Below are 53971 nucleotides of genomic sequence, written 5' to 3'. Positions count from 1 at the left end.
TGGTCTGCCGCGCCCTGCCCGCCCAGGGTTTCACGGTCGATTCAGCCAAGCTCGGCTATCGCCCCAAGAACCCGGTGACGCTTGGCGCCGCCGAGCTGGAAGAGGTCGAGGCCTTCCTGGCCGCCATCGATGCGCACGATGACGTGCAGGAGGTCTACGTGGGCCTGGCGGGCTGAGCCGAGCCTGCCATGACGAGCCCGTCCTGGAGGCGACTCGACCGGCGTTTCGTCGTCGTCTTGCTAGGCCTGCTGGCTTGCTACCACGCTGCCGAGCTGGTTGGCACGCGCTGGTTGCACAGTGTTTTCTGGCAGGGCCTCCTGATGACGGCCGTGCTGCCGCTGGCCTTGCTGCTGGGGGCCTGGTTCTGGCGTGCGCCTCTGAGGAGCTATGCCTTGGAGATTCGACCCGGCGCAGGGCGCTGGTTGCTGGGAGGGCTTGTTGCGGCCCTGCTGGCCAAGCTGGCAGCGGTGACGCTGGGCGTCTGGCTCGGTGCCTATGCGGCCAGCGCACCTGCCGTGCCGTCGGGCGCCAGCCCTTCGGGCTTGCTGGCTTTCATGCTGCTGGCGACCTTCATCCCGTCACTGGCCGAGGACCTGCTGACGCGCGGCCTGTGGTGGCGCCACGGCCCCTTGCGCAGCGGCATGGGTTCCGTCCTGTTGAGCACGGCGGTCTATGTGCTCAACCATGTGTGGCTGCTCGCCAACGGCCCGCTCGAATGGCTGCGATTGGCCAGCTTTGGTCTGGCCTACGCCGTGGCGTTGATGCGTACCGGCTCTTTGTGGGCGGCACTCGGGCTGCACTGGGGCTGGAACCTGGCCAACAGCCTGCTCAGCACGGGCCTGGACCTGCAGACACTGCAGCCCACGACCAGCGTGGCCCTGTCGGTCGGCGCCCACCTGCTGCTGGCGGCGCTGTGCTTGCTCTTCACCAGAACTGCCAGTTCCCGGTCCTGATCACCCACAGGCCCAGCGCGCCATTGGTGACGGCGTGGGCGATCACGGCGGTCCAGAGCTTGCCGGTGCGCATGTAGAGCAGGGCATAGGCGAGGCCCGCCACGATGGCGGCCAGCCACAGCGTGTGGGCGAGCATGAAGATGAAGGTCGAGAGCACCAGGGCCTTGAGGCCCACCTGCGCCGGCGCCACCGTCTGGAACTGTGGCTGCGCGATCCAGCGCATCAGGAAGCTGCGCCAGAACAGCTCTTCCATCACCGGCACCAGCAGGGCCGCGCCGATGAGGCGCAGCGCCACCAGCGGCCAGATCAGGCCACCATTCGCATCGACGGGCACGAAGCTGGCGGTGGGCGTGCCGAGCTGCATCCAGGGCGCGTCCAGCACGATCCACAGGCCAAAGACCGCGAGGCCCACGGCCACGCTCCAGAGCAGCTCGCGCGCGTCCGGCAGGTTCTGCCGGCTCAGCTCGCCGTACTCTCGGCGGTAGTGCAGGAGCAGGCCGCCGACCGCGATGACGCCGAGGCCGTAGATCCAGCGCGGATCCAGGCCCTGCAAGCTCTCGGGCAGGGCGCCGCGCAGGCCCAGCAGGGCCATGAAGACGGCAAACGGCAGGCAGCGGGCGAGGGCGGCGGGCTGGAGGTTCATCGGCGCGAGCCTAGCATCGCGGCCGGCGATGCAAGAATCGCGCACCGTGAGTTCCTTCCCGTCTTCGTCGCCTGCTTCATCCAATCCTTGCCTGAACTGCGGCGCCTGCTGCGCGAACTTCCGCGTCTCGTTCTACTGGGCCGAGGGAGAGGGTCTGCCCGATGAGTTGGTGGAGCGGCTCACGCCCATCATGGCCTGCATGCGTGGGTCCAACAGCAGGGCACCGCGCTGTGCGGCCTTGCAGGGCGAGGTCGGCGACGCCGTCGGCTGCACGGTCTATGCGCATCGGCCCAGCCCCTGCCGTGAAGTGCTGGCGGGCGATGCCAAATGCAGGCAGGCCCGTGCGGCCTACGGCCTGCTGCCGCTCTAGCCCTGGGGCTTGAACTGGGCGTTGTGTTGGCCCAAGAGCGGAGCCAATGAGCGGATCGCGCCCGGCGTGTCGCTGAGCTTGGGTGTAATGCCGGGAACTTCGAGCGTTAGGCCGGCCGCTGTGGTGATGGTTTCTATCATCTGCCGCGCGCGGTAATGCGGGTCCTCCGCGATGTCGCGGGCCGTGTAGATGCGTCCTACCGGTACGCGCGCCGCCTGCAGGATCTCGACGACCTCGGCCACCTTGCGCTGCACGGTCCAGGCGGTGATGGCGGCATCGAGCTCGTCGACCCTGGCGGCGCGGCCGGCATTGCCGGCGAGGTCTGGATCCTGCCCGAGATCATCCCGGCCTATCGAAGCCATCAGGCGCTTGAAGATCGAATCGCCATTGCCGCCGATGACGACCTGGCCGTCGGCGCAGCGGTAGGCATTGCTCGGCGCAATGCCGGGCAGGGCCGAGCCGGCCGGTTCGCGCACGGCGCCAAAGGCGCTGTACTCGGGCAAGAGCGATTCCATGCAGTTGAAGACCGCTTCGTACAAGGCCACGTCCACCACCTGGCCCCGGCCCGTGGTGGCGCGTGCTTGCAGGGCCAGCAGCACGCCGATCACGCCGTGCAGCGCAGCCAGCGTGTCGCCTAGGCTCACGCCGGCGCGCACCGGCACGCGGCCCGGCTCGCCCATCAGGTGGCGCAGCCCGCCCATGGCCTCGGCCACGACGGCGAAGCCGGGGCGGTCGCGATAGGGCCCGGTCTGGCCGTAGCCGCTGATGCGCAGCATGATGAGGCGCGGGTTGAGGGCCGCGAGCGCCTCGTAGCCCAGGCCCCAGTCCTCCATCAGGCCGGGGCGGAAGTTCTCGATCAAGACATCGGCCTCGGCCGCCAGGCGGCGCGCGATCTCGCGGTCTTGCTCGGTACGCAGGTCGAGCTGGATGCTCTGCTTGTTGCGGCTCTGCACCTGCCACCAGACGCTGGTGCCCTCGTGCAGCATCCGCCACTGGCGCAGCGGGTCGCCTTCCGGCGGCTCCACCTTGAGCACCTCGGCGCCGAAGTCCGCGAGGGTCTTGCCGGCGAAGGGGCCGGCGATCAGCTGGCCCAGCTCCAGCACTTTGAGGCCCGTGAGCGGGCCGTTCTTCAGTGGCGATTCGTTCATGACGGCAGTATCGAAGCGAGGTGGGTCTTGAGGGCCTGGATCGCGTGGCGCACCTTGGCTGGCTGCGCGTCGCGCTGCGGCGCCAGCGCATAGATGGGCAGGGCGGACAGTTGCAGGCCGGGCATCAGCGGCAGCAGGCGGCCGGCCTGCTGGGCTTCGCGCACATCGTCCACCCCCAGCATGGCGAGGCCGAGGCCGGCTTCGCAGAGCTGCTGCAGGCTCAGCTGGTTGTTGCTGCTGGCACGCGGGCTGACGCGCAATTGCTGGCGCGCCGCCTCCTGCTGCAGGTCCAGCATCTGCACGCCGTCGGTGCCGGGACGCAGCATCAGCCAGTCGTGCTGGCTCAGCTCGCTCAAGGCTGCCGGCACGCCGCGCCGCGCGAGATAGGCCGGCGCCGCGTAGAGGGCGATCGGCTGCGCGCCGATGCGCTGGGCCACCCAGGGGCTGTCGGGCAGGCGGCCGAAGCGCACGGCCAGGTCGATGCGCTTGGCAATCAGGTCGGTGAAGCCGTCTTCCACCTCCAGGTGCAGGCTGAGGGCCGGATGGGCGGCGAGCAGCGGCGCCAATGCCGGGCCGATGTGCCGGGCAAAGCCCACCGGCGCAGCGATGCGCAGCTCGCCTTCCGGTGCATCGCGCAATTGCAGCAAGTGCTGCTGGGCACTGCGGGCAGCGGCCAGCATGGCGGCGCAACCCTCATGGAAACGCTCGCCGGCCGGGGTCAGCGAGAGCTTGCGCGTGGATCGGTGCAAGAGCGTCACGCCCATGTCGCGCTCCAGCAGGCGCACCTGCTGGCTGACGGCCGAGGTGGTGGTCTGGAGCTGCCGGGCGGCCGCCACGAAGCTGCCCTGCTCGACGACGGTGGCCAGCACGGCCATGCGCTTCAACTGGTCCAGCATGAAGTTTTTCTAAAGAGTGAGCGGTTATTTTGAGGACTTACGCGGTGATTGTGAAGTTCTGACAATTCAAGGCATCGCAACCACCGCCCGATTCCGGGCAGCAAGGACCCCCTCATGAAGATCGCCCTCATCGGTTCCACCGGCTTCGTCGGCAGCGCCCTGCTCAGCGAACTGCTGGCCCGCGGCCACCAGGTCACAGCCCTGTCCCGCAACCCCGCCAAGATCGCCGCTCAACCGGGCCTGGCTGTCGCTGAAGCGGATGTGCTGAATGCTGACGCCGTGGCCGCCGCCGTGCGTGGCGTGGATGCCGTGGTCAGCGCCTACAACCCGGGCTGGACCAACCCCGATCTGCACGACGAGTTCCTGCGCGGCACGGCCAGCATCACCGCCGGCACCAAGCAGGCGGGCGTGAAGCGCCTGATCGTGGTCGGCGGTGCCGGCAGCCTGTTCATCGCACCTGGCGTCCAGCTGGTCGACACGCCGGAGTTCCCGGCGCAATGGAAGCCGGGCGCCCTGGCCGCCCGCGAGGCGCTGAACCGCATCCGCGCCGAGAAGGACCTGGACTGGAGCTTCGTCTCGCCCGCCGCCCACCTGGTGCCCGGCGAGCGCCGTGGCAGCTACCGCCTCGGCGGCGAGGAGCTCGTGGTCGATGCTGCTGGTGAGTCGAACCTCAGCGTGGCCGACCTGGCCGTGGCCATCGTCGACGAGCTCGAAGCGCCCAAGCACATCCAGCGTCGGTTCACGGCGGCTTACTGAGTAGGCTGGCCGAGCCCAGCCTCAGACCGTCTGCTGTTCCAGCAGGAAGTTGGCGCCGTCGTACTGGCCCAGCTTGTCGACCAGCCAGGGCAGGCAGTCCTTGAGCTGGTCGTGCAGGGTGTAGGGTGGGTTCACCACGAACATGCCGCTGCCCAGCATGCCAAAGCCTTTATCGTCGGCCTGCGTGACGGTCAGGCGCACATGCAGCCAGCCCTTCTTGGACAGCGTGTCGGCGCTGGCCTTGAGGCGCTGGGCCAGCTGGGTCGATTCCAGCAGCGCGAGCTGCGGATACCAGATCAGGAAGACCGTGTCGGGGAACTTCTGCAGGCCTTCGCGCAGGGCGGCGAGCACCTTGCCGTAGTCGGTCTTGAGCTCGTAGGACGGGTCCATCAGCACGACGGCACGCCGCGAGGGCGGCGGCAGTTCGCCCTTCAGCGAGCTGAAGCCATCCTTGTCGGAGACCTGGGTGTTGGGCCGGGTCGAGAGGTAGCTCTCGAGGATGCGGAAGTCGGTCGGGTGCAGCTCGAACACGCGCAGCCGGTCCTGCTCGCGCATCAGCAAGTTGGCCAGGGCCGGCGAGCCGGGGTACTGGCGCAGCTGGCCGTCGGGGTTGAACTCCTTGACCAGCTCCACATAGGGCTTCAAGGGTTCGGGCAGATCCTTGGCGTCGTAGAGGCGCGCAATGCCGCCGCCGTACTCGCCCTTCTTCTGCGCATAACGGCCCTCGATGGAGTAGCCGCCGGCGCCGGCATGGGTGTCAACGAGGGTGTAGGCCTTGTCCTTCTCCCCCATGTAGCGCAGCACCTGGGTGAGGACCAGGTGCTTGAGGACATCGGCATGGTTGCCGGCATGGAAGGCGTGTCGGTAGGCGAGCATAGGGGCGCATTGTCGCCGCTCAGGGGTTTTGCAGGGCGCCGACGCGGCGGGCCGGGCCAGCGAGGCGGCGCAGGCCGCGTGGGTCGCCAACCTGGTGCGTAGGCATCAGCTCCGGTGGCAGAGGCGCGGGTGGCAGGAGGGTTTGCGGGCCCTCAAGCGGGATCTGCTGGTTGCCGGCGGCCTGCCAGTCGGTCTCGTCGCGCCAGGGGCGGCGGCCGAGCAGGAGGTTGTTGTAGGCCCGCACCTGGGTCTGCCCACCAGCGGCGACGCGCACCGGTGTGCCGCCCAGCCGGTCTATCCAGCTGTTGTGCGCGAGGTCCAGTTCGTTGCGTGGCCAGCCATAGCCTTCCGTGCCGTAGGAGAGCATCAGCGGGTTCTCGCTCTCGCGGCCTTGCTCGATCAGGTTGCCGATCACGCGCACCCGGCCGCCGTTCGGGAACTCGAGCTCATAGCTCGCGCGGCTGCTCACGAAGCGGTTGTATTCGACGCGGCTGAGCGCCGCCCGGCTCTTCAGCAGATGGCCATGGGCGCCGTCGTGGAAATGGCAGCCCCGGACTTCCAGGTGGGCGATGCGGCCCGTGTAAAGCAAATGGGTGAAGCCTTCGGCCCCGCGCGGCCGGCTGAACTCGCAGTCTTCGACGATGAGGCGCGCGCTGCCCTCGTTGCTGGTGATCAGCCCCATCTCGCAATCGCTGAAGCTGCAGTCGCGCAGGGTCAGCGTCCCGCTCTCGAAGCGGATGCCGGCGCCGTTGCGGTCCGACACGGTGGCGCCGCTGAAATCGAAGCCCTCGATCTCCACGCCCCGGCCGTTGACGACGAAGAGGCCCTTGCCCTCGGCCTGCGCCCCTTCGGCGATCAGGCGGACCCGGCCACCGACGGCCCGCAGCCGCAGGCCGTCGCGGCGCCAGCTGGCGACGTCGGAGCGGTACTCGCCCGCAGCCACTTCGATCAGCCAGCCCTCGCGGGCCAGGCGCGCGGCCTCGGCCAAGGTGCGCACCTTCTCGTTGGGCCCGACGCGCAGGTCGGGCTTGGCGGCGAGCGCAGGCAGGGCCAGGGCGCCCAGACCGGCGAGCAGGTGACGACGGTCCATAGCAGCATTGCCGCCTGCGTGCTGCGGCTGCGGCGGAGGCATTACTGGATTTGCGGCTGTCGCCGACGAGGCTGCAGCCTCGGCCTGCCGCCGGTACGCTGCCTGCATTCCTTTGCTGAAGCCCTTCATCGCACCATGCCCAGTCTTTTCGACCCCGTCCAGATCGGTGATCTGCAACTCGCCAACCGCATTGTGATGGCGCCCTTGACCCGCAGCCGCTCGCGCGGCCTGCTGCCGGGGCAGCTCGCCGTCGAGTACTACCGCCAGCGCGCCAGCGCCGGCCTGATCATCAGCGAAGGCACGCAAGTCGTACCCGAAGGTCAGGGCTACCTGGACACGCCCGGCATCCACACGCCGGAGCAGATCGCCGCCTGGAAGCAGGTGACCGATGCGGTCCATGCCGAAGGCGGCAAGATCGCCGTGCAGCTCTGGCATGTGGGCCGCATCTCGCATGAGAGCTTCCAGCCGGGGCGCGCGGCGCCGGTGTCGTCCACCAGCAAGCCGGCCCAAGGCAAGACCTTCACGGCCGAGGGCTTCGTGCCGGTGTCGGCGCCGCGCGCGCTGGCCACGGAAGAGATCCCCGGCGTGATTCAGGCCTTTGTCCATGCGGCGCGCTGCGCGATGGAGGCGGGCTTCGACGCGGTCGAGGTCCACGGCGCCAACGGCTACCTGATCGACCAGTTCCTGCGCGACAGCGTCAACGACCGGACCGACCAGTACGGCGGTTCCATCGAGAACCGCGCCCGCCTGCTGGTGGAACTGATGACGGCCATTGCCGCCGCCATTGGCCCGGGCCGCACCGGGCTGCGCCTGTCGCCGGTGACGCCGGTCAACGATGCCGGCCAGGACAGCGATGCGCAAGCCCTGTTCAACCATGTGGCCGAGCAGCTGGCGCCCTTGAAGCTGGCCTTCATCCACATCATCGAGGGCATGACCGGCGGCGCACGCGACGTGGCCCCGTTCGACTACCAGGCGATGCGCCGGCGCTTTGGCGGTGCCTGGATCGCCAACAACGGCTACACGCGCGAGATGGCCTTGCAGGCCGTGGCTGAAGGGCAGGCCGATGCGATCGCCTTCGGCCGTGACTTCATCTCCAACCCCGACCTGGTGCGCCGCCTGCGCCTGAACGCGCCGCTGCAGCCGCTGGACCGCGCCACGCTCTACGGCGGCGACGCGGCTGGCTACACCGACTATCCGAACCTGGCAGCGGCCTGAGTTGAGCGCCCGGTCCGTGCCTTGAACAGCTCGACTATGCCCACCTCGCGAGGGCCGGCGATCAGTTCGAAGGCCTGGCCGGCCGCCATCGTCCCGGGCTGTGCCACGGCCAGGTAGAAGCCGCACCAGGCGCTTTGCGTCATCAGCTTGGCGGCCTGGTTGAAGCCCATCACCGCATTGAACTTGAAGCAGGGATAGCGCGGCTCGCTGACGATCAGCTCGCAGTCGGGGAAGACGAGGCGATCGCCGATCCAGACCTCGCTCTCCCGCAGGCTGGAGAGCGTCAGGTTCTCGCCCAGGCTGCCCCAAGGCAAGATCTGACCCCAGTCGGCCGCGCCGGCCTGGGCGCGCACCGTCTGCCAGAAGCTGTAGTGCTCGCTGGCGTAGGCGTAGAGGGCCTTGGCCGGCCCGCCGTGTACCGTGGGATCGGCCTGCTCGTCGCCCTCCAGGCCCAGCATGCCAACCGCCACAGCACCTTCGCGGCCGCGCTTGCGGATGCCACTCAGCACCTCGCCCTGCGGCGTGGCGAGCGGCTCGGCTCGGGCGGTGTTGAGGCTGATCAGCTGGCGGCTTGCGGTCATTGCTGGTTCTGTTGTTGCTGTTGCAGTTCGGTGATGTCGATGGCGGTAGCCAGGGCGCAGGGCTCGCCCTGGTAGTCGATCAGGTCGCCGCTGATCAGTAGGCGGCGCTGGCTGCCGTCGCGACCGCGCAGCTGGATCTGCATGTTGCGCACCCGGCCCTCGGTCCGGATCGCGCCGTAGAGGCGGTTGCGGTCGGCCTCGACCATGCCCACGCCCAGGTCGCCAGGCCGCCGGCCCAGCAGCTCGGCCCGCGAATAGCCGTAGTGGCGGCACAGCTGCTCGTTGATCTCCAGCAGCGTGCCGTCGGCCAGGCGCACCAGGGCGGCCGACACCGCAGAGGCGTTGAACAGCAGCTGGAACAGCGCGCGCTCCTGCTGCGACTTCTGCAGGCTGTCGCGCAGCGTCTGCTCGCGGTCCAGGTTGTCGAGGGCGAAGGACACGTCACCGGCCATCTCGTCCAGCAGGGCCAGCATGGCCTCGTCGAAGAAATCGAGTTCGCCGGCCAGCAGGCTCAGTGCGCCCACCACCTCGCCCTGGCGGCGCAAGGGAAAGGCGGCCATGGCTTCGACGCCGGGCGGGATCACGCTGTTGCCGTCGGTGAGTCGCCCATCGGCAATGGCACGATTGCTGACCGCATGCAGGCCAGTGTTGATGGCGATGCTGCTCAAGGCGGCCTGCGCATGCGGTGCGACCGCGTTCCAGCGCTTGGGCGCGCCCGGCATCAGGCGCTCGATGGGGCCAAAGCAGGCGGCCCGCTCGAACTGGTCGCCGTCGATCTTCAGCACCACCTTGGCCAGCTTGGCATGCCCGGTCTCCACGCAGATGCGGCACAGCGCCTCGAACAGCTGCTGGGCCGACTCCGGATTGCGCACGATCAGTTGGTTGGTCTGCGACAGCGCCATGTAGAAGCGCTGGAGCCGCGCCTGGCTGGCCTCGGCCGCGCCTTGCTCCTCCTGATGGCTTTGCAGCACCGACCAGGTCAGCAGCAGGCCGAGGCCGGTGGTGAGCGCCACCATCAGCGTGACCCACAGGACCGCGTGGCGGAAAGAGGCCTCGCTGTCCTCAGCCTCGCGCCGACCGATCTGCAGCTGCACGTCGCTGAGCTCGCCGAGCGTGGCCAGCAGCGCCTCGGCATCGGCCCGCAGCTCGGAGCTGAAGGCGGGCGTCAGGCTGTCGGTGCGGCCCTGCTGCAAGAGCAGGCGCAGCCGGGCAATGGCCGCATGGCTGCGCTGCAGCTCGGGCTCGGCACGCTGGATCAGGCGCTTCTCGGCGTCGACCAGGTAGGTCTGCAGATAGTCGTTCCAGCTGCGGCGGGCGGCTTGTTCGCTCTTGTCCAGTTGCTGACGGGCCAGCGGCAGCGACAGCCGGCCATCGCGCAGCTGGCCAACGATGGCGGGCACCTCGGTATTGAAGGTCAGCGCCACCCGGCGCAGCTGTTCCAGCGGCAGCAGCCGGTCCTTGTAGAGCGAGTCGACGCTCATGGACACGCTGCGCAGCTGCGAGAGCGTGAGCACGCCCATGCCGGCCATCAGCAGCAGGACCAGCCCGGTCAGCACCAGCAGGCGCCGACGCAGCTTCGATGGCTTGACGCGTGTCATGGTTGAAGAGCGGGGCTTCGTGATTTCCGAACGATTGTGTCCCGATCCCGAGCCGGGTTCGAGCTTCGCACAGCCCAGGCGGTGGCACGCATGAACTTATTCCGGAATTGCATGACCCCGGGGGTGAGGGAGGTTACGGCATGGTTACATTGCGCCGACAATCGAGTCGTCCCGGCCGCACCAGGCCTGACATGGGGGTCGCGCCACCGAGGCGACCCGGTTCTTCACAGCTGTTGCCTGTCCCGACCTTGTAACCCTTGGGCGATGAGACGAGCGGCATTGGGCCAGCCCCGGCCCAGCCTTCGCCCCCCGGGCGGAGCGCCTGCCGAGGTTGACCCAATCCTGCTTTTTAATCTTGAAATTGGATGGGTACGACCATGAACCAACCCGTGATGGAAGGCTTGCGCCTGAACGCACCGGCATACCTCAAGCACCAGCGCCTGCTGGCCTGGGTGGCCGAAATCGCCGCGCTGACCGAGGCGCGCGACGTCTACTGGTGTGACGGCAGCCAGGCTGAGTACGAGCGGCTGTGCGCCAAGCTCGTCGAAGCCGGCACCTTCAAGAAGCTCAACCCGCAACTCCGCCCCGGCAGCTTCCTGGCCTGCTCCGAGAAGAAGGAAGACGCCGGCCCGACCAACAACTGGATGGCCCCGGCCGAGATGCGCCAGCTGCTGCAGACCGGTGACACGGCCTTGTTCCGCGGCTCCATGCGCGGCCGCACGCTCTACGTCGTGCCCTTCAGCATGGGTCCGCTGGGCTCGCCGATCGCGCAGATCGGCGTCGAGCTCTCCGACAGCCCCTATGTGGCCGTGAACATGCGCATCATGACCCGCATGGGCCGCGCCGTGATCGAGCTGCTCGGCGAAGACGGCAACTTCGTGCCCTGCGTCCACACCGTCGGCGCGCCCCTGCAGGCCGGCCAGAAGGACGTGGCCTGGCCCTGTAACGCCACCAAGTACATCGTCCACTACCCCGAGACCCGCGAGATCTGGTCCTACGGTTCGGGCTACGGCGGCAATGCGCTGCTCGGCAAGAAGTGCATGGCCCTGCGCATCGCTTCCACGATGGGGCGTGACGAAGGCTGGCTGGCCGAGCACATGCTGATCCTGGCCGTCACCTCGCCGGCCGGCAAGAAGTACCACGTGGCCGCCGCCTTCCCCAGCGCCTGCGGCAAGACCAATTTCGCCATGCTGATCGCGCCCCAGGCCTTCGCCGGCTGGAAGGTCACGACGATTGGCGACGACATCGCCTGGATCAAGCCGGGCGCCGATGGCCGCCTGCGCGCCATCAACCCGGAAGCCGGCTACTTCGGCGTGGCCCCGGGCACGAACTCGCTGACCAATGCCAACTGCATGGCCAGCCTCGGCAAGGACGTGATCTTCACCAACGTCGCGCTGACCGATGACGGCGACGTCTGGTGGGAAGGCATGACCGACACCCCGCCAGCCCATTTGACCGACTGGCAAGGCAAGGACTGGACCCCGGCGATTGCCAAGGAAACCGGTGCCAAGGCCTCGCACCCGAACGCCCGCTTCACCGTGGCCGCCACCAACAACCCGGCGCTCGATGCCGAATGGGACAACCCGGCCGGTGTGGCCCTCGATGCCTTCATCTTCGGTGGCCGCCGCTCCACCACGGTGCCCCTGGTGACCGAGGCGCGTGACTGGGTCGAAGGCGTCTACATGGCCGCGACCATGGGCTCCGAAACCACCGCTGCGGCCGCCGGCCAGCAGGGCGTGGTGCGCCGCGACCCCTTCGCCATGCTGCCGTTCATGGGCTACAACATGGCCGACTACTTCCAGCACTGGCTGGACCTGGGTGCCAAGCTTGAAGCCACCGGTGCCACGCTGCCCAAGATCTTCTGCGTCAACTGGTTCCGCAAGGGCCCGGACGGCAAGTTCGTCTGGCCCGGCTACGGCGAGAACATGCGCGTACTGAAGTGGATGCTGGACCGCGTCGAAGGCCAGGGCCATGGCGAGGAGCATGTGTTCGGTGTCACGCCGAACTACGAGGACATCAACTGGCAAGGCCTGAACTTCAGCCGCGAGCAGTTCGACCAGGTCACCAGCATCGACAAGGCCGCCTGGCTGGCCGAGCTGGGGCTGCATGAAGAGCTGTTCAAGCAACTCGCCCAGGGCCTGCCTGCCGCGCTGCCGGCGACCAAGGCCAAGATCGAAGAGCGGCTGAGCGCGGCCTGAGTTTTCTCGAGTCTGCAAAGCAGAAAGCGCCCCGTGGGGCGCTTTCTTCATGGCGAGGCAAAAACTCAGGCCTTGCGGGCGTGCGCGGCGCGCAGCTCGGCAGCGAACGAGGGCATGCTGCTCTCGTACTGGGCGGCCAGGGCCAGCAGTTCGCGCTCGGCGCGGACGGCGGCGGCAGCTTCCAGGCGGGCCTGGATCGAGGCCAGCAGGCGCAGCCAGATGCGGGCGCCGATCGAGGCGAACGAGCCGCCATGGGCGATTTGGCGACCGAGCGGCAGACCGTAAGTTTGGGTGGCAATGCTCATGGCGGGTTCCTTCAGAGACAGACTCTCGTGGAGTCGATGGGTGTATTTTGGGTAAACCCTAGGAATGCGTCCAATGAATGTTTCGGATCTAAGATATTCGCAAATCTGATTTCGAGGCTGGATCGTGAACTTCCGCACACTGGACCTGAATCTGCTGCGTGTTTTCGACGCCGTGATGGCCGAACGCAACCTTACCCGGGCCGCCGAACGCCTGGCCATGACCCAACCGGCGGTCAGCCATGCGATCAAGCGGCTGCGGGAGTCGATGGGCGAGGAGCTGTTCAGCCGCCAGGCCTTCGGCATGAAGCCCAGCCCGCGCGCCGAGGCCCTGTGGCCCGAGGTGCGCGAGGCGCTGGGCCGGCTGCAGCAGCTACTGGACCCGGGCGAGTTCGACCCGCAGCAGCAGACCTCGACCTTTCGCATGGCCATGGCCGACGCCACCGCCGCCCTGGTGCTGCCGCCGCTGGTGCGCCAGCTGGAGGCGGCCGGCGCCCTGGCCCAGGTCCATGTGCTGCCCTTGACCACGCGCGACCCGCGAGCGCTGTTGGAGCAGGGCGATGCCGACATGGCGCTGGGCTTCTTCCCGAATGCCGTGGCGGCGCTGCAGGCCCAGGGCCACGCCGCCGCCATCCGCCAGCACCGGCTCTACGACAGCGAATATGTCTGCGTGATGCGCCGCGACCATCCGCTCGCCGCCCAGCCCTTGACGCTCGACGCCTACTGCACGGCCCGGCACTTGCTGGTGAGCTTCTCGGGCCGGCCTCATGGCTTTGTGGATGAGGCGCTGGCAGCCCTGCACCGCAGCCGCCGCATCGAGCTGACGGTCAACCAGTTCTTCACCGCCGGCCGCATCGTGGCCCAGTCGGACCTGCTGACCGTCTTGCCGGCTTCCTTCGTCGAGGCCACCGGCTACCGCCATCAGCTGACCGAGCGGCGCCTGCCCATGCCGCTGACGCCGGTCCATGTGGACCTGCTCTGGCATCTGCGCAATGAGGCCCGCAGCGAGCAGCGCTGGATGCGCGGACAAGTCGTGGCTGCCTGCAAGGCCGCCGAAGCGGCGACAATCGCGGCATGAGCACCCATGCCACCGACCTGACCGACGCCGAGTTCGCCGAACTCGACGAATTGCTGGCCTCCACGCCGGAACCGCTGCAAGCGCTGGACGCCTCCATGCTGGATGGCTACCTCTGCGGCGTGCTGGTGCAGCCGCGGCTGATTCCGGTCGACGAATGGCTGCCCAATATCTTCGACTACGACGGCGGCCTGCTGCCCGAGGACGTGGACCCAACCTGGCTGTCGCGTGTTCGCGAGCTGGTGGAGCGCCGCCATGGCGCGCTGAACCGCCAGCTGGTCGAAGACGGCTGGTTCGATCCGGTCGTGCTGGACCTCGATGAGAGTGAAGCGCCCGACCCCGAAGAAGACGCCGAGGTCGCCGCGATGAGCCCGATCTCGCGCACCCTGCTGCCCTGGGTGGCCGGCTTCCAGCATGCGCAGCTGTGCTTCCCGGAACTGTCCGACCTGCCTGACGACGCCGTGATGGCCGCGCTGGCCCGTCTGTACCGCCACCTGCCGGCCGAGACCGACGAAGAGAAGGAAATCATCGCCACGCTGGACCGCGAGCATCCGCTCAAGGACCTGGACGACGCCATCGAAGAGATGGTGGTGACGGTGGCCGACCTCTGCGACCTCACCGAGGCCGAGCGCTATCGCGTGGAGACCATCCAGCGCGAAGGCCCCAAGGTCGGCCGCAACGACCCCTGCCCCTGCGGCTCGGGCCGCAAGTACAAGCAGTGCCACGGCAGCAACTGAGGCGCTGTGCGGCTGCAGTTGCTTTCTGACCTTCATCTTGAAACCGAAGCCTTCGACGCCGAACCGGCGCCGGGGGCCGAGTTCCTGGTGTTGGCCGGTGACGTGGACAGCGGCTGGGCCGGGTTGAGGCATTTTCGCGACTGGCCGGTGCCCGTGCTTTTCGTGCCGGGCAACCATGAGTACGACCGGCGCGACATCGACGAGGCCCGGCAGGGCTTGCAGGCGCTGGCCGACGAGCTTGGCTTCCTGATGCTGGACGCCAGCAGCCTGGTGCTGGCCGATGACGAGGGCCGCAAGGTCCGATTCGTTGGCAGCACGCGCTGGAGCGACTTCGACCTGTTCGGTGAACGCGAGCGCGACCGCGCCTTGCGGGCCGCCGGCTATTTCCAGCGCGTGATGGCTGCCACCCGGCAGGGCCAGCCCTTCGACGCCGCCGCCGTGCGCGAGGAGGGCCTGCGCTGCCGCGCCTGGTTGGAGTCAGCACTGGCCGAGCCCGAAGCCGGGCCGGACTGGGAGGCCACCGTGGTCGTTACGCATTTCGCGCCCAGCCTGCGCAGCTGCGATCCACGCTATGGCCGCCAGCCGGGCACAGCCAGCTTCTGCAACAACGATGAAGCGCTGCTGCCCCGGGCGCGACTCTGGCTGCATGGGCATCTGCATTGCCGGCATGACTACCGCTTCGCGCACGCAGCCGGCAGCACGCGCGTGGTCTGCAACGCTCGAGGCCATCGCCGCAAAGGTGAGGCCGACGGCTGGCAAGGCACACGGCTGATCGAGGTTTTTGATCGGCCGGCGCTCTGAATCTGCTTGAACGCAATGGCCGGGCGGCCTGCCGCTGTCAGACTGAACAACCGCAACCTGGGAGAAGCTGATGAAGATCCTGTTGGCTGTCGATGGCAGCGACTACAGCAAGCGCATGCTGGCCTATGTGGCCGCTCATGATGAATGGCTGGGGCCCTCGCAGCAGTACACGCTGATTCATGTCGTACCTGCTGTGCCGCCGCGCGCAGCCAGCCTGCTCGGCAAGGAGACGCTCAAGAGCTACTACGAGGACGAGGCCGAGAAGGTCTTCAAGCCGGTGCGGGCCTTCTTTGCCAGGCAGAAGCTCGAGGCCAGTTTCGTCGCCAAGGTGGGTGTGGCCGCCGATGCCGTGTCAGCCCTGGCCGACAAGGGCGGCTTTGACCTGCTGATGATGGGTTCGCATGGCCACGGCACGGTGGCCAATCTGGTGCTGGGTTCGGTGGCCACCAAGGTGATGGCGAATTGCCGGGTGCCGGTTTTGCTGGTGCGCTGAATCGCGTATCGCGTATCGGACCTTGGGCTGAGACCGGGCTCAGGCTCGCGGGCGGGACAGCCAGGCGAGCGGCGATTCGCTGTCGGCACCGGCGCGCTCCGACTCCAGCTCGTAGCTGGAGCTGCGCCGCTGACCGGCCTCTTCTCCCTCGAGGCTGGCCTCCATGCCGAACGCGGTGCCCAGGTCCGCCGGATCATGCTCGATGACCGGTGCGGGAGTCTTGCGGAAGAAACGGAGGCTGGGTGCGAATCTCATGACGAACCTCGTCGGCTGCTGGAACGGAGTGTGCGCGCTCTGCGCCCTGGAGAAACCCCCAAACTGAGTGTCAAAGCGTGCGCAGTTGGGAAAAACGCACGCCCGCACAAACGGAAACACAAGGACACAAGGGGCGTAACACGTCGGCGCTCTACTTCGTGTCCTTGCCCCGCGCCAGGCCGCTGCTCCACAAGGCTTGCGATCTCCCACTTTTGGAGGCTGGGCCTCAGGCGTTGCGCCACCTAAAGTGCTGAATCATGAATCCGCGATTGCTCGTCTGGCTGTCCCGCACCATCGTCACGGCGGTGGTCCTGTCCGTCATGTGGTTGTCTCACTCGACGACTCAGCTGCTGGAAACCGGCAAACCCATGCTGATGGCTCAAGCACAGGCGGCCGCCGCGGCGGCTTCGGCGCCCCTGCGCTGAGCCTGCCCGCCGTTCATCCCGACTGGCGCTTGCCCAGCGCGCTGCGCGCACCGGCGGCCAGGGCGGCGCCGATCTGATCCAGCAGGGCCACCCGGCCCGGCGCGCCCAGGGCCTGGGCTTCCAGCTTCCATTGGTGCCAGTACAAGGCCACGTCCACGCTGGTCTCGGGCTGCAAGGCCACCAGGGCGCCGCTCTTGATCAAGGGCCGCACCAGCAATTCGCTGGTCACGCCTATGCCCCATCCCAGGCAGACGGCCCGCGTGTAGGCCTCGCTGGAGGGCACGAAGCGCTCGCGCAGCCGGGGCTTGCGCACGCCCAGGGCCTTGCTGACCCAGAGCGCCTGCGCGTCATCCTTGCGGTTGAAGACCAGGAAGGGCTGGTGCGCGAAGTTGCCGGCATTCAGCTCGCCGCCCAGGTGCTGCTTGACGAAGTCCGGGCTGGCCACGGCCACGTAGCGCATCACCCCCAAGGGCTGCACCACGCAGCCGCGCAAGGCCTGCTTGACCGTGCTGACGCAGCCCAGCACCTCGCCCTGGCGCAGCCAGTCGTGCGTGAAGTCCTGGTCGTCGACCACCAGTTCCAGGCCGAAGCCCTCTTGTAGACCGCGCTGTACCAGCGGGTCCAGCGCCGGCAGCACCCAGGTGGCCAGGCTGTCGGCATTGACCGCGATGGCGATGCGCTCATGGACGGCCGCCCGCTCCCCGAGTTCCCGCAGCACGTCGCTGCGCAGCGCATGCAGCTGGCGGGCATAGCGCAAGAGGACCTTGCCGCCCTCGGTCAGCCGCAGCGGGCGTGAGCGCACCACCAGCAGCTGGCCGACCTGGGCCTCCAGGCTGCGCAGTCGCTGCGACACCGCGCTCTGCGTGATCGAGAGTCGTTCCGCGGCGCGCTCGAAGCTGCGCTCGTCCGCCAGCGCGGCCAGGCAGTCAAGTCCGGCGGAATCCAGGTCTTTCATAAGTGACACTAATGTACCGGCACAAATATGAATCGTGCTTCTTGTTTGGCGGGCGCCTGCAGACAATCCGCCGTCCTCGCCGGCTTGCAGCCTGCCGTGCGCGGGACTAAAAGATCACCGGGCCGCAGGAGTCATCATGAAGATCATCGTTCTCGGCGCCGGCATCATCGGCATCAGCACCGCCTGGTATCTGCTGGAACAGGGCCACGAGGTGGTGGTGGTGGACCGCCAGGACGACGCGGCCCTGGAAACCAGCTTCGCCAATGGCGCCCAGATCTCGGTCAGCTTCTGCGAACCCTGGGCCAATGCCGGCGCGCCGTTCAAGGTGGCCAAGTGGCTGCTGCGCGACGACTCACCGCTGCTGTTCCGCCCGCGCATGGACCCGGCGCAGTGGCGCTGGGGCCTCTCCTTCCTGACGCAATGCACCACGTCCGCTTTCGAGCGCAATGTCGAGAGCCTGGTGCAGCTGGGCCGCTACAGCCATGAATCGCTGAAGGCCCTGGTGGCCCAGACCGGCATCGAGTACGAGCGCCTGGAGCGCGGCATCCTGCATTTCTTCTCCAGCCAGGCCGACTTCGAGGCCGGCGTGGCCGCCTGCGAAATCATGCGCCGCCATGGCGTGGACCGCCGGGTGCTGAACCACGACGAGGTCCTCAAGGTCGAGCCGGCGCTGGCGGCTTTTGGCGGCCAGGTCTTCGGCGGCACCTTCACCCCGAGCGATGAGTCGGGCGACGCCCGCGTGTTCACTCAGAAGCTGGCGCGCCTGTGCGCCGAGCGCGGTGCCACCTTCCTCTACGGCCACGATGTGAACGCCCTTCAGCAAAGCGGCGGCAAGATCGAGTCGGTGCAGATCACGTCGCGCCAGACCGGCCTGACGCAGCAGCTCAAGGGCGATGCCTTCGTCACCGCCATGGCCAGCTACACGCCGGCCTTGCTGAAGCCGCTGGGCGAATACCTGGCGATCTATCCGGCCAAGGGCTACTCGGCCACGCTGAAGCTGAAGAAGCCCGAGCAGGCCAGCGTGGTCAGCCTGCTGGATGACACCCGCAAGATTGCGATCTCGCGCCTCGGCGACACCATCCGCATCGCCGGCACGGCCGAACTCTCAGGCTTCGACCTCAACCTCGACAGCCCCACGGCCAAGGTGCGCTGCGATGCCCTGGTGAACCGCTACGAAGAGCTGTTCCCCGGCGTGGCCGACCTGTCCGAGCGCAACTACTGGACCGGCCTGCGCCCCAGCACGCCGACCAACATCCCCTACATCGGCAAGAGCAAGAAGGCGTCCAACCTCTGGATCAATGCCGGCCACGGCACGCTCGGTTGGACCCACGGCGCCGGCTCCGGCCACGCGCTGGCCGAGCTGATGGCTGGCCGCCGCCCGGACATGGATTTCGGCTTCTACGGTGACGTGATGCCGGCCAAGCCCATCCGGAGCATGGCCCACGCCTGAGGCCGCGAGACCGGTCTGAAGCGGGGCAAAAACGGGCGCGGGCCTACAATCCGCGCCCCTCGTTCCTTTGGCCCGCCATGAGCAGTTCCCCGTCCTTCTGTGCCATCGACTTCGGCACCTCCAACTCGGCCGTGGCCATCCCCGGCGCGGAGGGTATGCGCCTGGTCGAACTGGAGACGGGCCACAAGACCATGCCGACGGCCGTGTTCTATTACGCCGAAGGCCGGCATGACGCCGACGGCCCGCCGCGCGCCTTCGGCCGCGCCGCCGTGGCGGCCTATGTGGAGGGCACCGACGGGCGCCTGATGCGCTCGATGAAGAGCATCCTCGGCTCCGGCCTGATCGACCAGACCACCGACGTCGGCGGCGGCCGAGGCGCCAAGTACATCGACATCCTCTCCGGCTACCTGAAGCGCCTGCGCAACCGCGCGCTGGCCGATGGCGCAGTGGGGCCGCTCAACAAGCTGGTGCTGGGCCGGCCGGTGTTCTTCGTCGATGGCGAGCCGGCACGCGATGCGCAGGCGCAGGCCTCGCTGGAAGCGGCAGCCCATGCCGTGGGCTTTGACGAAGTGCATTTCCAGTTCGAGCCGATTGCGGCGGCCTTCGACTACGAGAGCCAGATCGACCGCGAGCGCATCGTGCTGGTGGCCGACATCGGCGGCGGCACCTCCGACTTCTCGGTCGTGCGCGTGGGTCCCGAGCGCATGCAGCGCCTGGACCGCCGTGACGACATCCTGGCCAACCACGGCGTGCACATCGCCGGCACCGACTTCGACCGCCACATCGAGCTGGCCAGCATCCTGCGCGAGTTCGGCTATCGCAGCTTCGGCCCGCCGCGCGCCGACGGCGCCAGGCTGGAGGTGCCCAGCGGCATCTACTTCGACCTGGCCACCTGGCATTTGATCAACACCGTCTACAGCCCGCAGCGCGTGGCCGAGCTGCGCAGCATGCGCACGTTCTATGCCGACCCGCGCCACCACCAGCGCCTGATGACGGTGCTGGAAGATCGCCTGGGCCATGAGCTCGCGGGCCGGGCCGAAGGGGCCAAGATCGCGGTCTCGGGTGGCGGTTCGGCCGCCATCGACCTCAGCGTGGTCGAGAGGGGTCTGGCCACCGAGCTGAGCGAGGCCACGGCCGTCGAGGCGCTCGATGCCGACCTCGGCCGCATCGTGGCTGCCGGCCGCGAGACCGTGGCCCAGGCAGGTCTCAAGCCCGAGCAGATCGACGCGCTTTATTTCACCGGCGGCTCGACCGGCCTGCGCCTCTTGGCCGAGCGGATCGCGGCCGAGTTCCCGGCCGCCGAGGCCGTGCGTGGCGATCGCTTCGCCTCCGTCGCCACCGGCCTGGGTCTGCACGCCGCACGCCTGTTCACCCGCTGAGCCCTCCGGCACGCGCGCCGCAGCGGCGGCTCTGCTAGATTGCCCGCTTTTCGACTTCACGAGAGACGAGCGCGATGAGCAGCAGTAGCAGCAAGCGTTGGGCGATCACGGCCCTGGCCCTGGCGGCCGCATTGACGGTGGGTGGCGGCGCCTTCGCCGCCGAACCCCAGATCTCTCAGGTCTACCAGCAGCCTTCGGCCGAGATCCGCGCCGTGCTGGATGCCAAGGGCCTGCCCAGCCATACGATCTCGCCGGATCAGAAGCTGCTTGCCAGCGTCGAGATGAAGCGCAACCGCAGCATCGCCGAGCTGGCCCGCCCCATCCTGCGCCTCGCGGGCAAGCGCATCGACGCCGCCGCCAGCAGCCCGCAGCTGACCGCCAACATCGAGGCCATCACCCTGCGTGAACTGGCCAACCCCGAGGCCGCCGAGCGCGTGGTGCAGCTGCCGGCCGGCGGCACCTATTCGGCGCTGCGCTGGTCGCCCGACAGCAAGCATTTCCTCTTGAACCGCCGCACGGCCAACGCCACGGAGCTGTGGGTCGGCGATGTGGCCACGGCCAAGATCCACCAGGTCAAGGGCATCAAGCTCAACACCATCCTCGAGGCCGACGTTGCCTGGCTGAATGCCGATGAAATCGTCGTGCTGTCCGTGCCGGACAAGCGCGGCCCGCTGCCGCAGTTCGAGGCCCCGACGGGCCCAGCCATCCAGGAATCGATGGGCCGCATCTCGCCCGAGCGCACGCTGCAGGACCTCTTGAAGAACAGCCAGGACGAGGCGCTGTTCACCCACGTGGGCACCTCGGCGCTGCGCCGCGTCAAGCTCAGCACCGGCGCCTCGCGCGAGATCGGCACGCCGGGTGTCTATGCCAGCCTGCAGGTCATCGGCAACGGCAACCTGATCACCGAGCGCCTGGTCGCGCCCTACAGCTACCAGGTCACCTGGAACGACTTTGCCCGCCAGGTCGAGCTGCGCGATGCCAACGGCAAGCTCTTGCGCGACCTCGGCCAGATCAAGCTGAAGGAAAGCGTGCCGGTCGAAGGCGTGATCACCGGCCCGCGCAACTTCTGGACCTCGCCGCAGGCGGATGGCGCCGTCTACTGGGTCGAGGCCCTGGACGGTGGCGACCAGAAGAACAAGGCCCCGTTCCGCGACCGCCTGATGAAGCTGGAAGCGCCCTACCAGGGCGAGGCCAAGGAAGTGCACCGCACGGTGGGCCGCCTCTCGGGCCTGAACTTCGTCGAGGGTGGCAACCGTGCCATCATCGGCGACGTGGATCGCGAGCGCCGCTGGATCGCGGCCGACCTCGTCAGCCTGGATGGCAGCGCCAAGCCGCAGCGCCTGCAGGACCGCGACATGCGCGACCGCTACCGCGACCCCGGCCAGCCGCTGACCCGCATGCTGGCCAATGGCCGCAGCATCGTGCGAGTGGATGGCGGCGACAAGCTGATCTTCGTCGGCCAGGGCGCCAGCAAGGACGGCGACCTGCCCTTTATCGACAGCTACAGCCTGAAGGAAGGCCAGGCCACGCGCCTGTTCCGCTCGGGCACGACGCATTACGAGCGCCCGATCACGCTGCTGGCCGATGGCCGCGTGCTGACCAGCCGCGAATCCTTTGCCGAGCCGCCCAACCTGGTGCTGCGCAGCGGCGCCGGCCTGGCGCAGATGCAGGCCCTGACCAAGTCGGCCGACCCCACGCCGCAGCTGCGCAGCATCAAGCGTGAGCTGATCAAGTACAAGCGCGCCGATGGTGTCGAGCTGTCGTTCTGGCTCTACCTGCCGCCCGACTACAAGGCCGGCGAGCGCCGCCCGACGTTTGTGTGGGCCTATCCGCTGGAGTTCTCCGACGCCTCCACGGCCGGCCAGGTCAGCGGCTCGACCAACCGCTTCACGACCATCGCCGGCGCCAGCCCGCTGATGCTGACGCTGGACGGCTATGTGGTGCTGATGGACGCGACCATGCCCATCGTCGGGGACCCCAAGACGGTGAACGACAGCTTCGTCGAGCAGATCACGGCCAACGCGAAGGCCATCATCGACAAGGCGGCCGAGTTGGGTGTCAGCGATCCCAAGCAGATGGTGGTGGGCGGTCACAGCTATGGCGCCTTCATGACGGCCAACCTGCTGGCGCACACCGACCTGTTCAAGGCCGGCATTGCCCGCAGCGGCGCTTACAACCGCACGCTGACGCCGTTCGGCTTCCAGAGCGAGCGCCGCACCTACTGGGAGGCGCAGGACGTCTACCTGAAGCTGTCGCCGTTCAACTACGCGGACAAGCTGAAGGAGCCCATCCTGCTGATCCACGGCGAGAGCGACGACAACCCCGGCACCTTCCCGATCCAGAGCGCGCGCCTGTACCAGGCCCTGGCTGGCACCGGCGGCAATGTGCGCTACGTGGTGCTGCCGCATGAGTCGCACGGCTACTCGGCCCGCGAATCGCTGGGCCACACGCTGCGCGAGATGAGCGACTGGATGAAGCGCCAGACCTCGGACCCGCGTGCCTCGAAGTAAGTCCTAGAAGCGCCCGCGTGACGGCGGGCCCTTTCTCGGCGGCGGCCTGCGGGCCGCCGTTTTCATTGGTGTGCCTTCCTTCTGCGGGCGGGCCACGTCGGCCAGCAACATGGTGGCGACCACCAGGCTTTCGACCGCTGCTTCCAGGTCCACTGGTGGCTCCATGGACTCGATCTCCTCGAGCAGCTCGTCGGCATCCTCGAGGTCTTCCGGATCCAGGTGCAGGTAGAGCATGGCCAGCGGCTCAAGCAGCTCGGCCGCGTCCTGCTTCATCAGGCCCGGGAACAACTCGGTGGCCAGCGCGAAGCCGGCCACCCAGGGCATCAGGGTTTCGGACAGCTCGGCCTCGTCATCCAGCTCGAACACCCAGGGGTCGAACCACTGTCGCTGCGAGATGGCCTGGTTCAGCTCCTTGTGGCGGCGCAGGATCAGGCCCTTCGCCGGGGCGAGATCCAGGCCCGGCGGCAGCGGCCGGCCTTCACTGTCGAAGATGGCGGGCATCCATTGCGCATCGGGCACGGCCTTTGGCTGCAAGAGCACGCCGCAGAGGTAGCCATCCAGCATGCTGATGTCCAGTGGCTCCAGCGGTGCGGGCAGCTTGTCCAGCAGCGACTGCAGGCGCTCCATCTCGGCCTCGCTCAGCGCCTTGGCGGCGGCCGGGGCCGGCGGCTTGGCGGCTTGGCGCGCCTGGGTGTGACCACCGGCGTGACCGCCGGGGTGACTACCTTTGTGACCGCTTTTGTGACTTCTGGCAGGGGGCTTCGGTGCGTTCATTCACGGATTGTCACGCGAATGTCCCCGCTTTCCGCCCCAGGTTCCCACCTCTTGGGGATGGCCCTCCAGGGAGGCCGGTTCTACAGTCTCGGCCATGCGGTGTGAATGGTGCACCGCGCCCGTCCCAACGACGTCCTTTTCTGAAGGACTTGAAGCCCGCCCGGTTCGCCGGCCGGGCCTTTTTTTTGTTGGCTCAGACCTTGAGGCTGAAGGGGTTGAAGTTGGTCTCGCGGTCGTAGAAGTCCTCGTTCTCGACCCGCTTCAAAAAGCCGACGACCTTGTAGGTGATGGGCGTCATCGCCGCCTCCCAGGCCGTCTTGAACAGGTACTGGGTGATGGTCACGGCGATCAGCTGCTCTTGCGGCCAGATGCCCCAGAAGGCGATCACGAAGAAGAAGCTGGTGTCGACGAACTGGCCGACGATGGTCGAGCCAATGGTGCGCGCCCACAGATGCCGGCCTTGCGTGAGCAGCTTCATCTTGGCCATCACGAAGCTGTTGGCAAAGCTGCCGCAGCAAAAGGCGATCATCGAGCCGGCCACGATGCGCCAGGTGTTGCCGAACACGCCCTCCACGTGCTTCTGATACACGTTCATGAATTCGTTCTGGGCGGGCGGCAGGTTCACCACCACATAGGCCATGAAGGCCGCGAACAGCAGGGCGCCGAAGCCGGCCCAGACCACGCGGCGGTCGCGGCCGTAGCCGTAGACCTCGGTCAGGATGTCGCCAAAGATGTAGGACAGCGGGAAGAACATCAGGTCTGCGCCGAAGGTGACCTGCCCGAGCAGCGGCAGGTTCAGCGTCGCCGCCTTGGCCGCACCGATCAGGTTGGAGCACAGGAGCACGCAGACGAAGGCGGCCATGATCAGGTCGTAGTACTTGTAGCTGCGCGGCTGGGTCATGGGAGTCCTTGATGAATGCGGCGAGTCTATTGATGGCTCAGAAACCTGCACTCAGGTGTTGCCGCAGGTGCTCGATCAGGAGCTTGAGCGGCCGCGGCGGGCTGCTGCTCCAGGCATGGATGGCGTAGATCGCGTCGCCGAAGAAGCCGACCGGCTTCCAGTCCGACAAGACCTCGACCAGGGCGCCGCTGCGCAGGGCCGGGCCGGCGCTGAAGTCGGGCAGCAGGGCGAGGCCGAGGCCGGCCAGGGCCGCGTCGCGCAGGATCTCGCTGTTGCCGGCCCGCAAGGGGCCTTGCACGGGGATGCGCAGCCGCTGGCCGCGTTTCTCGAACAACCATTGCGCAGGCCCGGGCCGCAGATAGGGCAGGCAGGCATGGCCGGCCAGCTCCTCCGGATGGCGCGGCTCACCATGGGCCGCCAGGTAGGACGGGGCGGCGAGCAGCAAGGCGCGTGAGCTGCAGAGCTTGACCGCCACCTGCGAATCCGGCGGGCTGCTGGTGTGGCGCACCGCCAGGTCGAAGCCCTCCTGCGCCAGCGGCACCAGGCGGTCGCTGAGGTCCAGCTCGATGCGAATCTCCGGGTAGCGCTGGAAGAAGCTGGCCAAGAGCGGCGCCACATGCTGGCGGCCGAGGGCCACTGGCGCCGTCACGCGCAGAAGGCCGCGCGGCTGGCCCACGGCGTCGCGCGTGGCGCCGAGGCTTTGCGTGATGTGGGCGAAGCTGGCCTCGGTCTGCTCGACCAGCTCGCGCCCCGCTTCGGAAAGCCGCACCGAGCGCGTCGTCCGGTGCACCAGTTGCTGCCCGAGTGCCTTCTCCAGTTCGGCAATGCGCTGGCTCACCGCCGCCTTGGAGAGCCCGAGCCGCTGCGCCGCCTTGGTGAAGCTGCCCAGCTGCGCGATCACGGTCAGGGCATGCATCTGGCCCCACAGCAGTTCATGCCGGAGCTCGCTGGGTTTTGTCGTGGCCATTGTTCATATTAACGAACAATCAAATCGACAGAAGCGGATTGGCAGACAGGGCGCCGCTTCCTAGACTTGCCTGCATTGCCAGGAGAGACCATGACCGCCCCCTTCACCCGCAGCGCTGACGTCACCCACTTCATCAACGGTGCCCTCGTGCCCGCCAGCTCGGGCCGCAGCCAGGCGGTCTACAACCCGACCACGGGCGCCGTGGCGCGCCAACTGCAGCTGGCCAGCCAGGAAGACGTGAACCAGGCTGTCGCTTCGGCCAAGGCCGCCTTCCCTGCTTGGGCCGACGCGCCGCCGCTGCGCCGGGCGCGCGTGATGTTCAAGTTCCTGGAGTTGCTGAACCGGCACCGCGACGACATCGCCGCCATGATCACGGCCGAGCACGGCAAGGTCTTCACCGACGCCCAAGGCGAGGTCACGCGCGGCATCGACATCGTCGAGTTCGCCTGCGGCGTGCCCCAGCTCCTGAAGGGCGACTACACCGAGCAGGTGTCCACCGGCATCGACAACTGGACCATGCGCCAGCCCCTGGGCGTGGTGGCCGGCATCACGCCGTTCAACTTCCCCTTCATGGTGCCGATGTGGATGGCGCCGCTGGCCATCGCCACCGGCAACTGCTTCATCCTGAAGCCGAGCGAGCGCGACCCGTCACCCAGTCTCTTCATCGCCGAGCTGCTGAAGCAGGCCGGCCTGCCGGACGGCGTGTTCAACGTGGTCCAGGGCGACAAGCTCGCGGTCGACGGGCTCTTGAACCATCCGGACGTCAAGGCCCTGTCCTTCGTCGGCTCGACGCCGATTGCCCAGTACATCTACGAAACCGGCGCCAGGAACGGCAAGCGGGTGCAGGCCCTGGGCGGCGCCAAGAACCACATGGTGGTGATGCCCGATGCCGACATCGACCAGGCGGTCGACGCCCTGATCGGCGCCGCCTACGGCTCGGCCGGCGAGCGCTGCATGGCGATCTCGGTGGCCGTGCTGGTCGGCGACGTGGCCGACAAGATCATCCCCAAGCTGGCCGAGCGCGCCCGCACGCTGAAGATCAAGAACGGCATGGAGCTCGATGCCGAGATGGGCCCCATCGTCACGCGCGAGGCGCGCGACCGCATCGAGAACTACATCGCCATTGGGGTCGAGGAGGGCGCGAGCCTGGTGGTCGATGGCCGCGGCCACAAGGTCGAGAGCCTCCCGGACGGCTTCTTCACCGGCGGCACGCTGTTCGACCATGTGAAGCCCTCCATGCGCATCTACAAGGAAGAGATCTTCGGCCCGGTGCTGGCCTGCGTGCGCGCCCATGACTTCGCCGAGGCTGTGCAGCTGGTCAACGACCACGAGTACGGCAACGGCGTCGCCTGCTTCACCAGCGACGGCAATGTGGCGCGCGAGTTCGCCCGGCGCATCCAGGTCGGCATGGTGGGCATCAACGTGCCCATCCCCGTGCCCATGGCCTGGCATGGCTTTGGCGGCTGGAAGCGCAGTCTGTTCGGCGACACCCATGCCTATGGCGAGGAGGGCGTGCGCTTCTACACCAAGCAAAAGAGCGTGATGCAGCGCTGGCCGGCCAGCATTGGCAAGGGCGCCGAGTTCGTGATGCCGACGAGTCGCTGAAGACCAACAGCCCCGGTTCTGCGGGGCTTGCGGGGCGCGGTACTTCCGCTACCCTAGCGGGCCCATGCAGTACGCCGTTCCGCAAGACCCTGCCGTACCAGCCGCCACCGCGCTGGCCGAGTTGATAGCGCGGGCGCGCAGCGCGCAGAGCGAGTCGCGGCTGGAGGCGGGCCTCGCCCTGGCCGAGCAGGCCTGGGTTCAGGCCCTGGCCCTGAGCCAGATGGCCGAGCAGATCGAGGCCGGCCGCCTGCGCTGCTTCTTCCTGCTGCGGCGCGGCCAGCTGGCAGACATGCTGGCCGCCGCCGAGCGCCTGCTGCCCCTGCTGCGTGCTGGTGGCGCCAGCCCCAGCCTCTGCGAAGCACTGCGCTGGACCGCCCTGGCCGCCGCCGACCAGGGTGATTTCGAAACCGCGCTCGCCGCCGCCCAGGAGGCCAGCGCCGCCGCCAAGGAACTGGCCGACCTGCGCCTGGAAGCCGTGGCGCTGAACGCGCTGGGCATCGTCTTCGAACGCATGGGCGATCCCTGGCAGGCCGAGCGCCTGATGAACGAGGCCGCTGCCCTGGTGCGCGAGCAGGCCACGCCCTTCGAGCAGGTGGTGGCGCTGAACAACCTCTGGACCGTGGCCATGGGCGCTTTCCATCTGCTGCGCGAGAGCGGCCGCGAAGCCGAGTCGCAGCAAGCGTTGCAGCGTGCGCTGCAACTGGGCCGCCAGGTGCGCCCCCATGTGCGCGAGCTGGGCGACCCCTTTGCCGCTGCGCTGAGCGACAGCCACCTGGGCGAGACCTTGCTGCAACTGCGCCAGCTCGACGAAGCCGGCGTCTTCCTCGACAGCGCCCAGCAGTGCTGCCAGCAATACGGATTCCTGGCCCTGGCCGGCCGCGTCAGCTGCCTGCGGGCCGAGCTGGCCCAGGCGCGCGGCCATGCCGATGCCGCCTATGCCGCGCTGTCGCGGCTGCTCCAGGAGCTGGTCGGCAAGTCCAACCTGGCCGAGCTGCGGCGCCTGCATGGCACGGCCTACCGATGTGCCCGGCAACTGGGCCTGAACGAGGCGGCCCTGCGCCACCTGGAGGCCCTGACCGTGCTGGAGCGCCGCCGCGCGAGCGCCCAGCTGATCGCACAGTCGCGCTATGTCGCCAGCCGCATCGAGGCGCAGCGCCCGCGCGGTGGCGAGACCGAAACCGTCGCGAGGCCAGCGGAGGATGCAAGTGCGCTGCGCGACCCGCTGACCGGCCTCGGCAACCGCCGCCTGATGGAACAGCGCCTGCCCGAGCTGGTGGCCGAGGCCGAAGCGCGCGGCGCGCCACTGACGCTGGCCCTGATCGACCTCGACCATTTCAGCCGCATCAATGCCCAGCATGGGGCGGCCGTCGGCGACCGTGTGTTGCAGGCCTTGGCCGGCATGCTGCAAGACAACACGCGTGGCAGCGACCTGCTCTTGCGCTACGGCGGCGAGGAGTTCCTGGTCGTGCTGCCCGACACCGTGCCCGATCGCGCCTTCGAGGTCTGCGAGCGGCTGCGCCAATGCGTGGAGGGCTATGCCTGGTCCGAGCTTGCGCCGGGTCTGGACGCCACCCTCAGCATAGGCCTCGCCACTGCGCCGCCCCATTCGACCGACCTGCTGGTGGCCAGGGCCGAGAGCGCCATGTACCGCGCCAAGCACCTGGGCCGCAACCGCGTCGCCCTCGCCTAAAACTCCACGCGATTGCGTCCGGCCGCCTTGGCCCGGTACATCGCCTGGTCGGCCCTCAGCATCAGCGCCTCTGGATCGATGTCGTCGGCCACGGCCACGGCCACACCGAAGCTGGCCGTCATGTCGACGCGCTGACCCTGCCACTCGAGCGGCCGGGCCTGCAGAGCGGCGCGCATGCGTTCGGCGGCACAGAGGGCGCCCGGCAGGTCGCTCAGCGGCAGCAGCACGCCGAACTCCTCGCCACCCAGCCGGCCGAGCTGATCGGCCTCGCGCAGGCAGGCCTGCAGCACCTGCACCAGATGGCGCAGCGCCGCGTCGCCGCCAGCATGGCCGAGGCTGTCGTTGATGCGCTTGAAGTGGTCGATGTCCAGCACCACAAGGGCATGGCTGCGGCCCCGGCCCAGCTGGCCGTGTTCGGCGGCCAGCAGCTCGCCGAAGGCGCGGCGGTTCAGGGCATCGGTCAGCGCATCGCGCTCGGTCAGGCGGCGGATGCGCAGTATCAGCCGCATCAGCACCAGGAAGGCCAGCGTGGCATTGAGCACCAGGCTCATCAGCAGCACGGCCCACAGCCAGGCCAGGTTGCCGTCGTCGGCATCGCGCAGGTGTGTGTTGTGGCCGCTCAGCAGCAGGGCCAGGCGCAACAGCAGCAGGGCGGCCACCAGGAACAGCGGGCTGGCCAGCGCCAGGGCCAGGCCGGCCCGCGCATGCCGGCGCAGCCGCCGCCAGGCATCGACCGCGCAGACCAGGGTCAACAGCCCCATGGCGCCGAAGTTGATGATGGGCAGCCAGCTGCTGCCGAAGGGCACGGCGGCCAGCAGGACAGCGCAGAGCGCCAGCAACAGCGCGGTCGGCCACCAGGGGGTGCGCTCGCCCATCATGGCCGGCACGGCCTGGCGCATCAGCGCGAAGGCGGCGATGGCCATCAGGTTGGCGCCCCAGTAGGCCAGCCAGTCCCAGGCCAGGCCGCGCATCGCGTTGCCGCCCAGCGAGGCCGCCAACAGGGCGTTGGCCAGCGCGAGCAGCAGGGCCGGCCGGTGGCTGGCGTGAAGCACCTGGCTCAGCGCTGCCCACACCAGGGCCGACACCAGCAGGAACAGCACATTGGTGGCCAGCAAGGTCAGCGGCATGGCGTCCAGCATCAGTCCTCCCCATCGCCTTGGGGCAGGCTCAGCGGCGCCTCGGGGCTGCCGTCCTCGGCGTCGTCCAGGCCCTCGGCGCAAACCTGGTTGCGCCCGCCGGCCTTGGCCCGGTAGAGCTGCTGGTCGGCCTGCACCAGCACGGCCTCGGCGCGCAGCTCGCCAGGCCGGGCCTGGGCCACGCCGAAGCTGGCAGTGAGCGCAATGTCGCGGCTTTTCCAGGAGCAGGGGCTGGCCTCCAGCCGGGCGCGCAGCCGCTCGGCCACCTCGGCCGCCGCCGCCAGCTCGGTATGGGGCAGCAGCACGCAGAACTCCTCGCCACCGAGTCGCGCCAGTTCGTCCTGGCTGCGCAGGGCCCGGCCCAGCACATTCACCACATGGACCAGCGCGGCGTCGCCACCGGCATGGCCCAGGCGGTCGTTGATGGCCTTGAAGTGGTCGATGTCCAGCAGGAGCAGGCTGAACGGATGGCCGCGCTGCGACAAGGCCTGCAGCCGTTGCAGGCGGCGAGTGACGGCACGCCGGTTCAGCGCGCCGGTCAGCGGGTCGTGCAGCGAGAGCTGGCTGATGCGCGCAATCAAGCGGTGCAGGATCAGCGCAATCAGGCTCAGCGAGCTGGCCAGGCTCAGCAGCACCCACAGCCAGATCGCCAGCGCCGGCACCGTGGGCGCGGGGTCGGAGAGGGCTCGCCAGCCTCGCCAGGCCAGCGCCACGGCCATGGCGAGCGAGGGTAGTGCGAGGGGCAGCAGCCAGGGCCCGAAGCGCAGCGCGGCGGCGCCGACCAGGAGGTCTCGGCTGAGCAGCACCGCAATCAGCAGCATGGCCAGCGAGCCGGCCGCCAGCATCCCGGCGATGTGGCCATTGAGGCCCAGGCCCAGCACCGCCAGGGCCCCGCCGGCGCTGAGGGCCGCCACATCGGCCCAGGCGAAGCGCAGCCGCAGCAGGCGCCGCACGCCCAGGCACAGCAGGGCCAGGGTCAGCACGCCGAACAGCTCGGGCAGCCAGGGCCAGGTCTGCAGCGGTGAGCTGATGCGGCAGTCGTAGCAGCGCAGCGCGAAGACGCGGGCGAGGTGGGCGCCGGCCAGCAGCCAGCAAGCGCGGGGCGCGACGCGGAACACGCCGGCCAGCAAGGCCCAGGCCAGCACCGCCAGCAGGTTGAAGACGGCGTTGACCAGCAGGAGCGTGGTGGAGTCGAAGAACTGCATGCGTGCGGTTATCGAGTGCGCGCCATCATCGCCCAGGCGGCATCGCTGACACAATGCCGCCATGCATGGGATTGCCTTGATCACCGGCGCCAGTCGTGGCATTGGCGCGGCCATCGCGCGCCAGGCGGTGCAAGCCGGTTACGACATCGCGCTGAACTACGCCCGCGACACGGCCGCCGCCGAGGCCCTGGCTGCCGAACTGCGCGGCCTCGGCCGGCGCGTGCTGTGCGTGCAGGCCGACGTGGCCGACGAGGGCCAGGTCTTGCGCATGTTCGAGCGCATCGACGCCGAGCTGGGCCGGCTCACGGCCCTGGTCAACAACGCTGGCATCGTCGTGCCTGGTGCGCGGCTGCAGGACATGGGTGTGGAGCGCTGGCAGCGCGTCTTTGGCGTCAACGTGATCGGCAGCCTGCTGTGTGCCCGCGAGGCGGCGCGCCGCATGAGCACGCGCCAGGGCGGCGCCGGTGGCGCCATCGTCAACCTCTCCTCGCGCGCCGCCCAGTTGGGCTCGCCGGGGCTCTATGTGGACTACGCCGCCACCAAGGGCGCGATCGACAGCCTGACCGTGGGCCTGGCGCGCGAGCTGATCGAGGAAGGCATCCGCGTCAACGGCGTGCGCCCCGGCATCATCGAGACCGAGATCCATGCGGACAGCGGCATTGCCGGCCCCGAGCTGGCCGCTGCGGCTGCGCAGCTGCCGATCCGTCGCCTGGGCCGCGCCGACGAGGTGGCGGCCGCCGTGCTGTGGCTGCTGTCCGAAGCGGCCAGCTACACGGTGGGTGCGACGCTGGACGTGTCGGGTGGTCGTTAGCAGCTTGCGCCGGGCGCTACTTGCGCTCGACGATCAGCGCCGGCTGGCTCAAGAGCGCCTTGAAACGCTCGGCTGAATCCGCCGCCTCGGCGCGCGAGCCATAGGGTCCGGCCATCAGGCGGTTCAGGCCGCCTTCCTTGAACACGGTCAGCAGCGGTGCCAGCGCCGGCTCATTGCCGACCAGCAGGGTGCGGACCGCCTCTGCCCCATCCAGCAGCTTGAAGCTGCCGAGCTGCAGCCAGAAGCGATTGGTGCTGACGGGTTGATTCAGCGTCTCCCGCTGCGGGGCGCCCGCCTGCTCCTGCGCCACATAGACCGGTGGCGGCTCCTTGGCGTCGCGCTTCCAGGCACCGCTGCGTATCTGCTCGGCCGTCAGCCGCTCCACCTCTACCGGGGCCACGCCGCGCAGCAGGTCCAGCTTCAGCGCGGCCGTGTAGCTCAGGTCGATCACGCGGCCTGGATGGAAGGGCCCGCGGTCGTTGATGCGCACCACCACCTCGCGGCCATTGGCCGGGTTGCGCACCCGCGCGTAGCTGGGGATGGGCATGGTCGCGTGGGCCGCCGTCATCGCATACATGTTGTAGACCTCACCGCTGGCGGTGGGCCGGCCGTGGAACTTCTTGCCATACCAGGAGGCCAGGCCGCGCTCGACGAAGGCCTTGTCATCGACGAAGGGCTGGTAGCGCACGCCCTCGATCTCATAGGGCTTGTTGGGGCCACCGAGGCGCAGCAGCTCGACCTTGGGCACGGCGTCGGGCACGGTCAGCAGGTTGGGCGGCGGATTGGCCTCGGGGCCGTCGCGGCCGCTGGCCGGCGCCGTGGGTGCAGGCGCACGCGTGGCGCAGCCGCCCAGCAGGGCCAGGAGTGCCAGCAGCGAGATCAGGGCGGCGAGTCGGGGCATCGGCGGCGATGGTAGCCTCTGGCGCATGAGCGATTACGTCTTTCCTCCGCCACCGCAGCCCAGCGTGGCCGTGCGCGGCACGAGCGCCCGCTACGCCGTCTCCCGCATCTTCTGCGTCGGCCGCAACTACGCGGCTCATGCCCGCGAGATGGGCTCGGACCCGGACCGCGAGCCGCCGTTCTTCTTCTGCAAGCCGGCCTCGGCCCTGGCCGAGAGCGGCTCGACGATTCCCTATCCGCCGGGCACCACCAACTACCACTACGAGATGGAGCTGGTGATCGCCCTTGGCGCGCCGGTCTTCAAGGCCACGCCCGAGCAGGCGGCAGCCAGCATCTGGGGCTATGCGGCGGGCCTGGACATGACGCGCCGCGACCTGCAGAACGCCGCCAAGGCGACGGGCCGGCCCTGGGATTTCGGCAAGGCTTTCGAGCAGTCGGCCGTCATCACCGAGCTGGTGCCGGCGGCCGAGATCGGCCATCCGGTGGCCGGTGCAATCACACTGGCCGTCAATGGCGAGGAGCAGCAGCGCGGCGATCTTTCGGACATGATCTGGCGCACGGCCGAGGTCGTGGCCAATCTTTCGCAGTACTACCACCTGGGTCCGGGAGATCTGATCTACACCGGCACGCCCGAGGGTGTGGGCCCGGTCCAGCCCGGCGACCGGCTGGAAGGCCGGATCGAGGGCGTGGCCCGGCTTGCGCTGACAATCGGCGCTCCCGAATGAGCATGCTTGAGCATCATGTTTGACCACAACGAAACCCTGGCCGAGGCCCGCGAGCGCAACATCCGCGAAGCGCTGTTCGAGGACATCGGCGTCTGCGACTGGACCGCCCAGCTGGTGCCTGCCGGCCGCCGTGTACGCGCCCATGTGCGGGTGCGCGAGGACGCCGTGCTGTGCGGCCGCGACTGGTTCGAGGGCGTGTTCGCCGCGCTCGACGCCACGGCCCGCATCGAGTGGCAGTACGAGGAAGGGGCCGACATGGCGGCCGACACCGTGGCCTGCCGGATCGAGGCCGAGGGCCGCGCGCTCCTGTCGGCCGAGCGGCCGGCGCTGAACTTCCTGCAGCTGCTGTCGGCCACGGCGACGCTGACCCGTGAGCATGCGCGCGCCATAGCAGGCGCCAGCCCCAATCCGCGCGGCTGCGCCGTGCTCGACACCCGCAAGACGATTCCCGGCCTGCGCCTGGCGCAGAAGTACGCGGTGCGCGTCGGCGGCGGCGCCAACCAGCGCCTGGCGCTGTACGACGGCATCCTGATCAAGGAGAACCACATTGCCGCTGCCGGTGGCGTGGGCGCTGCGCTGCGGGCCGCCCAGGCCTTGAATGCGAGCGTGGGCATCCAGGTCGAGGTCGAGTCGATTGCCGAGCTGCGCGAGGCCCTTGATGCCGGCGCGGTCAGCGTGCTGCTGGACAACTTCAGTGAAGCCATGATGCGCGAGGCCGTGGCCCTGAATGCTGGCCGTGCGCTGCTCGAAGTCTCGGGCGGCGTGGCGCTCGACCAGCTGCGCTGGATCGCCGCTACCGGTGTGGACCGCATCTCCATCGGCCGCCTGACCAAGGATGTGAAGGCGGTGGACTATTCGATGCGGGTCGAGGGGCCGGCATGAAGGCGGCGGCTTGCCTGCTGGCCGTGCTCGCCCTGACCAGCTCGGCCGCACAGGCCGATGGCCTGGTCAGCAGCTTTGCCGTGGCGCGGCGCACGCCGGTGCTGGGCTGGGAGTTCGAGGCCGGCTACCGCCTCAAGGCCGGGCCAGTGGGGCTCAACCTGATGCCCGTCGGCGGCATCCTCTACCAGAGCGACACGGCCACGCGCTACCGCTCCGAGCAGCGCGGCAACAGCGGCTATGCCTGCGTGGACACGCAGAGCGGCAACACCACCTATGCCGGCTTCTGCGCCGGCCGTTTGAGCTACGCGGGCAGCGTCTCGGCCGATGTGCATCTGGGCCATGGCCTCTACCTCGGCGGTGGCTTCAGGCTCGGGCGCGAGAACGATGGCTTCGGCGTGCTGCGCCTGCAGGGTGAACGCCATGCGGTGGGCCTGCAGGTGCGTGTCGGGCCCAACTACTGGTCAGTGGGCGGCACGACCCGCTTCTAGCGCCTTACTTGTTGAACCAGTCCTCGTCCGGCAGCTTCTCGAAGGTCTTGCGCAGGCCTTCGCCCCAGCCCCGGCGCAGCTTGTTGAAGTAAGGATCGTCGGCCGTGATGCGGTGCGGCTCCGCCGGCGCGAAGCTGTCGGCCTTGTAGAGCAGCATGTCGATGGGCAGGCCCACCGAGAGGTTGCTGCGTATCGTCGAGTCGAACGAAATCAGCGTGCACTTGGCCGCTTCCTTCAGCGAGGTCTGCGGCTTGATCACGCGGTCGATGATGGGCTTGCCGTACTTGCTCTCGCCGATCTGGAAGTAGGGCGTGTCTTCGCAGGCTTCGATGAAGTTGCCCTGCGCATAGACATGGAAGAGCCGGGGTGCCTCGCCGCGAATCTGGCCGCCGACAATGAAGTTGCCGCCGAAGTCCACGCCCTGGCCCAGGGTCTGCGCATCGGCGTCGCGGGCTACCACTTCCTTGACCGTGCGGCCCACCAGCTCGGCCACGTCGTACATGGTCGGGCACTTGAACAGATGCGCTTCCTGGCCTTTCAGGCGCTGGGCCAGCAGGCTCACCACGCTCTGCGTCGTGGCCAGATTGCCGGCGCTGAGCAGCACGATGAGGCGCTCGCCCGGCTGCTCGAACACGCTCATCTTGCGGAAGGTGGCGATGTGGTCCACGCCCGCATTGGTGCGCGAATCGCTGGCGAACAGCAGGCCGGCATTCAGCCGCATGGCAACGCAATAGGTCATGGGCGCTGATTATCGGCAATCAGCTCAAGCAGCCTGCAGGTAGGCACCGCGTATCGCTTCGCTCAGGGCTGCCGACTCGTCAAGGAAGCCGGTCAGCCAGCCGTGCAGGCCTTGCTCCAGGATCTCGTCCACCGAGCCGTATTCCAGGCGCAGCGAGAGCTGGCCGGCCAGCTTCTTGACCACGCGGCCGGCGTCCAGTGCGCCGGGGTTGGCCTCGATCTTGGGCAGGATGGCAACGATTTCCTCGCAGCAGGCGCGCAGGGAGCGCGGCACGTCGGGCCGCAGTATCAGGAGCTCGGCCACGCGGCGGCCTTCCAGGCTGTCGCGGTAGATCGCGTGGTAAGCCTCGAAGGCCGAGAGCGAGCGCAAGAGCGCATTCCAGGCGTAGAAGTCGGGCGCACTCTCGCTCGGCGCTTCCACCGGTGCCAGCGTCTCCACCGCAGGCTCGATCAGCTGCGACTTCACGTCCAGCAGGCGCGCGGTGTTGTCGGCCCGCTCGATGAAGGTGCCGAGGCGGATGAACATGTAGGCGTCGTTGCGCTGCAGGGTGCCGTAGGTGGCGCCACGGAACAGGTGCGAGCGCTCCTTCACCCAGTCGAAGAAGCTCGACACGCTGGGGATGCCGCGCTTCGGGAACGTGCGGCCCTCCAGCCAGGTGCTGTTGATGGCCTCCCACATCTCGGCCGTGATCTGGCCGCGCACCGCATGGGCGTTCTCGCGCGCCGAGCGCAGGCAGCTGAGCACCGAGGCCGGGTTGTCGAGGTCCAGGGCCATGAAGTTGAAGAGATGCTCGGCGTCCAGCTGCGGATGGCGCGCGCTGTAGGCCTGCAACGCGCCGGTCACGGCCAGCGGCGCGGCCAGCTCGGTGCGGGCGCCGTGCGATTGCGGCAGGAGCGAGAGCGACTGCGTGACGTCCAGCATGCGCACCAGGTTCTCGGCGCGTTCGACGTAGCGGCTCATCCAGTAGAGCTGGGAGGCGGTGCGAGAGAGCATGTCAGGCCTCCAGGATCCAGGTGTCTTTGGTGCCGCCGCCTTGCGACGAGTTCACCACCAGCGAGCCTTCCTTCAAGGCCACGCGCGTGAGCCCGCCGGCAACCATCGTGATCTCTCTTCCGGTCAGCACAAAGGGCCGCAGGTCGATGTGGCGCGGCGCGATGCCGCTCTCCACGAAGGTCGGGCAGCTCGAGAGGCACAGCGTCGGCTGGGCGATGTAGTTGCTCGGGTTGGCCTTGACCCGCAGCTTGAAATCCTCGACCTCGGCCGCCGTGGAAGCCGGCCCCACCAGCATGCCGTAGCCGCCGGCGCCGTGCACCTCCTTCACCACCAGGTCCTTCATGTGGGTGAGCACATGGTCGAGGTCGGCGCTCTTGCGGCATTGCCAGGTCGGCACGTTGTGCAGGATGGGCTCCTCGCCCAGGTAGAAGCGGATCATGTCCGGCACATAGGGGTAGATGGACTTGTCGTCGGCCACGCCGGTGCCGATGGCATTGGCCAGGATCAGGTGGCCCTTCTGGTAGACCGAGAGCAGGCCCGGCACGCCCAGCATGGAATCGGCGCGGAAGGCCAGCGGGTCCAGGAAGGCATCGTCGATGCGGCGGTAGATCACGTCCACGCGCTTGGGGCCGACCGTGGTGCGCATGTAGAGCCAGTCGTCCTTGACGAAGAGGTCCTGACCCTCGACCAGCTCGACGCCCATCTGCTGGGCCAGGAAGGCATGCTCGAAGTAGGCGGAGTTGAAGGGCCCGGGCGTCAGCACCACGGCCGTGGGGTTCTCCATGGGGCTGGCGTGGCGCAGCGTGTTGAGCAGCAGCGTGGGGTAGTGCGCCACCGGTGCCACCGCATAGCGCGAGAACAGCTCGGGGAAGAGCCGCATCATCATCTTGCGGTTCTCCAGCATGTAGCTGACGCCGCTGGGCACGCGCAGGTTGTCCTCCAGCACGTAGTAGCCGCCGTCCGAGTGGCGTATCAGGTCCACGCCGGTGATGTGGGCATAGATGCCATGCGGCAGGTCGAGGCCCTGCATGGCCTTCTGGTACTGGGCATTGCCGAGCACCTGCTCGGCCGGGATCAGGCCGGCCTTGAGGATTTCATGGTCGTGGTAGATGTCCCAGAGGAAGCGGTTCAGCGCCGTGACGCGCTGGCGCAGGCCTTTCTCCAGCATCGTCCATTCGGAGGCGGGCACGATGCGCGGCACCATGTCGAAGGGAATCAGGCGCTCGGCGCCGGCCTCGTCGCCATAGACGGCGAAGGTGATGCCGACCTTGTGGAACAAGAGGTCGGCCTCGGCCCGCTTCTTGGCCAGGGTCTCGGCCGACTGGGCATGCAGCCATTGGCCGAAGGCGCTGTAGTGGTCGCGAAGGGCGCCATCGGCCCTCAGCATCTCGTCGTGATGGCCGGGGGGCGGCAGGGTCAGCGTGTGCATTTCAAATCACTCCAGCTAGCGAGCTAAGCAATGCAAGCCCTGTGCCTGCTGAACGCAGGGCCTCCGCTTGGCAGCATGAACCGGATTGGTGCCGGACGCCAGGGTGCCCCTTGCTGGTGCGAGGGGCGGGCTGCGACTTGGTGCATCCCTGGGCAAGCCCTAGGCGGGCGGCCTTCGCCCACTTGGAACAATGCCCGCATGAACGAACATGCTCCCTTGCACACCGCCGGCGGCCAGCCGACCCTTTCCAAGCACCGCGTGGAGGCCTTGCAGGATGGCGTCTATGCCATCGCGATCACCCTGCTCGTGCTGGAGTTGAAGCTGCCGGATCACCACGGCCTTCACAGCCAGGCCGATCTGTTGCGGGCCCTGGTGGACCTGATGCCGCGCCTGGGGGCCTGGCTGATCAGCTTCTTCGTGCTGGCCATTTTCTGGGCCTCCGGTCATCGGGCCATGCACTGGCTCAAGGTGGTGGACAGCAAGCTGGTGTGGATCAACATCGTGACCCTGCTGTTCGCCAGCTTCATGCCCTTTGCTTCCGGCCTGATCGGCGAGTTCCCGCAGTTCTTTGTCTCGCAGGCGGTCTATGCCGCGACGATGGGCGCCCTCGGCCTGTGCGCACTCTGGCAGCTGCGCTACCTGACGGCCCATCCAGAGCTGTGCCACCAGCCGATGCCGGAACTGCTGCGCAAGGCTGCGCAGCTGCGCTGCACGGGCGTGGTCGCCACGGCGGCCTTGGCCGCCTTGATTGCCTGCTGGCAGCCGGTGTTCGCCCCCACGGCGTTCATGCTGATGTGGGTGTTCGGCGCCCTGAGTCGCCGCATGATGAAACAGGGGCACGTGGCGGCCGCTTAGCCGGAAAAAAAAGAGCCCCGGACCCTGTGGGACCCGGGGCTGAATCCATCCTTGGGGGATAGAGGAGACAACAGCAATTGCCTCACTATTAGCAGGCGGCGTGCCAGGTCTTGCTCCATTGGGCGATATGCGCCACGCGATTCAGAGTTGCTTGAAGCGGTGTGAGTAGGCGGGGCTGACCTCCAGCGACTCGGCCCGGCTCTTCAGCGCGATGCTGAGCTTGCCGCTCAGGGCCCGGCTGACCGACTTGATCGCATGGGCGTTCACGATGGTCGAGCGGTGGACCTGCCAGAAATGCTCGCCGTCGAGGCGCTGTATCAGCTCCTTCAGCGGCACCGAGATCAGGGCCTCGGTGTCGGCCGTCACCACGGCCACGTATTTGTTGTCGGCGCGGAAATAGACCACGTCGTCCACCGTGATCAGCTGCAGCTCGCGGCCGCGCTGCACGGTGATCCAGCGCAGCGGCTCGGGGCTGGCCGGCGCGGCCTGGGCCTGGAGCCCGCCCAGGTCGGCCGGCGGCTGCGGCAGGCGCTCTTTCAGGCGCAGCAGGGTCTTGGCCATGCGGGCCGGGTCCAGCGGCTTGAGCAGGTAGCCGACCGCGCCTTCGTCGAAGGCCTGCACCGCGTAGCGCTCGTGGGCGGTGATGAAGACCACATGGGCGCGCCGGCCGATGAGCTGGGCCACCTCGAGGCCGGAGAGCCCCGGCATCTGCACGTCGAGGAAGCAGACCTCGGGCTGCAACTGCTCGACGAGGCGCAGTGCCTCGTGGCCGTCGCGGGCCATGGCCACGACCTGGGCCTCGGGCCATTGGCGCAGCAGCTCCTCGCGGATCTCGGTGGCGAGCAGGGCTTCGTCTTCGGCGATCAGGATGCGGGTCATGGGGGCGTTGGGGCTGAGGCGGCGATGGGCCAGCTGAGTTTGAACAGGGGCAATACGTCCTGCTTGTCTTCGAGCCGCAGCGAGGCCTGCTCGCCGTGCACGGCCTGCAGGCGCCGCGCGAGCTCCTGCAGCGGCACGCGTGCGGCGGCGGCCCGGGCCCGTTCGGCATCGGGCCCCAGGGCCTGCAGCTGCAGTTCGGCGCGGGCGCCGCTCGCCAGCAGGGACAGGCTCCACAGCGACTGGCCTTCGTCCAGCAGCGGGCGCACCAGGGGCAGCAGCACCAGGGGCGCGAGCGGCCAGTCGGGCGGGTCGTTGAGGCCGGCCAGGTGCAGCCGCTCGGTGTGCAGCGCATCGGCGCTCATCAGGCTGGCGTAGGCGCGCAGCGCGTGGACCTCGCGAGCCAGCGTCGACAGCTCGGCCTCCACGTGCGGCTGCAATGCGCGCAGCCAGGCGATCAGCGCGGCCAGCCGGGCCTGGGCGCGTTCGGGTTGCTCCAGCAACTCCCGGTCCAGCGTGGCGAGCCGCTCCGACAGCAGCGCCGGGTCGACGCGAGCCTGCAGCGCCAGCAACTGAGCGGCGGCCAGCTTGCGCTCGCGCTCGGCAGCGTCGTCCTGCAAGGCCTTCAAACGCGCCTGCACACGCTTCGAGAAGCGCTGCTGCACATAGACCGTCATGCCGAGTGAATGCCAGATGAAGCTGCTGCCGGCCAGATTGAAGTCTTCCTTGCTGCCCCACCATTCCACCTTGCCCAGCACCGGGTAGAGCGAGGGCGCGATGACCCAGACGCCGAGGCCTATGGTCAGCAGCACCACGCCGGGGTAGGCCAGCCAGGCGGGCAACTGGCCCGCATCGACACGTTCGTTGGCGAGCCGCGTGAGCAGCACCGCTGGCAGACCGAACTGCAGCACGTTGTAGGTGAGCGCGTTGAGCAGCCCGTCGGCGAGGTTGTTGTCCAGGGGCGTGCCATTGGCCACCAGGGTGCCGCCGCCCACCAGCAGCACCCAGCCGAGGTCGCCGAGCTTGAGCTTCAGGCCCATGGCAACTGCACCCGGGCAATCAGGCCTTGCGGCTGGTTGAGATGCAGGCTGAGCCGGGCACGCGGGCCATGCAGGGCCGCGAGGCGTGCACGCAGCGTGGCGAGGCCGGTGCCGCCGCCGCTGCCGGGGCTCATGCCGGCGCCGGTGTCGGCCACTTCCAGCAGCAACTGCTGGGCCTGCTCGGGATCGGGAATCGCCCGCACGCAGATCTCGCCGCCCTCGACCCGGGGCGTGATGCCATGCTTGATTGCGTTCTCGGCCAGGGTGAGCAGGCAGGTGGAGGGCACGATGACCTGCTCGAGACCCGGCGCGATGTCAAAGTGCAGCCTCAGCCGGTCCGGCCCGATGCGGCGCTGGTGCAGGGCCAGGAAGGCGCGCACCAGGTCCAGCTCGCGGGCCAGTGGCGTCTCGGCCTGGCGCAGCTCGGGCAGGGCCGCCGCCAGGTAGACACGCAGATCGGACAGCATCGCGCGGGCCGCGAGGGTGTCGGTGTGGGCCAGGCGGCGCAAATGAGCCAGGGTGTTGAAAAGAAAGTGCGGCTCCACCTGGGCCTGCAGCAGGGCGGTGCGTGCCTGGTCCAGCTGGCGGGACAGGTCGGCCGTGTTTTGGCGCAGCGATTCCGCGTCCGTCTCGCCGCGCCGCCGGCGCTGGCGGTACTCGGCCGCCAGGCAGGCCACCGCCGTGATGCTTGCTTGAATCTGCAGGTCATACAGGCTGCGCGGCAGCACGCCATTGTTTGACAGGCCGAGCAGGGTGCCGATCAGCGGCGACAGCAAGGTCAAGCCGAAGATCTGCAGCCCCAGTGCACGCGGACGGTGCTCGGCGTTGCCGGGCAGCAGGCGCTGCGTGAGGCTGGCCAGCAGCCACAGGCACCAGATCCAGGTCGACACACCCAGGCCGATATGGGCCCGGTCGCGCAGCCGCACGCCGCAGTCATCGCCGTCAATGAGCCGGCAGCCCAGCAGGCTGGGCACCACCCAGGCCGCGCCCAGCAACAGGCACAGAGCGGCTGCGATCAGCTGGTCGCGGCGTTCGGGGCGGCTCGGCAGCAGCGAGGCAAGGGCCATGGATGGGTGGGGGTGGTCTTCAGCGCGATTCTGAAATGGCCACGACCGGTGCGCTGGCCTTGGCGAGGCTGGCAGGAGGGGCGGGGTCGGCGAAACGGATATTAAGCACGTAACGCTGCGGCGTGCCGCCCTTGCAATCCAGCGAGTAGAGCGCGGTGCGCACTTGGCCGCGGTAGAGCCGATGCCCGTCTACCCAGAGCGGCTGCACGCGGCCCTTGGCATTGACCTCGAATTCGGCCCGCACCTCGCCCTCACGGCCGATGCGCTGCATGCTGCTGGCAAGGAGCTCGGGCAGTTGCTCGGCTGCCAAGGGGCAGGCGGCGGGGGCGCTTGGCGCTTGCGGGGCGGCCAGGGCGGTGCCGCAGGCCAGCATTGCAAAGCTGGCAAGGGTGGTGCGCAGGGATGATTTCATGAAGGGCTCCTCGGTGCGTGGTGATGAAGTGCCGCGAAGTTACGCAGCGCTGCTGCGCCGGTCAGCCCATGTCAGACGAAGCCCGGAAACCACCCGACGAAGCGGGCCAGGGTCCGGACGGCGGTCGGGCGAATTTGCTACGCTGCCGGCAGCCGCCAGCGGGCGGTTCGCCGTCAGGCCATCACGAGAGGGAGAAGAAGGAATGAACAGCTGGAAGTCATGGGGAGTTCTCGGCCGCCGCGCGCTACTCGGCGCGACCCTGGCCCTGTCGGCACTGGCCTGTGCCGGCACCAAGGAAGAGATCCAGGCCGACATGCGCGCCGGGCGCTGGGAATCGGCCGACAAGCGACTGGTCGAGACGCTGGCCAAGCACCCGGGCAACGCCCTGGCCCACTACTGGCGCGCCCAGACTCAGCTGCACCTGGGCCATGCCGACAGCGCGCGCAGCGAGCTGCAAAAGGCGATGGAGCTGGATCCCTCCGAACGCTTCTCCGGCGACAAGGCCCGCCTGGCCCAGCTCAAGGAACGCCTGGGCCTGGGCAACGGCGGCGGTGCTGAGGTGCTCAGCGCGCCGGCTGAAGAAGCGCGTGTGCAGCCGGCCGAACCGGCACCGCGCGTGGAGCCGGCCGCCGCCGCGAGGCCGGCCGTTGAGGTCGCGCCGGTTCGCGAAGCCAAACGCTCTGGCGGCCTGGGCCTGGGCAGCATGCTGCTGATCGCGGCGCTCATCATCGTGCCGGTGGGCTACCTGCTGTTCCGCAAGCAGCGCGACGTGCTGCGCCAGGACGACCGCGAGCAATGGCAGGGCCGCATCCGCGAAACCCTGGGGGACCTGGACAACGCGCTGCGCGCCAGCGACGCCAATCAGCAGCTCAGCCCCGAGGCCAAGCTCGGCAACTACGACCGCGTCCGCCAGGCCAAAGCCGAACTGGACAGCGCCCTCGGCGCCTTGCCACGCACCACCGACTTCGAGCCGGTGGCCCGCATCGTCGAACGCAGCCAGGACCTGGCCGCCGACCTGCGCGGCGAGCAGCGCCCGAGCGACCGCCGCCGCGAGCAGGAGGCTGCCAAGCTGGCCTACGAGCGCGATATGCGTGCTCGCGAGATGGAGGCGCGGGCCCAGCAGGGCTATGGACAGCCGGTGGGCGCCGGCGGTTCGTCCATCCTTCCCACGGTGGCTGCCGTGGCCGTCGGCGCCGCCCTCGGCAGCGCCATGAGCCAGAGCCATGCCGGCACCCGCCACAGCAGCCGCGATGACGAAGACGAGATGCGCCGGCGTGATGCCGAGTACGACCGCATGGCCGGCAGCGGCTCAGGCAGCTCGGGCCTGGATCTGGGCGGCAGTGGGGACAGCAGCTCGGACTGGGACAGCGGTGGCAGCTCGGACACCGGTGGTGGCGGAAGCGACAGCTTCGACTGAATACTGTTTATTCATACAGTTGTTGCGCTAGACTGGCCGCATTCGTCGGTGACCAGGAGCGCCCATGCTTTTGAACTTGAATGACCCGGACAGCATCGTCGGCTGGTGGCTGACCTTCCCGGAGCGGCATGATGCCTATCTTGAGTACGTGGCCCGGCATTCGCCACAGTTCGGCCCGGCCATCCGCCAGGCGCGGCAGCAGCTCCGGGCCGATCCGCACTGCCGGGCTCTGCTTGAGCAGGCCGCCGAGATGGCGCGCCGGGCGCCCCAGGTCCAGAGCGAACCTGAGGACGAAGACGACGCGGTCGATTTGCCGGTCTCCGCCTACCTGGAGATGGCGCACTGAATGCGCCCTGGGTGGGTCCGGGTTGAATGATTGCAGTTGCCGTGCGTCGCCTTGATGGCTCGGTATTGGGCTTGGTTGCAGCGGCGGCCAGGCCCTTTTTTGCTGCTTGAGGCTGCGCGCTTGTCAGGGCTTGCGCCGGTTTGCGGTGGCCCCGGCGTAGTCCGCCTGACACTTGTCCCGGGGGACGTCGACACCCTCGTAGCACGCGACATGCAGCAGATGCGACACCGGATGTTCGGTGCCGCAGAAGCGCTTGGCGCGGGCGATGCTGTAGGGTGTGTCGCCCCAGACGTTGCGCACCACCACCCGAGCATTGGCATCAAGCAGCATCCGCACGGCCAGCATCAGTTTTTGCCGGTCGTGTCCCGGGTTCCACTCGCAGATTTCTACGATGAAATGCAGCGCCGCAGTGCCCTGGTTGTCGAACGGCGTGTTGGGGTCCCAACCCATGTTGAGCAAATGGCGGATCTTCTGCAGGTCCAGCTCACGCAGGGCATCCCGGGCCTCGAGTTGGCTGACTGCAGGGCTCGAGCCGGCGGTGGCGCTTTGGCGGAGCGCTTGTGTTGCGAAGCCGAGCAAGCCGATTGCCAGCAGGACGCTGGCGAGCATCCCGCCCCAGTACCAGGGGCGCTGAACGGCTCGCCGGTGCGGGGTCTGGTCCCGGGCCAACCCTGGCGTCGGCAGTTCACGCAGGGGCGCCGTCTGCGGTAGCTCGGTCAGATCCAGGGTCACCGGCACGGCCAGTTTGTAGCCAACCCGCGGCACGGTCAGGATCGTGCTGTCGCCAGCCTCACCCAATGCCCGGCGAACCTTCAAGACGGCGGTGGCGAGCGAGGCCTCGACCACGGAGACGCCGGGCCAGACGGCAGCCAGCAGCTCTTCCTTGCTGACGGTCTCGCCGGCACGGAGCAGCAGCTCGTGAAGCAGCTCCATTGGCTTGGCCTCGATGGGGACTTCACGGCCACCGACGACAAGCGTCCAGCTTCGCTCGTCGAGCACTGCAGAAGCGAAGCGCCAGCGCCGCCCCTGCCGCCGGTGTGCTGAGTCGTTTCGCGCGCCCATCGCTGTTCTTCAGAGATCTTTCAGAGATTCTTCAGGGCTTGATCATGACAGAGGCGCCTTGCCATGGGCACCCTCCGCGAATGCGCGCATCTACCGATGGCGCATCCAACCAACCCCTGCGGGTCACAACCGGAGAGCGTGATGAAAGAGATCAAGAGGGCCACCCCCAAAATGCCGTCGAGCCGTGCCCCCGTGGCAGCGCTGTTCAGCGCCGTGTTCCTGTCTGGGCCGGGATGTGGTGGTGGAGACGGTGCTGCGGTGTCGCCAGCGCCGGCCCCAGCCCCAGCTCCAGCCCCTGCCCCTAAGTTGACACTGAGCGGTACGGTGGCCAAGGGCAAGGCGCTCGCGAATGCGCAGGTCAGTGTCAAGTGCGCCAGTGGCAGCGGCACGGCCACGAGCGGCAGCGACGGGCGTTACAGCCTGGACATCAGTGCCGCCACGTTGCCCTGCGCCGTGCGAGCCCGAAGCGCCGATGGCACGGAGACTTACTACTCGGTGCTTGCCGGCAGTGGGGCGGGGGCCGGGAGCAGCACGCTCAATGCCAGCCCGCTGACGGAGCTGGTGGTGGCGCGCCTCGCGGGCAGCAGCACCGCCAGCTATTTCGACGCCTTCGGTGCTAGCAGCAGCGTGAGCAGCGCTAGCGTGAGCCAGGCCATTGCCACGGTCACCAGCCTGCTCGCCGGCAAGGTGGACCTGGGCACACTCAACCCGATCAGCGATCCGTTGGTAGCGGCCAGCAGCGGCAGCGCGGGCAATGCCCATGATCAGCAACTGGACGCCCTTGGCGCCGTCCTGAGCACGGCACGCAGCAGCGTGGCCGAGCTCAGCGCTGCGCTGGCCGTCAGCGGCGCGACGCCGGCGGTGGCGAAGATGCTGTTGCAGCCTGCGGCAGTGGCCTGCCCGGCGCTGCGCAGCGGGTCCATCCGCCTGATCAATCCCCGCGAGACCGATCCGCCGTGGAAGGCGCATGTGGCCAGCTTTGACGCCACGAGCATGCGCCTGACGCTGTTCAACGGACAGGTCGTCACACTGCCGGCCGCCGATGCTGGAACGCCTTGCAGCTATACCTTTGGTTCCAACCGCTTGATGGTCAGCAGCGCCGGCCTCTGGTTCCTTTTCAACAGTGAGAACGGCAGCCGCCCGATGGCATTTGGCCTGCCCGAGCAGACCCTTCCGGTGGCGGAATTCGCTGGCGTCTGGTCGACTTTGTGGACCGGCACGGATCGTCAGGGCGGGATCGAGGGCGTCTACACCGAGCCCAACGAGACCGAGTTCGACGCCAGCGGCACGCAAACCGCCTCGCGCGTCTGCATCAACCTCACGCCCTGCTCGAGCGATACGCCCCGCGCGCGCATCGCCAGCAACCCGGCTGGGGGGTTCGATGCCCTGGTGAGCGGCAGCGCCCTGGCCCGCTTCTACATGTTCAAGTCGCCAGGGGGAGAGTTGCTGATGCTGGCGGCGGCCAACGATGCATCGAGTTGGCTGATCGGCACGCGCACCGTTGCCCCTAAGGTCTCAACAATGAGCAACGCAAGCGCAAAGAAAGCGAGTGGAGAGTTCGCCGCCCGAACGATGTGCGAACGCGTAGAGATCATTGACTTGGCCATGCCTTGAGCACCCGCCGAGTCTTGTGGTTGTCCCGCCCTATGCGGCTCCTCTCCTTCAATCTCAATCGGCATTGGTACTTGCTACCCAACGATTGAGGCACCCGGTGGCCTACGGCGGAACGCCGTTGGTCGTCCGGTTGAGCCGCGAGCGGCGGCTTGCCGACGCGAGTCGGCTCGAGCGACTGGTTAGGTCGCCGCAAACCCCGATAGTAAGAACCTGTCCAGAGCACAGTTCTACTTTGTCCGGCTGCGCATGCTCTGCTTGAGGAAATCAGCAACCGCAGGGTCATTTTTTTCCAACTCCCAGTTCCCATCCTGAACCGATTTCGCGTAGTCGATGCAGAGGCTTGCCTTGGCCTCGGCAGGCTCGATGAGCTTGATAGGCGTGAGAAGGGCTGTCAGTTGAGCGTCAACCGTCTGCGGAACAACGACCTCAAACAAGTTCTTTATGCCTGAACGCTGGCTCGCAGTCGCAGTCGGGCTGGACGCCATTCGAAGGAGTTCACTCTTCAATCGCTTGTTCTCTTCCAAGAACCCGTCATGTCTCGCCTCCCACCCTGCAAGGGCGGCCTCTCCCGCACGTCGAGCCGCTTCGCCGTAGACGGCGCATTTCGAGAAGAGCCCCTTCAGAATCTGCCGGCCGGCCTCCGGTGAAACGGCTGCCGCTCCCGCAAGCTCCGCCGGGCTGTTGTACTTAAGCCGTTGCGCATCTGAGCATTGAGGCTGAACAAGCAGCACCAGCAGCCCGATCAAGCCGACGTTCTTTACGAGCATCAAATTACCTAAGGTTCGTTGAAATTGCGAGAGCCCATTCGTCAACTCGAGCACTATGCATTGCAAGCCACAAAGCATTGCGACCTAACGTTTGAATTCAGCGGCTGCCGGAGGCAGTCCGCTGCAATGACGGGTTAGCTTTGTGCGTCCAGTGAGTCGCCCCGCGGGGGCTCGCGTTGAGCCAAGAACTCATCAATCGGTTCAGATCTGTATCTGAGGATTGAGCTCCGGGCATCACTTTCTTCAAGGAGAGCATCCACAATGGCCTCTCTGGAACGACTTTCAACCCTTTGGAAAGACGCCCAGTCACGTTGCAGTGACTCAAACACGCGAGGCGGAAGACGCATGATGTAGAAGGTTCCGTCAGCACGGACCAAGAACATTCGTGCAGATATAAGTCGATTCGGCTCTTCCGCTATTCGCGTTTCAACGATTCCAGCACGCTCGAGTAGTTCATCCCATCCGATGTTAGAGAGCAGCAGTGCCTTTTGATCTACGTCGCGGAGACCTGAAACAAAGTCGATTAGGTGCCGAAACTGCACCGCACCTTTAGCCGTGTCTCGAAGGCCAGGCGTAGCCAGAGACGCTAGAACGACCGCTTTCAGATCCTCAATTCGTTCCGAGAAGTCGCGATAGCGGCGAGCTTCAGCAGTTCTCGTCTGCGACTCCTCCAGTAGACGCTGGAACAGCTGTGACCATTGCGAGACCAGATGGAGTCGTATTTCCTCAAGCCTCGAGAATCCGATAACGCTATTCCCAGTGAGGCGGTGGGAAAGAAAATTAATGAATTCAAAGATGTACTTCGCGGTTTCCTTCTTTTGAATGGAAGGGAAGACCATTTGATCGACAACCAGGGGGTTGTCCTTGTTTTTCTCGTAGACGAGGTGATCGTGTAGAACTCGCTCGTCGACGAAGGCGTAGACAGGAACAGCCGATTCGACGGCCTTGATTACCTCAAGCTGGGTTATGGACAGCTTTTCCTTGGCTAGAACTGCTGTGGGGCTGCTTGACATGCCTGCGACCGCGTCCCAGTCGACGGACGCCAGTGCGGCGGGGACTGCCGTTCCCCCGAAGCGGGATCCAATGATTAGCACCACAACGTCACAACCCACTACTTCTTTAACGCAACTGTCATGCGTGTGCAATCTCGGATCGAACAAGACGTCGGAGTAGTCACTCATCACCGGCTCGTAGCCGCAGTTGACTATGAATGGACGCAGCTCTGACCGGACTATGTCGAGGTCGTAGCAGGTGGATGAAACAAAAACTCGAAGTCGTGCCACAGAGACTCCTCACAAAGCTAACGTTGAAGCTGAGCCGCGAGCGGCGGCTTGCCGACGCGAGTCGGCTCGAGCGACTGGTTAGGCGTCACGGCTTGACAACCTCTGGTGGCGCTTCAACGCCGATGAACTGCCTGAGATACATGGTGCTGGGTTCGTCGCTATCGATATCCATGACGTCCTCCGCTGCGCCGGCTTCGTGCGCAAGACTAATTACGAAATCGCGGTCAATTTCGCGTCGAAGCTGAACACTAAAAGAAACAACTGCCTCTACGTCTTCATACCACCCATCCACCTCGCGACCAACGTCCGGCAGTGCGAGGTTGAGGCCAAGCTCTCCTTCTCCGTCCTCGCGCATTTGGCTCACCGCCCAAACATCCGAGCACTTCCAACTCCGAGATGAGATGAAGGCATTCACGGCTTCGGCGACGGCAGCCGCGTCAACGGTCGATTCACCGGGTAAGACGTACGAGGAAAGGATATGTGCGGGCATTCTTGACGCCTAACGTTGAAGCTGAGCCGCGAGCGGCGGCTTGCCGACGCGAGTCGGCTCGAGCGACTGGTTAGGCCACACTTTTCGCCCTTGAGAGTGCAAGTTGGAGAGAACCATTAGCGCCCGGCACATTCTTCTGTCTTCTTCCTGCGCAGTGATCTGTTCTCCAGGATCAAAGCGACATTTGAAATGAGTAGCAACCCAATAAACGCCTTGTCTTGAAGCGCGTAGAAATAGGCCCAGGCGAGAACTGCGGCAGCAAGCCCACACAATAGAAGCATGGATCGATCAGTAAACGTGCTCATGGATTCTTTCGAGATAGCAGCGCGTGAGGCCTAACCTTGAAGCTGAGCCGCGAGCGGCGGCCTGCCGACGCGAGTCGGCTCGAGCGACTGGTTAGGCGGCTGCATCGCCCGGACCGTAGAAGGTATGCCCTGTGTTGCGGAAGCGCAGCCAGGCGATGAACGAAGACCGCTGGACTGACTCGATCTTGAGTTGCGGCGGTCCACCGATGTTGTTGGATTTGTATTCCGGCTCAAGCCACTGAGCTTGAACCATTGCGCATGCAGCGAGCTCGGCAGCTTCCTCATTCGCGGCCCGAACAATTCGAGTGGTGTAGAAGCCGACGATTGCATTCTCAGGATTCTCGTCAGGGATGAGCACATCAGCGCCATGGAGCATCACCTGGAAGTACGGCATCGGTTTTTTGCTGCAGCCTAACGTTGAAGCTGAGCCGCGAGCGGCGGCTTGCCGACGCGAGTCGGCTCGAGCGACTGGTTAGGCGTATGGCTAGTAGTCAGACCCATGATCGCAAATCTCTAGCTTCAACCCCATCGCCGACTCAATTGCGCTGCGCCTTGACATGACCCAATCAACAGCCTCTGCGCTATAGGTCAAGGAGTGAAGCAGCGTAGTTGGTACTCGATTCGCCTTTATCTGCGCCTCTAAAGCAAACCATCCTTTCCCCTTGGCCGGTCGCATGAAGTCCAGCGTAAGGCGCACAACGTCCTCTGCCTCAAGCACGATCACTTTGCTGCAGCGAGCAATGCCAATCGTGAGGGATCTCTCATCGCGCCAACAAACCAAGTGACCAGGATTGATTTCCGCCAAGGCCTCAACGACTGCTGTCGGAACTCCGGAGTGACCGCCAATAGCCGATGGAATTTCAAGCGGGAGATCATCGCTATCGCAGAGAACTTCTACGCGAACCATTTGAATACGCCTAACGTTGAAGCTGAGCCGCGAGCGGCGGCTTGCCGACGCGAGTCGGCTCGAGCGACTGGTTAGAGGGCAACTTGAACCTCGCGGACAAATGGTGAAACGACCCTAGCAGCCTCGGCTGGCACTGCCTGCAGCAGGCAGTGCGGCGCGTTGATTTGTACCACCGAGACCAATGGCAATACCCCCTGGATATGCACCGAGGCGCTAGCCGGCACCAGACGATCATGGGACGCCCGCAAATACAGACACGGCACCTTCACAGCAGCCAGCATGGCCGACACATCGACTGAAGCCACTGAACGCAGCCTCGCTCGAAGAACCTTCGGCGCGACTCGCCGCACAGCGCCCGCAATTGCAGCGCGGAGAGCGGTTGACCCAAAGGAGCCGAGCAAAGCCCAGCTGAGTGCGGCGGACGGCGACCAGCGGAGCGGAACAAGCGGAAGAAGGCTCTTGAGTGGCTCCAACGCGGGGCGAGGATTACGGGCGAACGTGCAGCACAGGATGACCCCGCGCAAAAGTGGAGGGGCCTCCGCAGCGAGTGAGATGGCAATGGGACCCGAGAAGGACTCACCAAGAACGACGTAGGGTTCGTCGATAGGGAGAGAACGCCGCGTGAGCGCCAGCAGCTCTTCATAGCCAAGCTCCTGGTCAGTCGGATAGCGGACGACTTGAGTCGTGAATTGGTCTCCAAGAGCTTCCAAGAAAGGTGCGAACAGATCGCCTGTTCCATCCATCCCAGGAAGTAGCACTAGCGTTGGCATTGCCCTCTAACGTTGAAGCTGAGCCGCGAGCGGCGGCCTGCCGACGCGAGTCGGCTCGAGCGACTGGTTAGGTCGCACTCTTCGCCCTCGGCTGATGCTGGAAGAACAGAACGAAGTCGCGAACCGTTCTGACCTTGCCGGAGTATGGATTGTTTGTGGCGCCATCAACGGACCGCCCTGTGCGCTCTTCAACTTCCTGAGCCAGGTCGATATCCAAGTCATCGTCATCGAGGAGCAGGTCCTCCTTCAGTCGATCGTCAGCGCGAACTGGGAAAGACGGATGCACATACCTCAAATGGCTTTGGAGCTGCTCGTAGACGGCTCGGATAACCCAGGTATCCACCGCGCGAGCGTCAAAGTCCCGAGCAAACTCACAGATGCTTTGTCCTTCACGTCGAGACGCCAGAGCAAGCAACTTACCCTTCTCGCGCTTGCTCTGATAGTGCGCAAGCAAGGCGAGAACAGCCAGTCCACACAGGATCAACGCGAATGCCTTCGTACTGAACAGAGCGAAGTACACATTCACTGCCAGGAAGCATCCGAGCACCAGCCACCCCAAGATCCCAATCGGGCGAATTTTGAGTGATGGCATATAGCGGGAAGCAACGCGCATGGTGTGCGACCTAACGTTGAAGCTGAGCCGCGAGCGGCGGCTTGCCGACGCGAGTCGGCTCGAGCGACTGGTTGGGCATGCCTCTAGTCAAAGCACAACTCACCGCTAGCCCGGCCTGAACTTACATGATTTCTACACCCGTAGCGGCCGACTTCCGACGCGCATGTTCCCGTCACAACCTCTCCCCTTAGAGCCCCAAATGGGGCATTGCATGCACCCTGACACTGGGATTTGTCAGAGCAATATTTGCCCCCGTCTGTAGTCGGACGCACACATCCCTCTGCGCCAATGAGAACTCTCTCAACCTTTCCGCCAGCAGCCATGCATGTACTCTGCTCTTCGGCAGAAAGGCGTCGCACACCGTCCCGTGACACGGGCACGGTGGAGCAGCCAATACAGGCCGCGATCACAAGCAAGGCAACGATGTAGCTCTTGGGCATGCCTAACGTTGAAGCTGAGCCGCGAGCGGCGGCTTGCCGACGCGAGTCGGCTCGAGCGACAGGTTAGGCCGCAGACTAGTGCTCATGGCGCCAAGTGTGCATAACCAGAACTACCCCATCAATCAGGCATTGCTCGTAGTAAGCCAGTCCATCGCTGCCGGCCTCAAGAGTGCTCGGATCAATAAGCTGCGATGCGGCTGGTTCACAAGCAACCCAACCAGCAGCCTCAATCTCGTGCAACGCACATGCCACCGCAGCTGCATCAGATGCAGCCACCACGTAGGCATTCACGTAGGTTCCAGAAGCAGTCACCTCGGCGGCCGCTGGGTCAAGTGGTCGCGCTTCCATAGAAACGATGCGAACGAGCTGCTGCATTGCGGCCTAACGTTGAAGCTAACCGGCCCGCGACGGCAGGACGCCGAAGGGCCAGAATGAAATGAGGCCCGCAGGCGGCATGCCGTTGCGGGTCCGGTTGAGCGACTGGTTAGGCCACGGGGTATTTTGCATGCGGCATTTGAGCAGTGGGGGAACACGAGAAGGCCACGCCTACCTCGCTAGCGCGGAGTACACAACGAGCGCGCCAATGACAAGGCCAACAAGACCACCAGGCCTGAACAGGTAGGTAAACGATGCGGAGCGAACTGCAAACGCACGATGACGTTGCGCCCCGACCAGAAGCAGAAACACTCCGATGGCAAGGAAGCCGTACCCAGCAAACTCAAACAACTTCGGGTGCAAGGTCTGCTCCGCAAAGTAGAGCAGAACGGCGCCAACCGCTGCGCGCGACGCGATTTCTGCAAAGTGGAAATATGGCTTGCTCGCAAAAGCAAGGATTCCGCTACCCCAGGCACTCGGCCTTGCCATCATCACGAAACTAAGGATCATCGTGAGCAAACCGACAGCGGCGATGGCGTACATGAGCTCTTCCGAGGCCTAACGTTGAAGCTGAGCCGCGAGCGGCGGCTTGCCGACGCGAGTCGGCTCGAGCGACTGGTTAGGCCACATTTTGCGATGAAGGCTAGTGATACCCATAGCGCCGAACAAGCTCTTGAAATTCGGGAAGATCGAAGAATGGGTCCAGCACTTCCGCTTCCATGAAAAGACCCAGCATCGAGGGGTCGCGCTCAAGCTCCTCCGCGCAAAGGCCATGCAGTGCCTCTCGTTCGTTCGATTCAGCCAACGCATGGCAGGCGCTATACAGGCCACGGCGTTCAGGATTCAGGAGGCTTGCGTGCACGAACGCATTCGCAGCTTCAACCGGCCGGCCAAGAGCCTTCAGCGTTTCACCGAGATTAGTCCAACTGGTCTCTATCGTTGGGTCCATCGCAACGATCTCTTCAATAAGAGGAAGCGCCTCGGCATAGCGCTCTTCATCAAAGAGACGCAGGAATTTTTCTAGGAAGTTCTCAGACTGCATTTCTGTCTTTGTGGCCTAACGTTGAAGCTGAGCCGCGAGCGGCGGCCTGCCGACGCGAGTCGGCTCGAGCGACAGGTTAGGCCTCGGCCGCATAGACATGCTGCTCGCGATTTCCGCGCTCAAAGCGAACCACCTTGAACTGCGTGGGGGAGCACTTGAATGCCACAAGGTACTCCTCCTCGGGTTGCGCCTTATCGGCCGCCCAACGGAGAGCGATCGGTTCGTGGTCCTCGTGGTGCGGTACGCCGGAAAGCGACCTCACTGTTGATTTCCACTGAATCCTGACCCACATCCTGGACTGATTTCCGTCCAAACCTGACCCACGTACGAACCCTACCC

General features: G+C 67.0%; 56 protein-coding genes (1 of these 56 cut by a window edge). 24 read left to right on the top strand and 32 right to left on the bottom strand.

What is annotated here, in order from left to right:
- Both J7U46_RS21220 and J7U46_RS21215 read left to right on the top strand, forming a co-directional pair.
- On the top strand, positions 1 to 176 hold the 3' end of the coding sequence (locus J7U46_RS21220) for a YebC/PmpR family DNA-binding transcriptional regulator (RefSeq protein ID WP_282829219.1). It extends 526 nt beyond the left edge of the window; 176 of the gene's 702 nt are visible here — the last part of the coding sequence; the start codon falls outside the window, past its left edge; the stop codon is at positions 174 to 176.
- Between the two features lie 12 nt (positions 177 to 188).
- Complete coding sequence (locus J7U46_RS21215; RefSeq protein ID WP_282829218.1) at positions 189 to 953, top strand: CPBP family intramembrane glutamic endopeptidase; 765 nt, start codon at positions 189 to 191, stop codon at positions 951 to 953.
- Here the strand turns inward: J7U46_RS21215 and J7U46_RS21210 are convergent.
- Positions 925 to 1596: a CAAX prenyl protease-related protein gene (locus J7U46_RS21210; protein WP_282829217.1), complete on the bottom strand. Its 672-nt coding sequence runs from the start codon at positions 1594 to 1596 to the stop codon at positions 925 to 927. The two genes, J7U46_RS21215 and J7U46_RS21210, sit on opposite strands and share 29 nt — an antisense overlap.
- A 46-nt stretch (positions 1597 to 1642) precedes the next feature.
- Here J7U46_RS21210 and J7U46_RS21205 point away from each other — a divergent pair, with 46 nt between their 5' ends.
- Positions 1643 to 1966, top strand: a complete 324-nt coding sequence (locus J7U46_RS21205; RefSeq protein WP_282829216.1) for a YkgJ family cysteine cluster protein — start codon at positions 1643 to 1645, stop codon at positions 1964 to 1966.
- Here J7U46_RS21205 and J7U46_RS21200 read toward each other — a convergent pair.
- Positions 1963 to 3114 (bottom strand): CoA transferase, encoded by a 1152-nt coding sequence (locus tag J7U46_RS21200; protein ID WP_282829215.1) that lies wholly within the window; start codon positions 3112 to 3114, stop codon positions 1963 to 1965. The genes J7U46_RS21205 and J7U46_RS21200 overlap by 4 nt on opposite strands.
- Entirely contained in the window at positions 3111 to 4010 is a 900-nt protein-coding gene (locus J7U46_RS21195; protein WP_349239501.1) for a LysR family transcriptional regulator, read from the bottom strand. The genes J7U46_RS21200 and J7U46_RS21195 overlap by 4 nt, the downstream gene beginning before the upstream one ends.
- Positions 4011 to 4124: 114 nt before the next feature.
- Between J7U46_RS21195 and J7U46_RS21190 the strand changes: the two genes are divergently transcribed.
- On the top strand, positions 4125 to 4766 hold the full coding sequence (locus J7U46_RS21190) for an NAD(P)-dependent oxidoreductase (protein ID WP_282829214.1): 642 nt from the start codon (positions 4125 to 4127) through the stop codon (positions 4764 to 4766).
- Between the two features lie 21 nt (positions 4767 to 4787).
- On the opposite strand, the gene rlmJ is transcribed toward J7U46_RS21190, so the two are convergent.
- Both rlmJ and J7U46_RS21180 read right to left on the bottom strand, forming a co-directional pair.
- Positions 4788 to 5642, bottom strand: a complete 855-nt coding sequence (gene rlmJ / locus J7U46_RS21185; protein ID WP_282829212.1) for a 23S rRNA (adenine(2030)-N(6))-methyltransferase RlmJ — start codon at positions 5640 to 5642, stop codon at positions 4788 to 4790.
- 19 nt (positions 5643 to 5661) lie between these two features.
- Positions 5662 to 6732 (bottom strand): right-handed parallel beta-helix repeat-containing protein, encoded by a 1071-nt coding sequence (locus J7U46_RS21180; protein ID WP_282829211.1) that lies wholly within the window; start codon positions 6730 to 6732, stop codon positions 5662 to 5664.
- Positions 6733 to 6867: 135 nt separating this feature from the next.
- Between J7U46_RS21180 and J7U46_RS21175 the strand changes: the two genes are divergently transcribed.
- Complete coding sequence (locus tag J7U46_RS21175; RefSeq protein WP_282829209.1) at positions 6868 to 7947, top strand: alkene reductase; 1080 nt, start codon at positions 6868 to 6870, stop codon at positions 7945 to 7947.
- Here J7U46_RS21175 and J7U46_RS21170 read toward each other — a convergent pair.
- Positions 7923 to 8528: an MOSC domain-containing protein gene (locus tag J7U46_RS21170; protein ID WP_282829208.1), complete on the bottom strand. Its 606-nt coding sequence runs from the start codon at positions 8526 to 8528 to the stop codon at positions 7923 to 7925. The two genes, J7U46_RS21175 and J7U46_RS21170, sit on opposite strands and share 25 nt — an antisense overlap.
- Entirely contained in the window at positions 8525 to 10126 is a 1602-nt protein-coding gene (locus tag J7U46_RS21165; RefSeq protein WP_282829207.1) for an MCP four helix bundle domain-containing protein, read from the bottom strand. Before J7U46_RS21165 ends, J7U46_RS21170 begins: the two co-directional genes overlap by 4 nt.
- Positions 10127 to 10503: 377 nt before the next feature.
- Between J7U46_RS21165 and J7U46_RS21160 the strand changes: the two genes are divergently transcribed.
- Positions 10504 to 12324, top strand: coding sequence for a phosphoenolpyruvate carboxykinase (GTP) (locus J7U46_RS21160; RefSeq protein ID WP_282829206.1), 1821 nt, complete (start codon positions 10504 to 10506; stop codon positions 12322 to 12324).
- A gap of 65 nt (positions 12325 to 12389) precedes the next feature.
- Here the strand turns inward: J7U46_RS21160 and J7U46_RS21155 are convergent, their stop codons facing one another.
- Positions 12390 to 12629, bottom strand: coding sequence for a hypothetical protein (locus J7U46_RS21155; protein WP_282829205.1), 240 nt, complete (start codon positions 12627 to 12629; stop codon positions 12390 to 12392).
- Positions 12630 to 12753: 124 nt separating this feature from the next.
- Here J7U46_RS21155 and J7U46_RS21150 point away from each other — a divergent pair, with 124 nt between their 5' ends.
- From J7U46_RS21150 to J7U46_RS21135, 4 genes are all read left to right on the top strand, one after another.
- Positions 12754 to 13704: a LysR family transcriptional regulator gene (locus J7U46_RS21150; RefSeq protein WP_282829204.1), complete on the top strand. Its 951-nt coding sequence runs from the start codon at positions 12754 to 12756 to the stop codon at positions 13702 to 13704.
- Entirely contained in the window at positions 13701 to 14438 is a 738-nt protein-coding gene (locus J7U46_RS21145) for a UPF0149 family protein (protein WP_282829203.1), read from the top strand. Before J7U46_RS21150 ends, J7U46_RS21145 begins: the two co-directional genes overlap by 4 nt.
- 6 nt (positions 14439 to 14444) lie before the next feature.
- Positions 14445 to 15239: a metallophosphoesterase gene (locus J7U46_RS21140; RefSeq protein WP_282829202.1), complete on the top strand. Its 795-nt coding sequence runs from the start codon at positions 14445 to 14447 to the stop codon at positions 15237 to 15239.
- 70 nt (positions 15240 to 15309) lie between these two features.
- Positions 15310 to 15732 carry a universal stress protein gene (locus J7U46_RS21135; RefSeq protein ID WP_282829201.1) on the top strand — a complete coding sequence of 141 codons (423 nt, stop codon included), beginning with the start codon at positions 15310 to 15312 and terminating at the stop codon, positions 15730 to 15732.
- Positions 15733 to 15771: 39 nt separating this feature from the next.
- On the opposite strand, the gene J7U46_RS21130 is transcribed toward J7U46_RS21135, so the two are convergent.
- Positions 15772 to 15987, bottom strand: a complete 216-nt coding sequence (locus J7U46_RS21130) for a hypothetical protein (RefSeq protein WP_282829200.1) — start codon at positions 15985 to 15987, stop codon at positions 15772 to 15774.
- A 257-nt stretch (positions 15988 to 16244) separates the two neighbouring features.
- Here J7U46_RS21130 and J7U46_RS21125 point away from each other — a divergent pair, with 257 nt between their 5' ends.
- Entirely contained in the window at positions 16245 to 16412 is a 168-nt protein-coding gene (locus J7U46_RS21125) for a hypothetical protein (protein ID WP_282829199.1), read from the top strand.
- Between the two features lie 13 nt (positions 16413 to 16425).
- Here the strand turns inward: J7U46_RS21125 and J7U46_RS21120 are convergent, their stop codons facing one another.
- The gene (locus tag J7U46_RS21120) at positions 16426 to 17367 is read right to left on the bottom strand and encodes a LysR family transcriptional regulator ArgP (protein ID WP_282829198.1); all 942 of its coding nucleotides are present in this window, start codon (positions 17365 to 17367) and stop codon (positions 16426 to 16428) included.
- A 136-nt stretch (positions 17368 to 17503) separates the two neighbouring features.
- Between J7U46_RS21120 and J7U46_RS21115 the strand changes: the two genes are divergently transcribed.
- The 3 genes from J7U46_RS21115 to J7U46_RS21105 all read left to right on the top strand — a co-directional run bounded on the left by J7U46_RS21115 (position 17504) and on the right by J7U46_RS21105 (position 22706).
- Complete coding sequence (locus J7U46_RS21115) at positions 17504 to 18817, top strand: D-amino acid dehydrogenase (RefSeq protein ID WP_282829197.1); 1314 nt, start codon at positions 17504 to 17506, stop codon at positions 18815 to 18817.
- A 77-nt stretch (positions 18818 to 18894) separates the two neighbouring features.
- Positions 18895 to 20196 (top strand): Hsp70 family protein, encoded by a 1302-nt coding sequence (locus J7U46_RS21110; protein ID WP_282829196.1) that lies wholly within the window; start codon positions 18895 to 18897, stop codon positions 20194 to 20196.
- A 74-nt stretch (positions 20197 to 20270) separates the two neighbouring features.
- Positions 20271 to 22706, top strand: a complete 2436-nt coding sequence (locus tag J7U46_RS21105) for a prolyl oligopeptidase family serine peptidase (RefSeq protein ID WP_282829195.1) — start codon at positions 20271 to 20273, stop codon at positions 22704 to 22706.
- 3 nt (positions 22707 to 22709) lie between these two features.
- Here the strand turns inward: J7U46_RS21105 and J7U46_RS21100 are convergent, their stop codons facing one another.
- From J7U46_RS21100 to J7U46_RS21090, 3 genes are all read right to left on the bottom strand, one after another.
- Positions 22710 to 23480, bottom strand: coding sequence for a YecA family protein (locus J7U46_RS21100; protein WP_282829194.1), 771 nt, complete (start codon positions 23478 to 23480; stop codon positions 22710 to 22712).
- Between the two features lie 193 nt (positions 23481 to 23673).
- Positions 23674 to 24381 (bottom strand): queuosine precursor transporter, encoded by a 708-nt coding sequence (locus J7U46_RS21095; RefSeq protein ID WP_282829193.1) that lies wholly within the window; start codon positions 24379 to 24381, stop codon positions 23674 to 23676.
- A gap of 37 nt (positions 24382 to 24418) precedes the next feature.
- Positions 24419 to 25348, bottom strand: coding sequence for a LysR family transcriptional regulator (locus J7U46_RS21090; protein WP_282829192.1), 930 nt, complete (start codon positions 25346 to 25348; stop codon positions 24419 to 24421).
- Between the two features lie 90 nt (positions 25349 to 25438).
- Here J7U46_RS21090 and J7U46_RS21085 point away from each other — a divergent pair, with 90 nt between their 5' ends.
- Together J7U46_RS21085 and J7U46_RS21080 are read left to right on the top strand one after the other, a co-directional pair.
- Positions 25439 to 26953 (top strand): CoA-acylating methylmalonate-semialdehyde dehydrogenase, encoded by a 1515-nt coding sequence (locus J7U46_RS21085; protein WP_282829191.1) that lies wholly within the window; start codon positions 25439 to 25441, stop codon positions 26951 to 26953.
- 64 nt (positions 26954 to 27017) lie between these two features.
- Complete coding sequence (locus J7U46_RS21080) at positions 27018 to 28643, top strand: GGDEF domain-containing protein (protein WP_282829190.1); 1626 nt, start codon at positions 27018 to 27020, stop codon at positions 28641 to 28643.
- Here J7U46_RS21080 and J7U46_RS21075 read toward each other — a convergent pair.
- Positions 28640 to 29782 carry a GGDEF domain-containing protein gene (locus J7U46_RS21075; RefSeq protein ID WP_282829189.1) on the bottom strand — a complete coding sequence of 381 codons (1143 nt, stop codon included), beginning with the start codon at positions 29780 to 29782 and terminating at the stop codon, positions 28640 to 28642. The two genes, J7U46_RS21080 and J7U46_RS21075, sit on opposite strands and share 4 nt — an antisense overlap.
- Positions 29782 to 30984, bottom strand: a complete 1203-nt coding sequence (locus tag J7U46_RS21070; RefSeq protein ID WP_282829188.1) for a GGDEF domain-containing protein — start codon at positions 30982 to 30984, stop codon at positions 29782 to 29784. Before J7U46_RS21070 ends, J7U46_RS21075 begins: the two co-directional genes overlap by 1 nt.
- 61 nt (positions 30985 to 31045) lie before the next feature.
- On the opposite strand from J7U46_RS21070, the gene J7U46_RS21065 reads away from it, so the two are divergent.
- Complete coding sequence (locus J7U46_RS21065; RefSeq protein ID WP_282829187.1) at positions 31046 to 31795, top strand: SDR family oxidoreductase; 750 nt, start codon at positions 31046 to 31048, stop codon at positions 31793 to 31795.
- A 16-nt stretch (positions 31796 to 31811) separates the two neighbouring features.
- Here J7U46_RS21065 and J7U46_RS21060 read toward each other — a convergent pair whose 3' ends face one another.
- Positions 31812 to 32696 (bottom strand): septal ring lytic transglycosylase RlpA family protein, encoded by an 885-nt coding sequence (locus J7U46_RS21060; protein ID WP_282829186.1) that lies wholly within the window; start codon positions 32694 to 32696, stop codon positions 31812 to 31814.
- 25 nt (positions 32697 to 32721) lie between these two features.
- Between J7U46_RS21060 and J7U46_RS21055 the strand changes: the two genes are divergently transcribed.
- The 3 genes from J7U46_RS21055 to J7U46_RS21045 are packed head-to-tail and all read left to right on the top strand — an operon-like array spanning position 32722 to position 34790.
- Positions 32722 to 33420, top strand: a complete 699-nt coding sequence (locus tag J7U46_RS21055) for a fumarylacetoacetate hydrolase family protein (protein ID WP_282829185.1) — start codon at positions 32722 to 32724, stop codon at positions 33418 to 33420.
- Positions 33421 to 33435: 15 nt separating this feature from the next.
- Positions 33436 to 34302 (top strand): carboxylating nicotinate-nucleotide diphosphorylase, encoded by an 867-nt coding sequence (gene nadC, locus J7U46_RS21050; RefSeq protein WP_282829470.1) that lies wholly within the window; start codon positions 33436 to 33438, stop codon positions 34300 to 34302.
- A complete protein-coding gene (locus J7U46_RS21045; protein WP_282829184.1) occupies positions 34299 to 34790 on the top strand; it encodes a hypothetical protein in 492 nt (163 codons plus the stop codon). The genes nadC and J7U46_RS21045 overlap by 4 nt, the downstream gene beginning before the upstream one ends.
- Before the next feature lie 4 nt (positions 34791 to 34794).
- On the opposite strand, the gene J7U46_RS21040 is transcribed toward J7U46_RS21045, so the two are convergent.
- Genes J7U46_RS21040 through J7U46_RS21030 form a run of 3 tightly spaced genes read right to left on the bottom strand, consistent with a single transcriptional unit; the run spans position 34795 to position 37951 of the window.
- Complete coding sequence (locus J7U46_RS21040) at positions 34795 to 35529, bottom strand: proteasome-type protease (RefSeq protein WP_282829183.1); 735 nt, start codon at positions 35527 to 35529, stop codon at positions 34795 to 34797.
- A 24-nt stretch (positions 35530 to 35553) separates the two neighbouring features.
- A complete protein-coding gene (locus J7U46_RS21035; protein WP_282829182.1) occupies positions 35554 to 36522 on the bottom strand; it encodes an alpha-E domain-containing protein in 969 nt (322 codons plus the stop codon).
- A gap of 1 nt (position 36523) precedes the next feature.
- Positions 36524 to 37951 carry a circularly permuted type 2 ATP-grasp protein gene (locus J7U46_RS21030; protein WP_349239500.1) on the bottom strand — a complete coding sequence of 476 codons (1428 nt, stop codon included), beginning with the start codon at positions 37949 to 37951 and terminating at the stop codon, positions 36524 to 36526.
- A gap of 198 nt (positions 37952 to 38149) precedes the next feature.
- Between J7U46_RS21030 and J7U46_RS21025 the strand changes: the two genes are divergently transcribed.
- A complete protein-coding gene (locus tag J7U46_RS21025; RefSeq protein ID WP_282829181.1) occupies positions 38150 to 38806 on the top strand; it encodes a TMEM175 family protein in 657 nt (218 codons plus the stop codon).
- Positions 38807 to 38947: 141 nt separating this feature from the next.
- Here J7U46_RS21025 and J7U46_RS21020 read toward each other — a convergent pair whose 3' ends face one another.
- Genes J7U46_RS21020 through J7U46_RS21005 form a run of 4 tightly spaced genes read right to left on the bottom strand, consistent with a single transcriptional unit; the run spans position 38948 to position 42201 of the window.
- Positions 38948 to 39685 (bottom strand): LytTR family DNA-binding domain-containing protein, encoded by a 738-nt coding sequence (locus J7U46_RS21020; RefSeq protein ID WP_282829180.1) that lies wholly within the window; start codon positions 39683 to 39685, stop codon positions 38948 to 38950.
- The gene (locus J7U46_RS21015; RefSeq protein ID WP_282829179.1) at positions 39682 to 40722 is read right to left on the bottom strand and encodes a hypothetical protein; all 1041 of its coding nucleotides are present in this window, start codon (positions 40720 to 40722) and stop codon (positions 39682 to 39684) included. The genes J7U46_RS21020 and J7U46_RS21015 overlap by 4 nt, the downstream gene beginning before the upstream one ends.
- Positions 40713 to 41789 carry a histidine kinase gene (locus J7U46_RS21010; RefSeq protein ID WP_282829178.1) on the bottom strand — a complete coding sequence of 359 codons (1077 nt, stop codon included), beginning with the start codon at positions 41787 to 41789 and terminating at the stop codon, positions 40713 to 40715. Before J7U46_RS21010 ends, J7U46_RS21015 begins: the two co-directional genes overlap by 10 nt.
- Positions 41790 to 41808: 19 nt before the next feature.
- Positions 41809 to 42201 (bottom strand): hypothetical protein, encoded by a 393-nt coding sequence (locus tag J7U46_RS21005; protein WP_282829177.1) that lies wholly within the window; start codon positions 42199 to 42201, stop codon positions 41809 to 41811.
- Between the two features lie 202 nt (positions 42202 to 42403).
- On the opposite strand from J7U46_RS21005, the gene J7U46_RS21000 reads away from it, so the two are divergent.
- Positions 42404 to 43618 carry a tetratricopeptide repeat protein gene (locus J7U46_RS21000; protein WP_282829176.1) on the top strand — a complete coding sequence of 405 codons (1215 nt, stop codon included), beginning with the start codon at positions 42404 to 42406 and terminating at the stop codon, positions 43616 to 43618.
- Positions 43619 to 43682: 64 nt separating this feature from the next.
- On the top strand, positions 43683 to 43964 hold the full coding sequence (locus J7U46_RS20995; RefSeq protein ID WP_282829175.1) for a hypothetical protein: 282 nt from the start codon (positions 43683 to 43685) through the stop codon (positions 43962 to 43964).
- A gap of 123 nt (positions 43965 to 44087) precedes the next feature.
- Here the strand turns inward: J7U46_RS20995 and J7U46_RS20990 are convergent, their stop codons facing one another.
- Positions 44088 to 45026, bottom strand: a complete 939-nt coding sequence (locus tag J7U46_RS20990) for a winged helix-turn-helix domain-containing protein (RefSeq protein WP_282829174.1) — start codon at positions 45024 to 45026, stop codon at positions 44088 to 44090.
- A 63-nt stretch (positions 45027 to 45089) separates the two neighbouring features.
- Between J7U46_RS20990 and J7U46_RS20985 the strand changes: the two genes are divergently transcribed.
- Positions 45090 to 46640 (top strand): hypothetical protein, encoded by a 1551-nt coding sequence (locus tag J7U46_RS20985; protein WP_282829173.1) that lies wholly within the window; start codon positions 45090 to 45092, stop codon positions 46638 to 46640.
- A gap of 227 nt (positions 46641 to 46867) precedes the next feature.
- Here the strand turns inward: J7U46_RS20985 and J7U46_RS20980 are convergent, their stop codons facing one another.
- The 8 genes from J7U46_RS20980 to J7U46_RS20940 form a co-directional block, all read right to left on the bottom strand.
- On the bottom strand, positions 46868 to 47407 hold the full coding sequence (locus tag J7U46_RS20980; RefSeq protein ID WP_282829172.1) for a hypothetical protein: 540 nt from the start codon (positions 47405 to 47407) through the stop codon (positions 46868 to 46870).
- A 134-nt stretch (positions 47408 to 47541) separates the two neighbouring features.
- The gene (locus tag J7U46_RS20975; protein ID WP_282829171.1) at positions 47542 to 48690 is read right to left on the bottom strand and encodes a DUF4062 domain-containing protein; all 1149 of its coding nucleotides are present in this window, start codon (positions 48688 to 48690) and stop codon (positions 47542 to 47544) included.
- 85 nt (positions 48691 to 48775) lie between these two features.
- Positions 48776 to 49180, bottom strand: a complete 405-nt coding sequence (locus J7U46_RS20970; RefSeq protein WP_282829170.1) for a hypothetical protein — start codon at positions 49178 to 49180, stop codon at positions 48776 to 48778.
- A 396-nt stretch (positions 49181 to 49576) separates the two neighbouring features.
- Positions 49577 to 49879, bottom strand: coding sequence for a hypothetical protein (locus tag J7U46_RS20965; RefSeq protein WP_282829169.1), 303 nt, complete (start codon positions 49877 to 49879; stop codon positions 49577 to 49579).
- A gap of 1350 nt (positions 49880 to 51229) precedes the next feature.
- Complete coding sequence (locus tag J7U46_RS20955) at positions 51230 to 51775, bottom strand: hypothetical protein (protein WP_282829167.1); 546 nt, start codon at positions 51773 to 51775, stop codon at positions 51230 to 51232.
- Positions 51776 to 52290: 515 nt separating this feature from the next.
- A complete protein-coding gene (locus J7U46_RS20950) occupies positions 52291 to 52590 on the bottom strand; it encodes a hypothetical protein (RefSeq protein ID WP_282829166.1) in 300 nt (99 codons plus the stop codon).
- Between the two features lie 171 nt (positions 52591 to 52761).
- Positions 52762 to 53133, bottom strand: coding sequence for a hypothetical protein (locus tag J7U46_RS20945; RefSeq protein WP_282829165.1), 372 nt, complete (start codon positions 53131 to 53133; stop codon positions 52762 to 52764).
- 100 nt (positions 53134 to 53233) lie between these two features.
- Entirely contained in the window at positions 53234 to 53632 is a 399-nt protein-coding gene (locus J7U46_RS20940) for a tetratricopeptide repeat protein (RefSeq protein WP_282829164.1), read from the bottom strand.
- Positions 53633 to 53971: the final 339 nt, after the last annotated feature.

It is taken from the genome of Pelomonas sp. V22 (genome assembly GCF_030014915.1).
GTDB lineage: Bacteria > Pseudomonadota > Gammaproteobacteria > Burkholderiales > Burkholderiaceae_C > JAUASW01.
Note: the sequence above shows the minus strand (reverse complement) of the source record. Positions and strands in the feature narration are given on the sequence as shown.

Coding starts and splice junctions, on each gene's coding strand:
- J7U46_RS20955 (WP_282829167.1), bottom strand. CDS start 51,775: ATGCGCGTTGCTTCCCGCTATATGCCATCACTCAAAATTCGCCCGATT.
- J7U46_RS21100 (WP_282829194.1), bottom strand. CDS start 23,480: ATGAACGCACCGAAGCCCCCTGCCAGAAGTCACAAAAGCGGTCACAAA.
- J7U46_RS21055 (WP_282829185.1), top strand. CDS start 32,722: ATGAGCGATTACGTCTTTCCTCCGCCACCGCAGCCCAGCGTGGCCGTG.
- J7U46_RS21020 (WP_282829180.1), bottom strand. CDS start 39,685: ATGACCCGCATCCTGATCGCCGAAGACGAAGCCCTGCTCGCCACCGAG.
- J7U46_RS21145 (WP_282829203.1), top strand. CDS start 13,701: ATGAGCACCCATGCCACCGACCTGACCGACGCCGAGTTCGCCGAACTC.
- J7U46_RS21135 (WP_282829201.1), top strand. CDS start 15,310: ATGAAGATCCTGTTGGCTGTCGATGGCAGCGACTACAGCAAGCGCATG.
- J7U46_RS21035 (WP_282829182.1), bottom strand. CDS start 36,522: ATGCTCTCTCGCACCGCCTCCCAGCTCTACTGGATGAGCCGCTACGTC.
- J7U46_RS21080 (WP_282829190.1), top strand. CDS start 27,018: ATGCAGTACGCCGTTCCGCAAGACCCTGCCGTACCAGCCGCCACCGCG.
- J7U46_RS21075 (WP_282829189.1), bottom strand. CDS start 29,782: ATGCTGGACGCCATGCCGCTGACCTTGCTGGCCACCAATGTGCTGTTC.
- J7U46_RS21115 (WP_282829197.1), top strand. CDS start 17,504: ATGAAGATCATCGTTCTCGGCGCCGGCATCATCGGCATCAGCACCGCC.
- J7U46_RS21130 (WP_282829200.1), bottom strand. CDS start 15,987: ATGAGATTCGCACCCAGCCTCCGTTTCTTCCGCAAGACTCCCGCACCG.
- J7U46_RS21005 (WP_282829177.1), bottom strand. CDS start 42,201: ATGAAATCATCCCTGCGCACCACCCTTGCCAGCTTTGCAATGCTGGCC.
- J7U46_RS20990 (WP_282829174.1), bottom strand. CDS start 45,026: ATGGGCGCGCGAAACGACTCAGCACACCGGCGGCAGGGGCGGCGCTGG.
- J7U46_RS21095 (WP_282829193.1), bottom strand. CDS start 24,381: ATGACCCAGCCGCGCAGCTACAAGTACTACGACCTGATCATGGCCGCC.
- J7U46_RS21215 (WP_282829218.1), top strand. CDS start 189: ATGACGAGCCCGTCCTGGAGGCGACTCGACCGGCGTTTCGTCGTCGTC.
- J7U46_RS21175 (WP_282829209.1), top strand. CDS start 6,868: ATGCCCAGTCTTTTCGACCCCGTCCAGATCGGTGATCTGCAACTCGCC.
- rlmJ (WP_282829212.1), bottom strand. CDS start 5,642: ATGCTCGCCTACCGACACGCCTTCCATGCCGGCAACCATGCCGATGTC.
- J7U46_RS21125 (WP_282829199.1), top strand. CDS start 16,245: ATGAATCCGCGATTGCTCGTCTGGCTGTCCCGCACCATCGTCACGGCG.
- J7U46_RS21105 (WP_282829195.1), top strand. CDS start 20,271: ATGAGCAGCAGTAGCAGCAAGCGTTGGGCGATCACGGCCCTGGCCCTG.
- J7U46_RS21025 (WP_282829181.1), top strand. CDS start 38,150: ATGAACGAACATGCTCCCTTGCACACCGCCGGCGGCCAGCCGACCCTT.
- J7U46_RS21085 (WP_282829191.1), top strand. CDS start 25,439: ATGACCGCCCCCTTCACCCGCAGCGCTGACGTCACCCACTTCATCAAC.
- J7U46_RS20940 (WP_282829164.1), bottom strand. CDS start 53,632: ATGCAGTCTGAGAACTTCCTAGAAAAATTCCTGCGTCTCTTTGATGAA.
- J7U46_RS20970 (WP_282829170.1), bottom strand. CDS start 49,180: ATGCCCGCACATATCCTTTCCTCGTACGTCTTACCCGGTGAATCGACC.
- J7U46_RS21120 (WP_282829198.1), bottom strand. CDS start 17,367: ATGAAAGACCTGGATTCCGCCGGACTTGACTGCCTGGCCGCGCTGGCG.
- J7U46_RS21195 (WP_349239501.1), bottom strand. CDS start 4,010: ATGCTGGACCAGTTGAAGCGCATGGCCGTGCTGGCCACCGTCGTCGAG.
- J7U46_RS21060 (WP_282829186.1), bottom strand. CDS start 32,696: ATGCCCCGACTCGCCGCCCTGATCTCGCTGCTGGCACTCCTGGCCCTG.
- J7U46_RS21010 (WP_282829178.1), bottom strand. CDS start 41,789: ATGGCCCTTGCCTCGCTGCTGCCGAGCCGCCCCGAACGCCGCGACCAG.
- J7U46_RS21015 (WP_282829179.1), bottom strand. CDS start 40,722: ATGGGCCTGAAGCTCAAGCTCGGCGACCTCGGCTGGGTGCTGCTGGTG.
- J7U46_RS20950 (WP_282829166.1), bottom strand. CDS start 52,590: ATGCAGCAGCTCGTTCGCATCGTTTCTATGGAAGCGCGACCACTTGAC.
- J7U46_RS21065 (WP_282829187.1), top strand. CDS start 31,046: ATGCATGGGATTGCCTTGATCACCGGCGCCAGTCGTGGCATTGGCGCG.
- J7U46_RS21000 (WP_282829176.1), top strand. CDS start 42,404: ATGAACAGCTGGAAGTCATGGGGAGTTCTCGGCCGCCGCGCGCTACTC.
- J7U46_RS21210 (WP_282829217.1), bottom strand. CDS start 1,596: ATGAACCTCCAGCCCGCCGCCCTCGCCCGCTGCCTGCCGTTTGCCGTC.
- J7U46_RS20980 (WP_282829172.1), bottom strand. CDS start 47,407: ATGCTCGTAAAGAACGTCGGCTTGATCGGGCTGCTGGTGCTGCTTGTT.
- J7U46_RS20965 (WP_282829169.1), bottom strand. CDS start 49,879: ATGCCGTACTTCCAGGTGATGCTCCATGGCGCTGATGTGCTCATCCCT.
- J7U46_RS21110 (WP_282829196.1), top strand. CDS start 18,895: ATGAGCAGTTCCCCGTCCTTCTGTGCCATCGACTTCGGCACCTCCAAC.
- J7U46_RS21180 (WP_282829211.1), bottom strand. CDS start 6,732: ATGGACCGTCGTCACCTGCTCGCCGGTCTGGGCGCCCTGGCCCTGCCT.
- J7U46_RS21045 (WP_282829184.1), top strand. CDS start 34,299: ATGAAGGCGGCGGCTTGCCTGCTGGCCGTGCTCGCCCTGACCAGCTCG.
- J7U46_RS21040 (WP_282829183.1), bottom strand. CDS start 35,529: ATGACCTATTGCGTTGCCATGCGGCTGAATGCCGGCCTGCTGTTCGCC.
- J7U46_RS21165 (WP_282829207.1), bottom strand. CDS start 10,126: ATGACACGCGTCAAGCCATCGAAGCTGCGTCGGCGCCTGCTGGTGCTG.
- J7U46_RS20985 (WP_282829173.1), top strand. CDS start 45,090: ATGGGCACCCTCCGCGAATGCGCGCATCTACCGATGGCGCATCCAACC.
- J7U46_RS21190 (WP_282829214.1), top strand. CDS start 4,125: ATGAAGATCGCCCTCATCGGTTCCACCGGCTTCGTCGGCAGCGCCCTG.
- J7U46_RS21070 (WP_282829188.1), bottom strand. CDS start 30,984: ATGCAGTTCTTCGACTCCACCACGCTCCTGCTGGTCAACGCCGTCTTC.
- J7U46_RS21155 (WP_282829205.1), bottom strand. CDS start 12,629: ATGAGCATTGCCACCCAAACTTACGGTCTGCCGCTCGGTCGCCAAATC.
- J7U46_RS20995 (WP_282829175.1), top strand. CDS start 43,683: ATGCTTTTGAACTTGAATGACCCGGACAGCATCGTCGGCTGGTGGCTG.
- J7U46_RS21160 (WP_282829206.1), top strand. CDS start 10,504: ATGAACCAACCCGTGATGGAAGGCTTGCGCCTGAACGCACCGGCATAC.
- J7U46_RS21030 (WP_349239500.1), bottom strand. CDS start 37,951: ATGCACACGCTGACCCTGCCGCCCCCCGGCCATCACGACGAGATGCTG.
- nadC (WP_282829470.1), top strand. CDS start 33,436: ATGTTTGACCACAACGAAACCCTGGCCGAGGCCCGCGAGCGCAACATC.
- J7U46_RS21200 (WP_282829215.1), bottom strand. CDS start 3,114: ATGAACGAATCGCCACTGAAGAACGGCCCGCTCACGGGCCTCAAAGTG.
- J7U46_RS21170 (WP_282829208.1), bottom strand. CDS start 8,528: ATGACCGCAAGCCGCCAGCTGATCAGCCTCAACACCGCCCGAGCCGAG.
- J7U46_RS21090 (WP_282829192.1), bottom strand. CDS start 25,348: ATGGCCACGACAAAACCCAGCGAGCTCCGGCATGAACTGCTGTGGGGC.
- J7U46_RS20945 (WP_282829165.1), bottom strand. CDS start 53,133: ATGTACGCCATCGCCGCTGTCGGTTTGCTCACGATGATCCTTAGTTTC.